Origin of the sequence: Rhodanobacter sp. Root561 (genome assembly GCF_001427365.1) — a bacterium.
Lineage (GTDB): Bacteria > Pseudomonadota > Gammaproteobacteria > Xanthomonadales > Rhodanobacteraceae > Rhodanobacter.
In genome coordinates this window covers 18,163-72,692 of the sequence record NZ_LMGH01000013.1, presented here as the reverse complement: position 1 = coordinate 72,692, position 54,530 = coordinate 18,163, and the positions used below count along the sequence as shown (strand labels likewise).

Sequence of the window (54,530 nt, the reverse complement as noted above, 5' to 3'; positions counted from 1 at the left end):
CCTGGCCGGCTGGCTGCGCGAACGCGGCGTGGACGAGGTCGTGGTGTGCGGGCTGGCCCGCGACGTCTGCGTGCTGTGGACGGCGCAGGATGCGCGGGAACTCGGCTTTCGCGCCAGCGTGCTGTGGGACCTCAGCCGCCCGGTGACGTCGGCCAGCGATGCAACCACTCGCGCCGCGCTGCTGGAGCAAGGCATCGGCATCGTGTAGCAGCGCGGGCTCGCTCAGGCATCGTTCTCGCCGGATGCGCGCACCGCGACCGCACCGTCCTCGTCGACCTCCACGCTCAGCGTGATCGGGCGACAGCACACCTGGCAATCCTCGATGTACTGCTGGCTGGAAATCGAGGCGTCGATCAGGATGCCGATGGATTCGCCGCAATACGGGCAATCGATGATCTCTGGCGTGAGCATGGCGCATCTCCACGGGTAGCCAGGCCAGTACAGCACGAAGCCGGGTGACGCGGTCGTCAACCGTGGCGCGGCGACCAGGCCTGCGGCAGGCCGATCCAGAACAAGCCGTCGCGGGCGCAGCGCGGCGCCAGCTTCAGCAGTTCGTTGTCCTTGCTGACCAGCCAGCGCGCACCCGAGGCCTGCGCCAGCTCCAGGAACATCTGGTCATCCGGGTCCGCGCAGCGCGGCAGCGATACCCCGGGCGACGCGGTGGCCTGTTCGTCCGGCAGGCAGTGCACCAGGGCATCGAACGCGGCCTCGATGCCGGGCCGTGCTTCGGCGCTGATCGGCACCTGCGGATAGTGCAGCACGCGCAGCCATTCGGCGCGGCAGTCGCTGCGCGTCACCGCCTGGATGCGGCCCTCGCGCATCGCCACGTGCAGCGCGGCGGACTGCGCATCGTGGAACAGGAAAATGTCCAGACACACGTTGGTGTCCAGCACGACGCGTGGTGGCGAAGAGGCGGCAATCATCACGCCATGATGCGGCAATCAGGCCATGCGATGCACGGCACGCGCCCGGAGCGAAACGAACAAGGCCGCGATGGCGATGGCCGCCGCGGCCTTGTTCCTCGCGCAGGTTCAGTAGCCGCCGCTCCTGTTCAACCTGACGCGCGTGCTGACGTAGACATCGCCCGGGTCCGCCGGCACCTGGGCGAAATGCTTGCGGCCGAAGTACAGGCGGGTGCCGTCGGCCGACAATGTGGCGCGGGTTTCCGCGCCGTCCGGCGTGTTGACGGCGGTGTTCTCGATCGGACCTTGCACCGTCCATGGCGAGCGGGTATTCCGGCGCGTCGCGTACCAGATGTCCTGGTTGCGCGGATCGGCGCTGGCGCGGTTGCTGCTGAACACGATTTCCAGTCCGTCGCGGCGCACGTTCGGCATCAGGTCGGCGGCGTCGGTGCTCAGCTCGGCCACGCGCACGCCGGGCCCGAACGTGCCGTCGGCGCGCATCCGGCTCATGTAGATGTCATGGCTCTTGCTGTCCGGATAGCCGTCGCTGGAGAAGTACAGGAAGGTGCCCTCGGCGGTTTCCACCACCGACGGGCTGTACTCCGAACCCCGGGTGTTCGGGCCGCCGTCCGCGTAGCCGCCCAGGTCAACCGGCGTGCCCCAGCCGTGCGCGGGGTTTTCCCGGGTCAGGAAGATGTCGCCGGCCGGCGGGCTGCCGGGCGGCGGCGCCGGCATCGCCTTGCAGCCGGCGCAGTCCCCGGCGTTCTGCCGCGAGCTGACGAACAGCAGCCACTTGCCGGGCAACGGCGTGGGACAGTAGTCGGCGGCGGTGGGCGAGTTCACCGGCGCACCGAGGTTGGCGGCGTGCTCCCAGCTGCGCAGCGCGACGTTCCAGCTCGCACGCCAGTTGTCCAGGCCGCCATTGCGGGTGGACATGAAGTACAGGTACTTACCGTCCGGCGATTCGATCGGGCAGCCCTCGGCCGCCGCGGTGTTGATCCCGGGAGCGGGCACCGCGTTGCTCCACGCGCCGTAGTTCCTGGCGTAAGTGCTGGCGGACAGGACCACGGCGATGGCCAGTGCGCATTGTGGGTATTTGCGGTTCATGCGTATCTCCTTGCGTATGAGGTGGACAACCGCGGCAAGCCCCGCTCAGCGGGCTTGCCGCGCCATGGCGACGAGCCGCGGCTCGCCTTGCGAAAGCCGGTGCATCACGACCTGCACGTTATCGACGCCGCGCCCCTGGCAGGCGCGACCGATTCCGGCCATCAGTCGCTCGCGCGCGGCGTAGACTTGGCCGAAGTTGTGCAGGCCGGTCCATGCCTCGACCTGGCGCTGGGTGGGCAGGCGGGGTGACGCGCAATCGGCGACGAACCCGGTGACCCGGACCGACGGCAGCGTCGCCGCGCCCTCCTGGGCGAAGGCCGGTGCGACACATGCCGTGAGCAGGACGGCGGCGAAACGAAGGCGACGGTTCATGGCGATCTCCTCGGGCGACGTGCCGGCGGGTGCCGGTGTGGCCAGCTTCGGGAATGCGGCGCCACGGGTCTTGAGGCCGCCGCTGGGGAAGCACTGGACATTGCTTGGATTCCTTGGGAAAACATTGGGGGCCGCCCCGCAGCGCAGGTTTTCGTCCACCCACGTGCACCGCCACAGGACGCCATGGACCCCTCAACGCCCGCCCCGCTCGCCTTCGACGAATCCGCGATCGACTTCGCGGGCCGGCGATTGCTGCGCGACGGCATCGAGCAGCCGCTGGAACCCAAGGCCTTCGCCGTGCTGGCGCTGCTCGCCGGCACCCCCGGCCGGGTCTTCACCCGCGACGAGATCCTCGACGCCGTCTGGGGCCACCGCCACGTCACCCCGGGGGTGCTGAACCGGCTGATGACCCTGTTGCGGCACGCGCTCGGCGAGGACGCGAAAGCGGCGCGCTACCTGCACACCGTGCATGGCGTGGGTTACCGCTTCGACCTTCCCGAAGCCGCGCCCGACGACCCACTGCAGGCCCTGCAGGCATCCGTGCCGGCAGCGCCGATGGTGCCGGTGCCGTCCCCTGCCCCACCGCCCCGCGCCAGCGGGCGGCGCGCCAGCGACCGGGGCGCCGTGCCGCGTGCGCTGCCGTGGTTGCTGCCGCTGCTGGCGCTGCTCGCCTTCGCCGGCTGGACATGGTGGCCGCATGCGCCGAGCGCCCCGGGGCCGGTCCCGGAGCGGAGCATCGCGGTGCTGCCGCTGGTCAACGCCGGCAACGACGCGCAGCAGGTGTACTTCTCCGACGGCCTGTCGGAAAGCCTGATCGACGCGTTGTCCCGGTTCCAGGGACTGAAGGTGATCGGTCGCACCTCGGCCTTCCGCTTCCGCGACAGCAAGGACGACAGCGCGACGATCGGCCGCAAGCTGGGCGTGGCCTACCTGCTCGCCGGCAGCGTGCAGCGCGCCGGTGACGTCGTGCGCATCAACGCGTCACTGACACGCGCCGCCGACGGCAGCACGCTGTGGACCGAGCACTACGACCGGCCGTACAGGAACCTGTTCGCCCTGCAGGACGAGATCGCCCAGGCGGTGGCCGGTGCGCTGCAGCTGAAGCTGCTGTCGCCCGGAGCATCGGCAAGACCGAACGACCGCCCACCCGGCGGCAACATCGACGCCTACAACGTCTATCTGCAGGGCCTGCAGCATTGGCACAACCAGGATTTCCCCAAGGCCGCCGAGTACATGGCCCGGGCCGTGCAGCTGGACCCGCAATACGCGATGGCATGGGCGTACCTGTCCGGATCGTGGAGTACCGTCGCCGCGTTCCGGGACGATCCTCCCGCGGTGGCCCGCGAACAGCTGCGCCAATCGCGCCTGGCAGCGGACAAGGCGCTGCAACTGGCGCCCGGCCTGGGCCAGGCCCACGCAGCCCGCGCCTACCTGCAGTTCTACAGTTTCGATGCCCGCGGCGCCCTGGCCGAATGCCGCCGTGCCGTGCAGCTGGCACCGGAGGATGGCACGGTTCTCAATGGCTGCGGTTTCGTACTGGCCGGCCTGGGGAAACTGGGGGAGGCGATCCGGCTGCGCGAGCAACTCCTCTCGATCGAGCCGTTGTACAACGTCAACGATTTCGAATACGCCAAACTGCTGACGGCGACTGGCCGGCTGGACGAGGCGACGAAGTACCTGCGCATCGCCGAGGACCTGTCGCCACCGGAATCATCCCGGCCATACCAGTTCATGTACGTAGCCATCGCGCGCGGCGACGTGAATGCCGCGCAGGAGGCCGCCCGCAAGCAGCTCTCGCCGTGGCGCGAAATGAATCTGGCGATCGCCACGCAGATTTCCCCGGACCGCGCAGAGGCGGATGCGGCACTGGCGAAGGTGCTCGCCGACAAGGTCTGGGCGAAAACCAGCCCCTATCTGGTCGCGCAAGCCTATGCGCTGCGCGGCGACGCGGACAGGACCATGGAATGGCTGGAGCGCGCGCCGGCCCACGACATCCTGTTCATGCTGAGCGACCCGCTCATCCTGCGTTTCCGCGAAGATTCGCGCCTGGTCGCGTTCTGCCGGAAGACCGGCCTGCCGCCACCGGGCGAAAGCGAGGCGCTGGGCATCGGCCAGATCCGCGCCGCGAACAGCGCGCGGAACCGCTGAAGCGCGTCCGCCTTCGAGGACGGGCCCTGCTTCGACGCGCCGGCATCGGCGGCCATCCCTATACAATGCATGCTTTCCGAGCGGAACCGACAGCCATGGCCGAGCGCGAGTTCGACAACTACCTTGCCCGCTCCGGCGCCACCCTGGAAGGCTCGCGCTACGCCGCGTGGCTGGCGATCACGCCACGCCGCCACGGTTTCCCGGTGTACTACGCGATCTGCGAGAACCGCAGCTTCCGCGACAAGACGGTGGCCGAGACGGCCGCCGCCAAGGCGCTGGCCGAGATGAGCGGACTGGAACAGGACGGCACACCGATCTTTCCCGAAGGCTATACCGGCTTCGATGACGACCTGTCCGCCGACAGCCGGCCCGCCGACGACCCGGCCTGAGCTGGCGCCGGCATTACCGGCAACGCTGCGCCAGTTGCGCCACGGCCGCGGCGATCCCCGCGGGAGCATCGACGCTCACCATCCGCGGATCGTTCGCCTCCACGGTGCTCTCCAGTTCATGGGCCCAGGTCACGTGGTAGGGCATGTGCACGCCCCAGCCGCCCAGGCGCAACACCGGCTCGATGTCCGAACGCAATGAGTTGCCGACCATCGCGAACTGCGCCGGTTGCAGGTCGAACTCGCCCAGCACGCGCCGATAGGTGGCGGCGTTCTTCTCCGACACGATCTCGATGCGGCGGAACAGGTCGGCCAGGCCGGACTGCGCCACCTTCTTCTCCTGGTGGAACAGGTCGCCCTTGGTGATCAGCACCACGTCGTGGTGCGCGGCCACCGCCTCGACCGCCTCGCGGATGCCCGGCAACAGTTCCACCGGATGCTGCAGCACGCTCTTGCCCAGCTCGACGATGCGGTGGATGTCGGCGGCGCTGATGCGGCTGTCGCTGAGCGCGATCGCGGTTTCCACCATCGACAGCGCCATGCCTTTCGCACCGTAGCCGAACAGCTGCAGGTTGCGCTGTTCGGTGGCCAGCATGGTGTCGTGCACGCGCTGGTCGCCCAGGTCCACGTAGCGGCCCACGATCGCGGCGAACGCGTCGTTCGCCTCGCGGTAGTAGCCCTCGCTGTGCCACAGCGTGTCGTCGCCATCGAAGCCGATCAGTTGCAGCATGCCTGTCCCGTTCCTTCTTCGCGGCTCAGCCGAAGTCGCTGCCCAGACGCAGGTTGATGTGCAGCGCCGTGGCCAGTTCGCGCATCGGCTCGTTGTCGCGGCTCAGCGTGATCCAGCCGGCATGCGAGTCGTCCTCGGTTTCCCAGGTCCACAAGGTATAGCCGGATTCGGCCAGCCGGTCGTAAGCGATACCAAGCACGCTGCCGGCATCGCGATCATCGAAATAATCGTCGTCGTCCGGGTCGCCGTTCCAGTCGATCGACAGGTTCCAGCGCGCGCTGAGTTCGTCCAGCGCCTGCACCAGCGAGCGCAGGTCGTCCTCGGCAACCATGAAGCCCGCGCGCCAGTCGATCACCCGCGCCACCAGCTCGACCGGCTCGGACTCGTCGCCATCGGCCACCGCTTCGCGGTAGGCGGTGAACTGCTGCAGCGCGGAGTCTTCGTCGCCCGGGTTGATCAGCAACAGAAGCTGCCACACCCGCGCCTCGACCGAATCGTCTTCGTCGTCGAAGTCGCGGTCGTCCTCGAAATCATCGTCGTCGCGCATGCTCACGCACCTACCCGCTGGCGCACCGCATCCATGTCGCGGAGCGGGCGGATCTCGATCGCGCCGGTGCGCGACCACGGGAAGTTCGAGGCGATGCGCACCGCCTCGTCCATGTCGGCCGCCTCGATCAGGTTGAAGCCGCCCAGGTATTCCTTGGTTTCGGCGTAAGGGCCATCGACCACACTGGTGCGACCCTCGCGCACGCGCACGGTGCGCGCGGTCGCCGGCGCTTCCAGTTGCTGCGAATCGTGCAGCTGTCCGTTGGCGCGCAAGGCGTCGGCCTTGACGAAGCAACCGTGCATCAGGGTATCGAACTCGCCTTCGGGCAGTGCGCCCAGCAAGGCGTCGTCGCAGTAGATCATCACGAGGTATTTCATGGCGTCCTCGGCGGGAAGGTTCACGGAACCATGGAGAGGCAGGGCGAGGGTGGATAATGCCGCAATGAGCACCGCCCACGATACCTCCAGCGCCCTGTCCTGCCCGCCGATCGCCTTCGTGCGTTCACCGTATGCGCGGCGGATCGACGCGCCGCACCAGTCCACCGTGGTGGCCGGCACCGAGACCCGGGAAGCGGCCGAGGCCACGATCGAGTTCATCGCGGACTTCCCCGCGGCAGCCTACCGCGACCTGGCCGGCTTCGAACGGATCTGGCTGGTGTTCGCCTTCCATCGCAGCGAAGGCTGGAAGGCCGAGGTGCGCCCGCCGCGCGGCGGCGGCAAGCGCAGCGTACTGGCCACGCGTTCGCCACACCGACCGAACGCGCTCGGCCTGTCGGCGGTGGAACTGGTCGCGGTGGGCGATGGTGTGTTGCAGGTACGCGGCGTCGACCTGCTCGACGGCACGCCGATCCTCGACATCAAGCCCTACGTGCCCTACGCAGATGCGTTCCCGGGCTCGCGTGCCGGCTGGATCGACGAAATCGATGCAACGCAGGGCCGGCATTCCGCGCCCGGGCCGAAGCGCCCGCGCTCGTCCCCGGGCAAGTAAGCCCTCGTCGCCGGCGCGCACGCTCCGCACCTGAAACGGCCACGTCCCGACAGGGCGGATCATGCCGCGCCATTTGCGCGACACGATCCGCACCCAGCTCATTGGCCGAAGTCCAGTCCCAGTTCGATCGAGACCGCGCGGCCATAGGCGTTGTAGTTGCCCACGTCGTAATACGGCCAATTTCCATTGGTGCGATCCAGCGGCGGACGCTTGTTGGCGATGTTGTTCGCCACCAGCGCAATCGAGGCCATCGGGTTGAGCCGGTAGCGCACGCTGCCGTTGAACAATACCCACGGCGCGATGTTCTTCGCCGTGCCGATGGCGTTCCACGTATTGCCGTTGCGGATGCCGTAGACGGTTGAGCTCCAGTTGCCGATATTCCAGGTCAGGCTGCCACTGACGCGGCTTTTGAATTCATCGGAATTGGCACAGCACAGCAGGTCGTAAGTCGGATCACCCTGCTTTTCCTGCCAGGTGTGCTTGAACTCGTTGTAGTAATCGCCGCTGAAGATGAACTTGCCCCACGCACCGGCATCGAGCCGGTAGGTCAGGTTCGACTGGATACCGGTCTGGTACTCGGACGACACATTGATCGGATAGGTCGAAACCTGTTGCACGCCGCCGGGATTGACCGGGTCGCTGGCCGGCAGACGCTGCACCTCGCCCAGTACCTCGGCGCACGTCGGCGAGTTGATGTCGTAGGCGGTCTGCCCGTTCTCGGACATGCCCAGGCGGCAATTGGCCTCCAGGTCGAGGATCTCGTCGCTGCCCAGGATCGCCACTTCATTGGAGATACGGATCGCGTTGTAATCCACCGACCAGCTGAGGTTGTTGTCCGCATTCGACCACACGAAGCCGTAGGTGAATGACTTGGCGGTGATGTCCTTCAGGCCCGTATTGCCGCTGGACACGGCAAGCATCGATCCGCCGGCCTGGGGGCAGCTGTCGAAATTGTCCGACGTGTAACCTGCCGCGCGGCACTTGTAGTAATCGGTCGCGGTGGAATAGCCGCTGCTGCGGCTGGAGAACAGGTAGAACATGTCCGGCGCGCGAAACGCCGTCGCATAGCTGCCACGAATCAGCAGGTGGTCCATCGGCCGGTATTCCAGGCCCAACTTGTAGGTGGCCTTGCCATTGCCACCGCCGTCGTAGCTGTACTTGTCGTAGCGCGCCGACAGGTTGGCGCTCAAGGTCTTCAGCAACGGCACCTGCATCTCGGCACCGGCGGCGTACTGCGAGCGCGCACCGGATGCCACGGTGGAGCCACCCACTCCGCGGAAATAGCCTTCATCGGCCAGCGGGCTGCCCGAACGGTTGTCGAAACGCTCGTTGCTGGCCTGCACGATCGCGGCGAAACCCACCGATCCGGCCGGCAACTGGAACAGGTCGGTCGTGTTGGCGGTGATCGTCTCGTTCTGCGTCCATGACATCGACGCTGCGCGATTGGTCGCGGAGAACTGCTGGTATTGCGCCGTCGTCAGTGGCTGGTACAACCGATCCAGATGGGGCGCGAAGATCGGATAGCCGGAAGCATCCGTACCCAGCTGCGGCCCGAGGTAGTACGCATCGACGCCATTGTTGGCGAGGAAGTCGGTCGACTTGCGCACGGCCCTGGATTGAGAACGGTTGTAGTAAGCGTCGTAGCTCCAGCCCGTATCGCCGATGCCGCCGCGAATGCCGAAGCTGGCGTTGTAGGTATGGGTGAACACGTGCTGGTCCTTCGCATCCAGGCCGACTTCCTCCGGCGCAAAGATGCGCTGCCACTGTTCGTACTGGCCGGATGTCTGGTTGTAGAAGGTCTGGTTCCAGAACGGGCTGCCGCCGCTGTAGGTCGGGTTGCTGTAGCTGTACAGCATGTCCGAGTACAACTCGGTGTTGTCGTTGATGTGGTAACGCAGGAACAGCGAACCGTTGACGTCCGTGCTCTTGTTGCTGAGCGACGCCAGGCTGACGTTGTTCGGGCTGCCGCAGTAATTGCCCAGGCTGGCGCCATCACGATGACTGTATCGCGTGGTGCCCGAATACAAATAGCCCAATGGCACGCAGGCGTCCGCCCCCGGATCGATGTAATGCGGGTTTGCCCCGGCAGCCATGCGCAGGAAGGTCCGCGAAGGCACTCCCGGCTTGCCGGTCGGATCGTCATCGTAGGAGTCGATGTAGCTGCGCTGGAATGCCCAGACCGGTGTCTCCCTGGATACCTGCAAGCCGGCACTCACATCCAGCTTGCCCCAACGGTGTCCCGTACTCAGTTGCAGGCGCTGGTTGTCGCCGCCACCATCGTTGTAGCCGCCCATGCGCAAACTCACATGGGTACCTTCCACGTGGTCCTTCAACACGATATTGACCACGCCGGCAATGGCCGCCGATCCGTAAATGGAAGACTGACCGCCGGTAAGCACGTCGATATGGTCGATCATGCCGACCGGGATATTGGCGATGTCGACGATATTGTTGCTGCCGTTGTAGGCCAGCGGGTAGCTGGTCATCGGCTTGCCGTTGAGCAGCGTCAGTGTGAAGCTCGGATTCAGCCCGAAGAGGCTGATCGTCTTGGCGCCGGGCGTGTAGCCACCCGTGAATTGCGGATCCTGCACCGAGCCGTTGGACACCGGCAGCGCGCGCAGCGCATCGAATACATTGCCGAAACCCTGCTGCTCGATGTCCCTGGCGGTCACCGTGATGACCGGCGAGGGGCCCTCGACCTGTGCCCGCGGAATCAGCGAGCCGGTTACCTGCAGGGCCTGCAATTGCTTGACCTCGGGCGTGGCAGCCGGCTTCTTTTGCTTGTCGGCCTTGTCGGCCTGACTCCCCACAGCCACGTCCCGAGCCGCCACGGGAGTGTCGGGCACGGTGTTCTGAAGGTCGCTGGCCCACGCGTGTGCTGCCGGGATCGACAGCAGCGACGTCACGATGGCACCAAGAATTTTCAATTTCATGGGATAGATGCACTCCACTCAGGATTGACCATGTGCCGATGCACTGCGGCACGCCACGACTCTCCATGCCCGTCGGGAACATGGCCAACAAGCCGCTCACCGGCACTGCCGCCACGCCTGTTCACGACGCCCCCCTGCGCCCAGCTTTTTCCGGGCACAAAGCTCCCCGCCGCACGACCGGAAATCGTGCGTTTTTTCTTGCTTGTCTGGCCCCACCGCTACCGCCGGCGCGCCGCTTCAGTTCAGCGACGCGCCGCCACTTTCCCTACCGGTTCCACCGCCTGCCCAAGCCACTGGATCTCCGACAACGCGACCGGTCCTGCATCATTCCCGTTGTCGATGCGCAAGCGGTAATAGATGTAGTCGCCCGGCTCGGTGACCCCAAACGCGCGCAGCTGTTGCGGCCAGCGAAAAGCCTCCCCGTGACGGCGATCCAGCACGTGCCAGCGACTGCCATCGCTGGAACCCTGCAGCTCCCAATCGCCAGGACCATGGCCGGTTGCCGCACTGGTCAGCGTATACATCAGCACGCGCCGGGCGCCATCGGTGAAATGGACGTCTATCGTCGGATGACTTCCGTCAAGGACCGAGCTCGTGGCGGCATCACCGTCGGTCAACGGCTTTGCCGCAGGCTGGTCACCGTCAAGAACAGCCACGTCATGACCCGGCCGGAAAAGATTGCGCCACGGTGCCGGTCGGCCGCCCGCTTGCGTCAGCGATGGCAAGCTTGCCGCCGCATCGGTGCCCCAGCGCGACGGCTTGGGCCCCATGCGGAATACCAGCTCGGCGCCCTCGGCGAGGTCGGCGTGGTCAAGGTAGTTCTTGCGGTACGGCCGGCCGTTGAGGGTGACGCTTTGTATGTAGCGGTTGCGATCGCTGACGCCGGGCGCACGGATCTCGATGCGCTTGCCGTTTTCGAGATGGATGGTCATCCGCGGAAAGTACGGTGCACCGATCGCGTAGGTCGGCGTGCCCATGCGCAGCGGATAGAAACCCGCGGCGCTGAACAACCACCACGCCGACATCTCGCCATTGTCCTCGTCGCCGGGGTAGCCCTGGCCAATCTCGCTGCCCACGTACAGCCGGGACAGCACATCGCGCACCTTGTCCTGGGTCTTCCACGGCTGCCCGGCCAGGTCGTACATGTAGATGATGTGATGCGATGGCTGGTTGCTGTGCCCGTACTGGCCCATGCGCACATCGCGCGCTTCCAGCATCTCGTGGATCACGCCGCCGTAGCTGCCGGTGTGAAACACGCCGGGTGTGGCAAAGAACTGATCGAGTTTGGCAGCAAGGTGGTCGCGACCACCATAGAGCGACGCCAGACCGACCCCATCCTGCGGCACATGGAAAGCCATGTTCCAGGCGTTCGTCTCGGTGTAGTCGCCACCCCAGCGCAACGGATCAAAAGGCGTCGAGGCAGCGGTCCATTGCCCCGCGGCATCGCGACCGACGAAGAAGCCGACCCGCGGGTCAAACACGTTGACGTAATCCAGCGCACGCTGCTGAAAGTAGCGGGTGTCGTCCGCGTAATGCGATTGATACGGATCGTCGCCGCTCGCCTTGGCCAGCGCACCGGCCAGATTGCCGATCGCGAAATCGTTGATGTAGCCATCCATTGACCACGACAATCCTTCGTCCACGGCATTGTCGGTATAGCCGAGATACGGCGAGCGCTGCATGCCCTTGCGCCCGGCACCGGCGATCGGGCTGACCACGGTGGCGTCCTTCAGCGCCGATTGGTAGAACGACTTCACGTCGAAATTGCGCACGCCTTTCAGCCACGCATCGGCGAATGCCACGTCGGCGCTGGTGCCCACCATCAAGTCGGCATAACCCGGCGATGACCAGCGCGCGATCCAGCCGCCATCCCGATACTGCTGCACGAACCCATCGATCATGTCGCCGGCCATGCCCGGCGTCAGCAAGGTGTAGGCCGGCCACGCGGTGCGATAGGTGTCCCACAAGCCGTTGTTGACGTAGACCTTGCCTTCGAGCACGCGCGCGCCGGTCTGGCTGGGCGTGCTGACGGCCAGCGGCGGCGAGAACGGACTGGCGTAGCGATAGTCCGGATGCTCGCGGCTGCCGGTGTTTTCGAACGCCGCATTCGGAAACAGGAACAGGCGGTAGAGGTTCGAATACAGCGTGACTTTCTCGTCACGGCTGGCTCCGTCCACTTCGATGATGCCCAACCGGGCATCCCATGCCTGTCGCGCACGCTCACGCACATCCTCGAAGCTGTCCTGCGGGGCGATCTCCAGTTCAAGGTTGTGCCGCGCCTGTTCCACGCCGATCAGCGAAGTGGCGATACGCATCGTCACCTGCGGTTGCCGCGCATCCACATCGAAGGCGAACCAGGCTGCCACGTGGTCGCGTGCCGTGCCCTTGTAGCCGCCGCTGGCGCGAACCGGCCGGTCGAAGCTGGCGTAGAAGTACAACCGCGTAGCGCCGGTGGAAAGTCGGCTTTTCACATCGGACCAGCCGCTGATCGATCCTCCGGCGGGGTCCAGGGTGATGCCGCCGCGGTCGTCGCGATTGTCGAAGACCAGCTGGGCTTTCGGCCCGGTGAAGCCGAAACGCATCATCGCCGCGTGATTGGTCGGCGTGATTTCCGCCCGCATGCCGTTGTCGAAACGCACCTGGTACAGATCGGCGCGGGCGACCTCATTGGCGTGCTCGAAGGACAGCGCGCGCGTGGCCCGACCCAGTGACGGCACGCCATTCGCCGCCTGTGCCGGCATCACCTGAAAAGTCTGCCGGTCGCCCATCCACGGACTGGGCTCATGCGACAGCGCAAATGCCTCGATGCGTGGACGGTTATCGGCGCCGTTGCGTTCCTGGTACTGGTAGATCCAGTCGGAGCCGGCCTGGGTAGTCGGCGTCCAGAAGTTGAAGCCGTGGGGCAATGCCACCGCAGGAAAGGTGTTGCCGCGCGAAAAACGGCCGTTGCTGTTGCTGCCGCGCAAGGTGTTGACGAAATCGCTGGGGCGCTCCGCTTGCTGCGGTGTTGGCTCAGCGGCGATACGGATATCGTCCAGGTAACCCTCGAACTGCGCGCGGTCAGAGGCGTCGTCGTGTGTCACCAGCACTTGACGGATACGCCGACCAGCCGCCACGTTGCCCAGCGCCGTGGAGACAAGATTCCACTGGTCGGGGTACAGCACGCGGCCCTGCCCTTGCGCCTGCGCGGTCATGCCGATGCGATGCTGATCCACCGCGCCAAGTTGCGACAAGCGACTGCCGTCGTCGAACAGCAGATCAATGGCCACGTAGTTGGCCGGGTTACGCAGATCACCATCGACGGATTGGGGAAAGATCACATACGACAACACGGAATCGGCACGCACCGGAATATCCACGTCGAACAGCGCCACGGATCCGTTGGCCACGGACCCGGCGGTGTAATGCAGCGCGTGCAATCCATCGAAACCCACATCCGCTCGCGCGGCAAGTGCGTGGCTGGTCGACGGCCCGCCCGCCACATCGAGACGGAGTGCCGCGTTGGTGGTCGCCCCGGAAACCAGCGATGGCGGTTCGGTCGGCTCAAACGAGCGCAACCAGCCCTCGACGGCGCCATCTTTTGCGATAGCCGCGCTGGCACTCGGCAAGCATGCCGTGGCGAACAACAAGCGCAGTCCCAGACCCGGCAGCAGCCTGGTCATGCGACGAACTTTCGAACCTGTGAATACGTTGCCGTGCACGAACGCCCTCCCCGAAAGCTTCACCGTCCCGCGCCAGACGTGGCGGTCGAATCAGTGAATTTGTAACGATCCAAATTCCGTGCGAAAAATTCCCGCCGGCCGCCCCGTGCCCGGACAAACAAGTCCGCGGTGGATCTCCCCGCAAGGCCATCGCAGGCGCTTCCCATCACTTTCCCATCGTCCGGAAACGACGCGATGCGGAGCAGCAAGGCGCATTGCCACCACCAAACGGCGTGACGGCTGTCGCGGAGTAACTGCCTTCGGGATTTGCAGCGAACACGACAGCCACCTGGCCCGCGACAGGCTCCGCCACCAGGGCAAACCTTGGCAAAAAGAACCTGGAGGGGAGTCGGTGGTCATCGCCAGCCTTTTATTTAGATCGATCCAAGCGGCCACGCTAGCACCTTCCCCATCAGGACGCATGCTGCACCGCGACGTGAGGAACGGCGCCGATAAGTTACATTTGGATCGTTCCAAATCCACGAACTTCACCTCCAAGATAGCGTTCCTGACCCCTTGTGCGCACGGACGACGCCGGCATCCGGAATTTCTGAAGGAACGGCACAAACGCCGAGCCCTCATCTTCACCGACATGCGGCGACGGGTTTTGCTTGAGGCCTGAGCAGCGTCAGTGATCACCGCTTGATGGATCACATCCGATGGATCACACCCGGGCATCTTCTTCCGCAGGTGCGCCGACATGGGAGCAAGACATGGCAACTTCGATCCGCGTCATCGCACTCTGTGCGCTGCTTGCCGTTCCGCTGGTCAGCACCGCCGCCGACCCACGACAGCAAATCCTGTCACCGGCTGCAGCCGTCAATCCGCTGATCGGCAGCAGTCATGGCGGCAACACCTTTCCCGGTGCCGTGCTGCCGTTTGGCATGTTGCAATGGAGCCCGGAGAACACGCGGGGCAAGCACAATCGCACCGCGGCGCCGGGCGGCTATCTTTATGAGGCGGCACGTATCCGCGGTTTCAGCCTGACCCATCTTTCCGGTACCGGCTGTGCCGGTGCCAGCGGCGACGTGCCGTTCATGCCCGTCACCACGCCGATCACCAGTTCACCTTCCTCCGATGACGATGACAGCCGCTATGCGAGCGACTTCCGTCACGCCGACGAGCAGGCCAAAGCCGGCTACTACCAGGTAAAGCTGGCCAACGGCACGGACGTCGAACTTGCCGCAGCAATGCGCAGCGGCGTCGCACGGTTCGGCTTTCCTGCCGGAAAGAAGGCGAACCTGCTGATCCGGACTTCCGACTCCGAAGTCGGCAGCAGCGCGGCCACGGTGCAGGTGGATCGCATGCGGCGCACGGTCAGCGGCTCGGTCACCAGCGGCAATTTCTGCGGCTACCTTTCCGAAGCCAATCAACGCAGCTACTACACGCTCTACTTCGTCGCCGAGTTCGACCAGCCGTTCACGCAAACAGGCAGCTGGCACGACGACCAGTTGCAACCGGGAAGCACCGAAGCCAGTGGCGGCACCAGTTACGCCGCCAAGGGTTTCCCCCCGTTGGGCAAAGGCTCCGGCGCATGGGTCGGTTTCAAGCCGGGCAGCAAGGTGCAGGCACGGGTGGGCATCTCCTACGTCAGCCTGGAAAACGCCAAAGCCAACCTCGATGCCGAGATCCACCCGGGCACCACGCTGGCGCAAGTGCGACAGCGTGCGACCGCCAGCTGGGACAAGGCACTTGGCGGAATCACCCTCGGCGGTGGCAGCAGCGATCAGCGCACCACGTTCTACACCGCGCTTTACCACGTGATGATGCATCCAAACGCTTACAGCGACGTCAACGGCGAGTATCGCGGCTTCGATCAGCGCACGCATCGCGTCAGCAGTGGCCAGCAGGCGCAATACGCCAACTTCTCCGGCTGGGACATTTACCGCTCGCACCTACAGCTGGTGACCTGGCTGCAACCGCGCGTCGGCAGCGACATTGCGCAGTCGTTGTACAACCAGGCCGGACAGAACCATGGCGAATGGGATCGCTGGACCCACAACTCCGGCGGCACCCACGTCATGAGCGGCGATCCTTCCGTGCCGGCACTGGCCGACATCGCGGCGTTCGGCGGCCAGCATTTCGACCTGCGCGGCGCCTACCATTCGCTGCGCACCGCAGCGACCATCGTTACCGCCAATGACCTCAGCGATGCGGGTTGCAACGTCGAGTGCGTGGGCCAGCGGCCGTCGCTCGACCAATGGCTGAAGTTGCATTACATCGCCAGCCAGTCGCATGCCTGGGGCGGTGCCGGTGAAACGCTGGAATCGGCCACCGCCGACTTTGCCTTGTCCGAGCTGGCTCGCCGCGTCGGCGACCACGCGGGCCAGCAGCAATTCCTGACCCGCGCTGGCTACTGGCGCAATCTGTTCAATCCCGCCGCCACGCCGCAGGGCGGATATATCCAGAACCGCAACAACGACGGCAGCTGGCCCGCCTTCAAACCGGATACCGACGAGGGCTTCGTCGAAGGCAGCGCTGCGGTCTATCTGTGGATGGTGCCGTTCGACGTCCATGGCCTGTTCGACGCGCTGGGCGGCCGCGAAAAAGCCACCGCGCGGCTGAATGCCTTCTTCCACGACACGGACGGCCACTGGGCGCTGACCGGCGCGGGCCCGCTGCATGCTGAACTGGACAACGAACCGTCGGTGGGCACGCCATGGCTTTACGACTACGCCGGCCAGCCCTGGAAAACCCAGAAAGCCGTGCGCATCGTGCTCGACACGATCTGGAAAAACGCACCGGACGGCATACCCGGCAACGACGATCTCGGCCAGATGTCGTCGTGGTATGTATGGGCGGCACTCGGCCTGTATCCGGAAATCCCCGGACGCGCCGAACTGTTGCTGGGCAGCCCGCTATTTCCGCATGCGGTGGTGCATGGTTCCGGCGGTGATGTAGTGATCGACGCGCCTGGCGCCGACCCCGAACGTCTTTACGTGCACGCGCTAAGCGTAGACGGCAAACCGCACACGAAGCCCTGGCTGCCGACCTCGTTGGTCGAACATGGCGGCCACCTGCAATTCACGCTGCAGTCGGAGCCCGATCGGTCCTGGGGCGGCGCAGCGGCCGACGCCCCGCCGTCGTTCCCGCCGCCGCGCAGCTAGGCGATCGACGGATGCGTCCGCCTCAGGAGCAACTGCCACAGCAGGTGCTACCGCCGCTGACGTGAATCTGTTGCGGTTCGGACACGCGGCTGGCGGCAAAACCCGCCTCCTGCAATGCGGTGATGACCTGGCCGGACGTCAGTTGCGCCGACACGTCGATCTGTCCCGTGGCGACATCCCCGGTGACTTTCGCGTTGGCGTCATGGGTCCGCAGGATGGCGGCGATGGCGCCGGCGTCGTCAACGAGATTCTTCACTTCGAACAGCATCGGTACAGCCTCCAGGACAAGGGCGGGAGATCCACCATGAACCATGATGCCGACCCTTCCGGTCAGCCGCCCTGATCTCGGTCAGGGCGATCCGAAACCGTGAGACAACCCCCGGCTAGCTTGCACGGGCTGTCGCGAGTCCTTCGTCGCCGGCGCCCGATGCACTTGGCAGTGGTCGGTTCAAACTTTTGCCGCGCCCCGCCCCCCCGTCTGGCGCGGCTCTTTTTTGATCGCGGGTCCCGGCGAATCGGGTCCACGCCAGCCCGCTGCGATGCGCCGGCTCCCCCGTCACCGTGCTGCGCGCACTGATTCGGGGTTCACACGAGCTGCAGCATGATGCCGGTGAGGCATACGCCAGCCCAATCGTGGAGGCATCCCATGAAAATCCTGCTCTGGTCATCGCTGTTGCCCCTGATGCTCGCCGCCTGCAGTCCGTCCCATGCACCGGACCCGGCGGCAGCGGCGCCCGTGGCCACGACGGCACCGGCCCTGGGCGGCCATCACTGGCAGTTGCACGATGCCGTCGATGGCAACAACCAGCGCCTGGACGGGCTGTTCGACGGTTCCGGCAAACCCCTGCAACTGGACTTCACCGACGATCACATCAGCGTCAGCCATGCCTGCAATGGCATCGGCGGCAGCTACAAGATCGTCGATGGCCACCTGCTCACCGGGCCGCTGATGCAGACCATGATGGCCTGCGCCGATCCCGTCCTCATGCAGCGCGAGAAGACCATCAAGCACGTGCTGGGGGCGAAGCCCGCGCTGATCACATCCAGCGCCGACGGCCAGTCCCTGCTCAGCCTGGCCGCCGCCGACGGGACCACGCTGACCTTCGCCGGCCAGCCCACCGCCGAACAGCGCTACGGGGGTCCCGGCACGATCGAGTTCCTGGAGGTCGCGGCCGAACCGGTCAGCTGCCAGCATCCGCTGCCGCCGGCGAACAACTGCCTCCAGGTTCGCCAGCTGCATTACGACGACCAGGGTTTGCGGGTGGGCGATGCCGGCCCATGGCAACCGCTGGCGCAGCCGATCGAAGGCTACGAACACCAGCCCGGGGTGCGCAACGTGCTGCGGGTCAAGCGCTACGCATGGCCAAACCCGCCGGCCGGCGCAGCGTCGAGCGCCTATGTGCTGGACATGGTGGTGGAAAGCGGAACGGCGACCCCTGACGCGAAATAGCCGCCGTCACGCCCGCCTTCGCTTCACCGCCGGGCGCCAAGCAGCCCGACGTGGTAGCCGGCCGCACGCAGCCTGGCGGTGGCCTTCGCGTTCAGCACCAGCAGCACGATCAGGCTCACCAGCGGCACGAACATCAGCATCAGCAGGATCACCCGGCTGGCCATCGAGAAACCCATGCCGGTGCACAGCTTGAACGTGCCCACCAGCGCGGCGCAGACCACCAGCACCAGCAGCAACGCGGCGAACAGGCCAAGCACTCCCTGCAAGGCGACGGCGGCGAAGTAGCCGAGGATCGCGTAGATGATCAGCTTTTGCGCGCTGGCCACCTGTTCGATGCCGCTGTCCGGGACAAAGGTGTCGGCAACATCGGCCTGCGGCGCCTGATACGGATTCTGCGTGGTCATTCGGTTCCCCTGATTGTTGGACCGCAGTATGCCCGGAGCCGGGTTCGCGGCGCAGCCGTCGTGCGTGTCCGGGACAACGCAGCCGCTCAGCGTGGTCCGCCCCGCGACTCGGGCAGCCGGGCGATGACCAGCAGCAACACGACCATCAGGCTGGCCAGCATCCACGGCAGCCAGGCATGTGCGCGCAGCCACCCGATTGAGGCGAGCATCGACAGCGTGACCACCATCAGCGCCGTCACCTTGGTGCGGCGCGACACGCTGCGTTCGCGTTCCCAGCGTTCGATCGCCGGTCCCAGCCGCGGCTGCGACAGCAGCCAGCGATGCCAGCGTGGCGAGGCGCGAGCCCAGCACGCGGCGGTCAGCAGCAGGAACGGCACGGTCGGCAACAGCGGCAGGAAGATGCCGATCACGCCCAGCAGCAGCGACAGCGCGCCCACGCCGAACAGCAACCCGCGCATGAGGCGATGGCGACTGGGCGACGGCGTGGGGGATTCGATCATCGAGGTGAAGGATGCGGCGGAGCCGGAAGGAAACGGCCGCCCGGCGTGACCCGGGCGGCCGCTGCAGTCGACAGGTGCAGATCAGTCGACCGACGCATCCAGACCGCGACGCTTCAGCAGCGGCTCGATCTGCGGTTCGTGGCCGGCGAAATCACGGAACAGCTGCAGCGCGTCCTTGCTGCCGCCGCGCGACAACAGGGTCGAGCGGAAACGGTCGCCGTTGGCGCGGGTCAGGCCGCCGTTGGCCTTGATCCACTCCACCGTGTTCGCGTCCAGCACCTCGGACCAGATGTAGGCGTAGTAACCCGCCGCGTAGCCGCCCATGATGTGGCTGAAGTACGGCGTGCGGTAGCGCGGCGGCACCGCCGCGTAATCGGTGCCGTTGGCCTTCAGCGCAGCGGCTTCGAACGCCATCACGCCGTTCGCCTCGGGGATCTTGTCCGCGCCGACCTGGTGCCAGCTCTGGTCGAGCATGGCCGAACCCAGGTACTCGGTGGTGGCGAAGCCCTGGTTGAACTTCGAGGTGGCCAGCACCTTGTCCAGCAGTTCCTTGGGCATCGGCGCACCGGTCTGGTAATGCCTGGCGTAATTGGCCAGCACACCGGGCCAGTCGGACCACATCTCGTTCACCTGCGAGGGGAATTCGACGAAGTCGCGCGGCACGCTGGTGCCGCTGAAGTACGGGTACTGCACGTTCGAGAACATGCCGTGCAGCGCATGGCCGAACTCGTGGAACATCGTGGTCACCTCGTCCCAGGTCAGCAGGGTCGGGCCGCTGGCCGGCTTGGTGATGTTGAGGTGGTTGGCCACCACCGGCAGGTTGCCGGTGAGACCGGACTGCTGCACGTAGGAGTTCATCCAAGCGCCACCGCGCTTGGACGGACGCGCGTACATGTCGGCCAGGAAGATCGCCAGCTGCTTGCCGTCGGCGTCGAACACGTCGTAGACCAGCACGTCTGGCTGGTACACCGGCAGGTCGGTGCGCTGCTTGAAGCTGAGTCCGTAGAGCTGGCCGGCGGCGTAGAACACGCCGTTCTCCAGCACGTTCTTCATCTCCAGGTACGGCTTCAGCTGGCTCTCGTCGAAGTCGTATTTTTCGGCGCGTACCTTCTCGGTGTAGTACGCCCAGTCCCAGGCCGCCAGCTGGAAGCTCGGCTCGCCCCTGGCCTTCTGCTCCTTGTCGATCATCGCCTGCAGCGCCGCGCCCTCGCGCTTCGCATTGGCCACCGCCGGCGGCGCCAGCTTGGTCAGCATCGCATTGACCGCTTCGGGCGTCTGCGCCGTCTCGTCGGCCAGCACGTAGGCGGCGTAGGTGGGATAGCCCAGCATCTGCGCCTTTTCCGCCCGCAGCTTCAGCACCTGCGACACGATCGCGGTGTTGTCATACGCATTGCCGCGGCTGCCACGGGCCACCGACGCCTCGAAGATGCGCTGCCGCAACGCGCGGTTCTGCAGCTGCGCCAGCGGCGGCTGGCCGGTGGTGTTGAGCAGGGCGATCACGTACTTGCCGTCCAACCCCTTCGCCTTGGCGGCGGCCGCGGCGGCGCCGATCTGCTCGTCGGTGAGGCCGGCCAGTTCCTCCTTCGTATCGACCGTCACCACCGAATCGTTCACCTCGGCCAGCACGTTCTGGCTGAACTTGGTGCCCAGCTTGGCCAGCTCGCCATTGATCTGCTTCAGGTGCGCCTTGTCGGCATCGGACAGCTTGGCGCCCGCGCGCACGAAGTCGGTGTGGTAACGCTCGACCAGGCGCGCGCCCTCGGCGTCCAGGCCCAGCTGGTCGCGCGTGTCGTACAGCTTCTGGATGCGCGCGAACAACGCCGGGTTCAGCGAGACCGCATCGCGATGCGCCGCCAGCTTCGGCGCGTAGTCGGCCTGGATCGCCTTGCGCGCGTCATTGGTATCGGCGCCGACCAGGCTGAAGAACACGGTCGAGGTGCGGTCCAGGATCTGTCCGGACTTTTCCAGCGCGACGATGGTGTTGTCGAACGAGGGCGCCGCGGCGTTGCCGGCGATCGCGTCGATCTCCTTGAGGTGCTCGGCCATGCCGCGGTCGAACGCCGGGCCGAAGTCGGCATCCCTGATCTTGTCGAACTGCGGATAGTGCAGCGGCAGCGGGCTTTCGCTGAAGAACGGGTTGCCGGCGTCAGTCGCCACCGTGTCGGTGTGCGCCTGAGTGCTGGCGGTTTCGCCCTTGCCGCTGCCGGCGTCGCTGCAGCCGGCCATGGAGCCTGACAGGGCAATGGCCAGGGCCAGCGCGATGGGATGCTTCATGGATGGTGTCCCGTTGATGGTGGACACCCGATCCTAATCGAAGGCCGCTGCCATCACCCATGACTAAAGTTATGGACACGGGGCAAGCCGCGTGCCGGCAGCGGCGTGGATCCTGATGGAAGCAGCCACCACACCATTCGCCTCAGGCATCGGGACAAGTTGTCGCACTCGTCGCCTTGGCGCAGCTCGGCGTCGTGGCCGACTGGATCGCGGAATGCTGCGCGCCGGCCAGTGTCACCGTGCGGGGCGAGGCGGTCAGCATCGCGCCCATCACCAGGGTGCACAGGGCGAAGCAGGCGACGAACAGGCTGGCGAGGATCATCGATTCGAATTTCATGGGACGGCTCCGATCATCAGGCGAGAGTGCCTTGTGATGTATCCAGAGCAATCGCCGTGCCAACCCGAAAATTTCGCACAAGCCATTGTTTTAAATGGCACTTGAGGATCGGTCGCCGATCAGCGGGGTTGTCCGCGGACATCGTCCACCCCGATTCCGGACAGCCACGCCTCGCGAAATGACTGGCCCATCGCAGATCGCCCGCAGGCGCCACGCTATCCTGCCGCCAATCTGGCACCGGGAGTCGGCATGCGCGTGTCATCGACAGGACTGCTCCGCGTGATGCTGGCCATTGCGCTGTGCGGATGGATGCTGACGCCGGCGCTGGCCACGGACCAGGCGGGCGTGCGGCGCTGCGGCTGGTTCGAGAATCCCACTCCGGGCAATGCCACGCTGACCGATCGCGATGGCGAATGGGAAATCGCCAGCCAGGGCGGCCACCAGGCCGACGGCGACTGGCCCCGGTTCAGTGATGCGCAATGGGTCGAGACCAACGGTCACCATGGCTACGGCTGCGCGTGCATGACCGTGATCGACGATGCCCAGGCGCACACCGTGTCGTCGATCAGCAAGGCCACGGCCAGGCCACTGGCCGTCTGCCGGAGCGACCGCCACCTGCACGAACCCGTGCACGAGCTGGATGACGAAAACTGAGGCGCGAGCAGGCGCCAATCATCGATCGGCGCAACGCTTTCAGCGCGGGTGCGCCAGGGCGAAATCGATCGCGGCGCAAACCGCCGCCGCCTGGGCGGCGTTGCATTGTTCAGGCGTTGCCCGCGGGCTGTCCGGATAGACCTCGGTGGTGGTCTTGTAGGTCGCCTCGGTGATGCCTGCGCACAGCCCCAGCTCGCGCAGCGCGTACTGGATGACGCCTTCGGCGACCACCGGTGAACCGATGATCTCGCCGTGTTCGTCGGCCGGCGCGATATGCGTGACCTTCGCCACCGCCTCGATGATCGAGCGCTGGAAGGCGGGCTGCGGATGCGCCGTATCGTCGACCAGGTAGAACCCGTCGGGGATTTCGCCCGGCTCGTGCGGCAAGCCGTCGCGCGCGGCCAGCGCGGGGCGGAATTCGGACTCGTCGCTGTCGGTGGTTTCGTGCAGGTCGATATGCATCAGCACGCGATCGCGCAGCGGCGCCACCATGCGCATCAGCGCCGCCGATTCGGGCGCCGGGCTGTCCTCGCGGAACGAACGGTTCGGGTCCAGCGCATCGGGATTCCAGCGGTGGATGCGCTCGTACGCCCACGGGCTCACGCAAGGCGCCACCACCAGGTTGGCCCGCCCGGCGTAATCCGCCGCGTGGCGGTCGAGGAAAAGCAGCGCGCCATGCACGCCGCTGGTTTCGTAACCGTGCACGCCGCCGGTCACCAGCATGGTGGGCAGCGCATCGTTCCAGTCGCGACTGCGCACGACGAACAGCGGATAGCTGGCCGGCGGATACTCCAGCCGGCCGTACTCCGCCACGTCGAAACGCAGGCGCAGCCTGTCGATGACGCTGACGACTTCGGCCTGATAGCCGCGCTTCACCGCCTGGCTCTCGCGCCACTGCGCGACCTCGGCAGCGCCCCAGCGCACGCCGGGGGTGCCGATCGGATGGGAGGTCGGATGGTTCATCGCGCTGCTTGCTCCGCTGGCTGTCGAGATCCCCGGCACTTTATCACCAGCCCGGAATCACCCTGGTGGACTCCCGCAGAAAGCGAGGCGTTCCCGACACCGTTCCAGTGACCCAGGCAAACACGGCGATCGCCGCGCCACCGGGATCGTCGACTCGCCAGCAAGAACCAGGTGGTTCTCGCGGCCAGCAGATCCCGAGGCAACGAATTCGATCACGCGCGTGGCAATCTCGCGCTCTCGCCTGTTTTGAAATAGGTGCGCACCCGGGCTCCGAGGAGCATCTTGAAGGCGTATATGCCGAACAACACGCACATCGCCAGACGACCGATGGCCGCACCTGCTGCTTCCGCACCGGGCCTGATGGCGAACAGGGGATGCGGGTCGGGATGGATGCCGGCGTAGAACACGGCCAGCGCGATCAGTACGGCAAATACGGAGCAGACCAGACGCCCCCACCGCGGGCGCGCAAATGCCGCGTAGGTGACGGCGAGCAGGAACAGGATCCTGGCCACCTGAATGACGACGACGGCCAACACACGCACGCCACTCACGCCGCTGTCCGTTCCCAACCACAGCGGAACCTGCACGATGATTCTCAGAAAGCCAAACGCGGCGACCAGGGCAAACAGTGCCGAAACCACGATGGTCACCCAGATCAAAAACGGTCTCGTCACGACACTCATCCTCAACGATAGCCATGGAGCACGCAACGGATCGGGTGAGCGAAGCAGGCTCGCCTTCCACCTCGATGGAAAGCGAGCCTGGACCGCTTCGCACGATGTTTCCGCGTCGCGGAAACCGTCACGTAGTGATGCGGATACTCACTGGATAAGCTTGGATTCGCGTACGCCAGCCTGTCCCTTGGCCGCGTCGACGACGTGCAGTGCCGAGCCGGCTGCCCACATGCCCATCTTCACTTCCTGCCAGACGTAATAGATCTGACCGGCCAGCATGTCGATGCTGACCGACGAGTCCTTCTCGGTCTTCGAAGTGATGGTGTGCGTACCCGGCGGCAATTGCTTCTCGATGTAAGTCTTGGCGGCAGTATCGCCGACCGACACGTTGTCAATGAGCACCGGCATTTTGACCGCTGCGCCGAAATTCTCGTTGCGGTAAACGTAGACCGTCGCCTTGTCGGTGGATGGCGCAAATAGTTTCGCCTGTGTATCCGCCCCCTGACCGGCCATGGGTACGCTTGCGCAACCGGACACGACCAACACGCCCGTCAGCACGAATGCCGACAACAGCTTCTTGAACATGATTTTTCCCCTGTTTTGATGAACTCCGCCCTCAGGCCATCACAGGTTGTCATCCGATGCAATTGCTTGCCATCGACGTCACAACGTGGATCCGGCCCGGACAGCTCGTGTCGCCACGTGATCCGACGACGCAAAAATATTCGCATGCCAAACGCACGATGGCGATCCCCCACAGAGCGAAAGTTATTGCGAAATGACGCCGGGCGATCGAACGAAACAGGTGCCCGCAACAGCAAATCAGAGCCCCGCCGCACCCTTGCGCAGCCAGCGGTCGATCAGCGCCTTCTCGTAGCGCAAGCTGTCCTGGTCGACGGCGCTCGCGCGGGCCATGAAGGCCAGGTCACGCAGGCTGCGACTGCCGCTGCGCAGCACCTTGCCGTCGGCGCCGTACAGGGTGAAGTCCAGATCGATGCGCGGCGGGTAGATGTCCTTGACGATGCGCACGTTGTTGAAGTCCGGCCCCCGCCAGGGCTCGTACTCTCCCGCCAGATCGACGTCGGTCACCTCGACGTCCAGCCGCTGGCCGGACGCCAGGATGCGGGCCGCACGCTGCGCGATGTAAGCCTTGAGCGGCTTCAGGTACGCATCGGCATCGTTCGCATTCACCCCGAAGCTGCGCTTCGCCTCGGTGAAGTGCGCGGGGTTGCGGTAATGCACGCTGACGTTGTCCGGTGGCTGCGCCGCCTGCGCGGCCATCGCGGACAGGGCAAGCAGGACAAGGCACGACAGGCGCGACAACGGGAAGGAAGCCATGGCGATTCTCCGGAATCGGCCGCCAGCGCGGCCGGCAGTCGCCTTGCAGTATAGATCCGGGTCATCGGGCAGGTAGACCGCCGCCGGCGCTGTTCCTTCGGCATGGAGTTCCCCCGATCCGGGCGGCTAGACTGCACGGGCGTGCCGACTCAACGGAACGCATCCACAGGGGAATCCATGAACGCGATAGCAAGGACTGCGGGCACACTGTGCCTGACGGCGGCGCTGGCTGCCTGCACCACCATGACCACCATCAGCTCGAACCACGAGCAGACGCGACTTTCGCTGAAGCACACCGTGCCGGAGGTGCCCTCGACGCTGAAGCTCAAGGACACCAGTTTCGGCAACTATGAATTCAAGGCCGTCGCGCCGGGCAGCGATCCGTTCTACGGCATCCTGCCGCTGCGCTTCCATGGTGGCCGCCTGGCCATGGACATCCTGTTCTTCGCCCCGGCGACGATGTTCAACCTGCGCGGTGCTTTCCCGTTCTACGACATCGATATCGACAAGGGCGTCATCCGCTACAAGATGAACGCCACCGATCCGTGGACCGAGTACACGCCCACCGCCGCCGAGCGTGAACGCGCCCGTCAGTTCTACGACGCCACGGCGGGCTAGTTCGCGTTGCGGGGCGGATGCGCTGCCGAAGACCGATCAGGTGCACTCCGGCTAGTTCCGCCCCGCCTTCCCCCGCGCCTCGCGCTTGCGGTACAGCTGGTGGTCGGCCTCGGCCATGCCCTGATCCAGCGTGACCTCGTGGCCGAAGGTGGACCAGCCCAGGGTGAACGCGATCGGCGCGTCGGCGCGATCGTGCTCGATGCGCGACACCACGCCTTCGACCGCACCATCGGCGGCATCGCCCAGCAGCACCATGAACTCGTCGCCGCCCAGCCTGATCACGGCATCGCCGGGCCGGACGTGGCGTGACAGGAAATGCGCCATCGCCACCAGCACCTCGTCGCCGCGCTGATGGCCGTAGGTGTCGTTGACCTGCTTGAAGTGATCCAGATCGATGACGACGCAACCCCAGCGGCCCTGCGCGCTTCGTCTGCCGACATCGTCGAGGAAGCGCCGGTTGTAGCAGCCGGTCAGCGGGTCGCGCACCGACATCTCGTGCAGGTTCAACGCCTGTTGATACTGTTCGGTGATGTCCTGGGCGTGGCCCAGCACGTAGGGATCCTCGTCCTCATCGTCCAGCATGTTCTGGTACTGCCAGATGCGCAGCGTGCCGTCCTTCGCCACCAGTTCCAACACGCCTTCGTCGCGATCGTTGCGGAACAGGCGCAGCAGGTAGGCACGGAATGCCGCATGGCGCTCCGGCCGCATGAAGTCGGTCAACGGGCGACCCAGCAGTTCGCCGATCGAGTAGCCCAGCGAACGCGCGGCAGCGGGATTCACCGACAACAGCACGCCTTCGTAGTCATGCGTGCAGATCAACCCCAGGCTGTACTCGAACAGTTTGCGGAAACGGCGATCACTGGCTTCCAGCGCGGTGACCACGCGCCGGCGAATGCTCACGTCCTGGATGGCACCGACCAGACGCACCGGCTTGCCGTCGTCGTCAAACACGATGCTGCCGATCGTGCGCACCCAGATCTTGCGGCCGGTCGCGGTCACCAGCGGCAGTTCCAGGTCCCAGCCCGTGCGATCGGCGGTGCCCTTGGTCATCGCCGCGAAAATCACCTCGCGCGCCTTCGGCGGGTAGAACGCCAGCGCCTCCTGCACGGTGGGTCGATAGCCGGCCGGCACTTCGTGGATGCGGCAGGTCTCGTCGGTCCACTGCACTTCATCGGTGCCCAGATCGACCTGCCATCCACCCACTCCGGCAAGACGACCGGTGCGATCGAGGAAGGCCTCGCTGGCGCGCAGTTTCTGGGCAAGCCGGGCAGCCTCGTCGCTGCCCGGCGGGGCAGACCCGGTCACGGCGGGATGGCGCTCCAGCGCCAGCATGCGCAGCTCCAGCGCCTCGCTCGCGACCAGCGCCAGTGACAGCAAGGCCTGGCGCTGCGTTTCATCGAGCGAGCGCGGTTCGCGACCGAACACGCACAACGCGCCCACCCGCAGGCCGTCGCCGAGCTGCAGTGGCGCACCGGCAAGGAAGCGCACGTGCGGGCTGCCGGTGACCAGCGGATTGTCGGCAAAGCGCGGATCGGCCCGCGCATCGACCACTTCCATCAGCCCCTCGGCCAGCATCGCGTATTCGCTGAAGTCGCTGGCGCGCGGCGTCTTGTCCAGTCCGGCAAGCCCCACGCGGGACTTGAACCACGGCCGCTCCCCGTCTACCAGGGCAAGCAACGCCATCGGCGCCCCGGTGACCAGGGCCGCGCTGCGGGTCAGTGCGTCGAACAGCGGTTCGGTCCCGGAATCCAGCACGGACAGTGCGTGCAGGCGGGCCAGTCGTTGCGCTTCCTCGGCAGGAACCGGAGCGGGCATGCCATCTCTCTCAAAAGGCCTGGCGCGAGTATCGACCGGAGCAGAGCAAGGTTCCGTGATTCGTTCGCCTGTACAGCGTGGCTTGCGCACGACCGACCCGGCCCGGCCCGGTCGCACATCCGTTGTCGCCACGTACACACGCCGCGGACCACAGTGGGCGGCGCTTCGACCGCCATGGAAGACATCGCCTCAAGCCGCCCGGCGGTCCTGCCGGGCACAGTCCGTACCAACGACTACCGGAGGAACCGATCATGCATCAGACACTGCGCAAGATCCTGCCATTGGCCGCCGCCGCACTGCTGGCGTTCTCCACCGCCGCCGCCGCGAAGGACGTCTCGCTCAGCGGCGATTTCGCCGGCGAGAACGGTGCCACCAACCAGCCCAGCGGGCACGTCAGTGCCACCCTGGACACGGTGACCCACCAGCTCAGGTACACGATCGACTATCAGGGTCTGAGTGGACCGGTCACCATCGCGCATTTCCACGGTCCGGCCGGTCCGGACGTGGCCGCGGGCGTGATGAAGCTGATTCCCGGCCCGTACCAGAGCGGCATGAGCAACAGCGTGACCATCGATGCCGCGACCCAGTCCGCCCTGCTCAACGGACTGACCTACGTGAACCTGCACACCAAGGCACACCCGAAAGGCGAGGCGCGCGCGCAGATGACGGTCAGTCCGTCGCCGGGGATGTAGGCATCAGGACCCGTGATTGCCGGGGCGAGACCCGGCAATCAGCTGGCCTGGCCTAGCGCGCCCACAGGCGCATGATCCACGGCCACGCCATCAGCAACACGATCAGCGGCAGGAACAGCGCCAGCATCCAGCGCTGCTTCTTCGCCTGGCGCCTGTGCTCGGCGGCGATCAGGGCCATGTCGGCACTCATCTGCGCCATCGCCTGTTCCATCTGCTCCGGATGGGCCAGCGTGGCCTCCATCGCACCCGGCTCGTCCAGGCGTGCGGCAAGGGCACCGGCCCGCTTCATCGCCTCGTTGTAGGCGTCCGACTGCAACGGGCTCCATTCGTAGTCGTTGCCCGTCGACTGCTTCCACAACTGCCGGGCCAGTGCGTACACCGCCGCCGGCGGGTCCTTTTTCGACGGCAGGCTCACGTTGACCACGCCCCTGGCCAGGGCTCCGAGATGGAACACCGCGAGCAGACGGTCGCTCCAGTGGATGCGCGGCGCCACGCGCGCGAACCGCTGCACGCGAAACATCAGGAAGAAGCTTTCACTGCCATTGCGCTGCGTCACCGTGCGCAGGCAGATGCCGGACACTTCGCGCCAGGGAATGCGCCCGGTCAGCGGGGTGGCAAAGCCGACGCCGTCCAGCTCCAGCGCCGGCTGTCCCACGCCCGCCAGGGCACGCAGCAGGAACAGCAGGCCCGTGGGCACCAGCAGCACGCCGAGCATCAGCGGGATCACGTCGTGCCTGACGTCGGCCGACGCCATGATCACGACCGCCACGCCGAGCAGGGTCAGCGACAAGCCGGCGAGGACGTAGCGAAGTCCGCCATGCACCTGCAGCGTCTGCGACGAACCGGCCGGCCTGCGCGCGAACTCGTCGATGCGCTGCTGGATCGCGGCGCGCTTGCGCTGCTCCGCGCGCCGCTCGCGTCCACGGTCACTGAAATACGCCAGGGCGATCAGCGCAAGGCCGAACACCAGCAGCAACAGCGCCAACGTCGGCTGGCTGCGCCACCAGACCAGGCCACTGCCCGCGGCGATCACGCCGAAAATCACCAGGAAAAGATTGACCAGCTGCAACATCGCGTGACCCGCACCGCTCCGTGGCGAGACGGCCATTGTGGGGAGGCGCAGCACCGCCCGGCAAGCGGGAAGGCGGGAAGCCGTGACCCCGTCCACGCAACGTGCGCTGTTTGGGTTGTCGAGCGCCCGGCCTCATACTGCGCGGTTGCCATCAGACATCCCGTGACTTTCATGCTTATCGGTATCGACTTCGGCACCAGCTACTCGGCGGCTGGCGCCATCATCGACGACGAGCTGCAGCTGGTGCGCTTCGGCGACAGCGAGCAGTTCCGCACCGCGGTGTATTTCCCCGAGCTCGTGCCCGACCCGGCGGACTTCCAGCTGACCGCCGAACTGCAGGCACAACTGGAAGTGGAGCTGCGCCTGGCGCGCACCCGCCAGCGCGAGATGGCATCAGCGGCCGCCGCACGCGGACAGACGCCGGTGACGCGCAGCGAAGGCGACCTGCAGCGCGAGGCCTTGCGCGTGGTGCGTCGGCAGTGGATGGAGCAGCAGACCCGCGAGGCCACCGCCTCGGTCGCCAGCTTCCAGCACGCGCTGTTCGGCGAAGAGGCAGTGGAAGGCTACCTGGACAGCGGCGGCGGCAACCTGATCGAGTCGCCCAAGTCGATGTTCGGCTATCGACTGGACCCGCAGGTGCGCAAGGTGATCGTGCACATCGCCACGCACATCCTCGAACACATCAGGCTATGCGCCAGCCGCCAGTTCGGCGTGCCGGTGCGCGGCGCGGTGATCGGGCGTCCGGTGGAGTTCCGCAGTTCGATGGGTGCGCAGGGGTCGCAGCAGGCGATCGAGATCCTGCGCGAAGCGGCCGGCGTGGCCGGCTTCGACGAGGTGAGCTTCCTGGAAGAGCCGGCCGCGGCAGCCATGCACTATCACCGGAGCCTCGACGCACGACAGCACGCGCTGATCGTCGACATCGGCGGCGGCACCACCGACGTGGCGCATGCCGAACTCGGCGGCGGCGCGGCGCCGCGCATCGCGCGCAGCTGGGGCCTGCCCAAGGGCGGCACCGACCTCGACGTGAGCCTCAGCCTGCACAGCTTCATGCCGCTGCTGGGCAAGGACAGCGTGCGCATCCCGCAGCACCAGTTCGTCGAGGCGGCCAGCGTGCACAACCTGCCCAAGCAGCGCGAGTTCCGCCGGCAGGACTATCGCCTGGTGGACGAGCCTTACGGCGCGCGCCTGCGCGCCCTGCAGGAGCTCGGCGCCACCACGCGCCTCAACCAGCTGGCCGAACGCACCAAGATCGTCCTGAGCAGGACACCCGGCCATCGTGTCGAGCTGGACTTCGTCGAACCCGGTCTTGCCGTCGATGCCGGCAGGGAGGATTTCGACGCAGCCATCGAACCCTTCCTGGGCCAGCTCGAACGCACGCTGGAACGCGTGCGTGGCGACCTGACCGAACTGCCCGCCAGCGTCTTCCTCACCGGCGGCACCTCGCGCTCGCCGCAGATCAGCACCCGCGTGCAGGCCTGCTTCCCGGAGATTCCGCTGGTACATGGCGACCCGTCGCTGGGCGTGGTATCCGGCCTGGCCGTGGCGGCAAGCGAGCTCGGCGGATAACGCGCCAATCCGGAAGTGCCCAGGACAAGCCAACATGCAACTTTCAGGTTGCATGTACGAAAGCACCGGATCATCATGCAACATCCGGATTGCATGACATCGAGGAAGTTCCATGAACACATCGACCGATCGCATCGAGCAACAGATCCTGCTGCACGCACCGCTGGAACGCGTGTGGCACGCGCTGGTCGACCCGGGCGCGCTCGGCGCCTGGTTCGGCATGGCCTTCGACGGGCCGTTCGTGGCGGGCCAGCCGGTGACCGGCAGGATCGCGCCGACCCAGGTCGACCCCGAGGTGGCCAAGCTGCAGGAACCCTACGCCGGCACGCCATTCAGGCTCCTGATCGAGCGCATCGAGCCGATGCGGGCGTTCGCCTGGCGCTGGCATCCCTACGCCGTTGACCACGACACCGACTACGAGCAGGAGCCGACCACGCTGGTCACCTTCGAGCTTGAAGTCGTCGAGCACGGCACCTTGCTGCGACTCACCGAGTCGGGTTTCGACCGCTTGCCGCCGGCACGTCGCGCCGACGCGCTGCGCGCGAACGAGGGTGGCTGGACCATGCAGATGAGCAACATCGCCCGCTATGTCGATGCGCACTGACCGCGCCCGCCGAGCCGCGGCGCTGGCCAGGAGCGCGCCGATCTTCGCCGCGCTGGGCGATGCCACGCGGCTGCGCCTGGTTGCGACGCTGTGCGCCGGCAGCGCGATGTCGATCGCCCAGCTCACCGTCGGCACCACCATCACCCGCCAGGCCGTCACCAGGCACCTGACCGTGCTGGCCGAGGCCGGCCTGGTCCACGACCTGTGGCGCGGTCGCGAGCGCCTGTGGGCGTTCGAACCGTCGCGGCTGGACGAGGCGCGCAAGGCGCTGGATGCGATCAACGCCGAATGGGCCGGCGCGCTGTCGCGGCTGCAGCGCTTCGTGGAGCACTGAAGACTCGGCTCAGCGGTTGTCGCCCCTGGGAAAGCGCACGCGGTCCGGCTGGGTATTGAGTTGCTGCAACATCACCAGCAGCAGGCGCGACTTGACGCTGCCGGCGTGTTTCGGATCGACCACGTAGCGCACCCGGGCGTCGATCCAGGTATTGGCATTGACCCTGAACAGCACCGTGGGCCGCTCCTTCACCTCCACCTCGTCTACCGGCGTCCTGGCCAGGATGTCGCGATACGTGCGCACGCGCCGGATCATCGCCTCGCCCAGTTCCCTTTCGGCCGCCTGCTGCATCACCTCGCTGACAAAGGCGAGGTCGCTGTCGTAGGCGATCTGAAACGATATCTCGTCCCAGATGTAGGGAAACATTTCCCACGAAAAGTTGTAGACGGCGCTGGTCAGCACGTTGGCATTGGGGAACTTGACCAGCCGTCCGCTGGGGTGGCTGCTGGACACGTACGGCCCACCCACCTCCCACAGCGTGGTGTCCAGATAGGTCACCTCGATCACGTCGCCGGTGGCTTCGCCGATGCTGATGCGATCGCCCACCCGATACGGCCGGCGCGCCAGGATGTAGATCCAGCCGATGAAGCTGGTGATCGGCGTCTGCAGTGCAAAACCCAGCACCAGCGATATCAGCCCCAGTGACGCCACCGCCGCGTACCAATTCGCGAACAGCATCGACACGACGATCAGCGCGATCAGCACGAACACCACCAGTCCCGCGATCCGCTGCAGGTTGTAGCGGGTCACCGCATTCTCGATCCGGTCGATCGCCCTGGCGCGGATCAGTCGCGCCACCGCCAGGATCAGCACGATCGCCATCAAGCCGACCACGATCCGGCGCAGCGGAGGAAGATAGCGCGGCGCCAGTGGCACCAGGTCGAGCCGAAGCACGTAGTAGATCGCCGCCAGCACCAGCAGGAGGATCGCGTACGCGCCCAGCCACAGCGCATGGCCGCGACTTGCGGCCGCGTATTTCGTACTGGCGTCGTTGCCCATGCGTACCTTCCGATCTCCGCCACACGCTGCCACTGCATGCGTATGCGCGGCGTCGACGAGCGCGTGTCGCACGGCGCCGCGGCAACCTTCGGCAGCGAGAGCGAGGCCGGCTGCCTCACCACCACTTCACTGCGTCCGGCACAGGCTGGGGCCTTCCCCGCATCGGAGTACGCCATGGCCACCAGGGCAAAACCCGCCTCGCGCTCGCGCATCCCGGCGTCTGCGACCATCGCCAGCGAAACGCGTGGCAACGCCGACGAATTGCACCAGCTTGCCGGCGCTGCGCATCCGCCCATGAGCACCAACCAGGGCGTGCCGATCAGCGACGACCAGAACTCGCTGCGCCCTTCACCGCGTGGCCCGACCCTGCTGGAAGACTTCATCCTGCGCGAGAAGATCACCCACTTCGATCACGAGCGCATCCCCGAACGCATCGTGCACGCGCGCGGCTCGGCGGCGCATGGCTACTTCGAACTGACCCGGTCGCTGGGCAGGTACACCACTGCGAAGATCCTCACCGAAGTGGGCAGGAAGACGCCGCTGTTTACCCGCTTCTCCACCGTGGCCGGCGGCGCCGGCTCGATCGACACGCCACGCGACGCGCGTGGCATCGCGACGAAGATCTACACCAGCGAGGGCAACTGGGATCTGGTCGGGATCAATTTCGCGCCGTTCTTCATCCAGGACGCGATGAAGTTTCCGGACCTGGTGCACGCGCTGAAGATGGAGCCGGATCGCGGCTATCCGCAGGCGGCCAGCGCGCATGACACCTTCTGGGATTTCGTCTCGCTGACGCCCGAAACGCTGCACGCCGTGACGTGGCTGATGTCCGATCGCGGCATCCCGCGCTCGTTGCGCATGATCGAGGGCTTCATGATCCACAGCTTCCGCCTGCTGGCCGCCGACGGCAGCAGCAGCTTCGTGAAGTTCCACTGGCGGCCGAAGCTGGGCGTGCAGTCCACGGTGTGGGACGAAACCGTCAAGATCACCGGCGCCGATCCGGACTACCACCGGCGCGACCTGTTCGAGGCCATCCAGCGCGGCGACTTCCCCGAGTGGGAACTGGCGGTGCAGCTGTTCACCCAGGAGCAGGCCGACACCTTCCCGTTCGACCATCTCGATGCCACCAAGCTGATTCCGGAAGAACTGGTGCCGCTGACCGTCATCGGCCGCATGGTGCTGGATCGCTGGCCGGACAACTTCTTCGCCGAGACCGAGCAGGTAGCGTTCTGTCCATCGCACCTGGTGCCCGGCATCGATTTCTCCGATGACCCGCTGCTGCAGGGCCGGCTGTTCTCCTACCTTGACACGCAACTGTCGCGGCTGGGCACGCCCAACTTCCACCAGCTGCCGATCAACGCGCCGAAGTGCCCGTTCGCCAACCTGCAGCGCGATGCGCAGATGCAGATGCAGTCGCCGCCCGGCCGCGTGAGCTACGAACCCAATTCGCTCTCCGACAGCAGCCCCCGCGAAACACCCCGAGGGTTTCCGCACGCGGCCGAACCAACCGAGCCCGGCCGCAAGGGGCGCATCCGCGCCGAGTCGTTTGCCGACCACTACAGCCAGGCGCGGCGCTTCTATCGCTCGCAGAGCCAGCCCGAGCAGGCGCATGTCGCCAGTGCCTTCGTGTTCGAACTGTCCCGAGTGGAGACCCCGCACGTGCGGGCCGCCGTGGTCGGCCACCTGCGTCACGTCGACGAAGACCTCGCTGCCCGCGTCGCCGCGGGCCTGGCGCTGTCGCCGATGCCGCCCGCCCCGCCGGCCAGGGTGGCGCCGGTCGACCTCCCCCTGTCGATGGCGCTGCAAACCATCGGCAAGATGAAGGACACCCTGAAGGGGCGGCTGGTCGGCATCCTGATCCACGACGGCTCCGACGCTGCCACCGTCAAGGCCTTGCGCAAGGCCGTCATTGCCGCCGGCGCGGCGGTCAGGATCGTGGCACCGAAAGTCGGCGGCGCCACGCTGTCCGACGGCAGGAAGATGCCTGCCGATGGCCAGCTCGCCGGTACGCCTTCGGTCTTTTTCGACGCCGTGGCGATCGTGTTGAGTGAAGCCGCCGCCAGGCAGCTCACCACCGAGTCCGCAGCGCGGGATTTTGTCAGTGACGCCTTTGTGCACCTGAAGGCCATCGCGGCCGACGCCGGCGCACAGTTGCTGCTGAAGGCCGGTGGCGTGAAACGCGACGCCGGCGTGGTGGATGCGGCCAACGCCCGCGACTTCGTCGTCCTGGCCAGAACCCGGCAATGGGCGCGCGAACCGAAGGTACGCATGCTTTCCTGAGCCGGTGAACGACCATGTTCCGGTCACGACGCCGGATCTTGGCGTCCGGGTTTCGCGATGCTTCGAAGAGGTGCGTTATGCAGTTGAAGAGACTGACCCTGCAGGACGGGTTCGAGGTGGCGGGCACCGTACGTGAGGTGCAGGGCGCACAGATGGTGCTGGCACCGGGAAGCAGCACCGGCGGCCCCGGCAACCGCCATGCCGGGGCTGACCAGTGGCTCTACGTGGTTTCCGGGAGCGGCGCGGCCATCGTAGAGGGCGAGCAGCATTCGCTGCGAGCCGGCACGTTGCTGGTGATCGAGCGTGGCGAGGCCCACGAGATCCGCGCTACCGGAGACCAGCCGCTGTCCACCGTCAATTTCTATTCGCCCGCAGCCTATGCCGACAACGACGATCCGCTGCCGGCGGGCGAGGCCTGACGTCACGCGGGCTGTTCGCGTTCCGTGACGCTGTCCGGCTCAGGCCGCGCACTCCGGAATCAGCGCGGAGAGGTCGGTCACGCCGACGTCGATGCCGAGCTGGCTGAACAAGGTGGTGACCTGGCCCCGATGATGGGTCTGGTGGTTGAACACGTGGCGCAGCACCAGGGCGCCGGTCTTGACGTGCCTTTCGCCGGCGTTGTTGGCATAGCTCAGCGGCTGCGCGTAGAGCTCGTCGGTGGCTTCGGCGGTGAACGCGATGATGGTCTCATCCAGTGCCTCGCGATCGGCGCGCAGCGCGGCGAAGTCGGGAAACGTGATGCCACGGACCAGCGGCGGCAGCGGCGCGGCGCGCACCGGGTCCAGCGAGGCGAGTCCGGGCATCGCCCCGGCGAAGCGTTTCAACCAGTGCATGTCGGCCGCCAGGATGTGTGCCAGCGTGGCCAGGATCGAGCCGAAGAAGGCGCCCCGATCCGCCCGCAGTTCCGCCTCGTCCAGGTTCGCGGCCGCCGCATACAGGCGCGCATTCATCCACTGGTTGTAGTGGGCCATCAGTTCGAAATCGGATTTCAGGGACATCGTTTTCTTCGTGACAAGCGGACGGGGAGACGAGGGTAGCTGTTCGGGCGGATCCGTTGATTCACCGCGTGGCTAAAGCGGAGGCAGCACGGGAATCAGCGCCCGGGCCTCGACCGCGGCCTTGAACGTGTAAAGCGTGTCGTCCGGGTGTATTCCGTCCGGCAGGTGGGCTGCCCAGGTTGGCATGCCGCGCCGGATTTCGTGGTACTGATCGATCAGGTGGGTACTCGGATTCTCTCTCACGAGCGCCGCCTGCGCATCCGCGATCCGGGCGACGATGGCGTCGGTGGTGCCGTCGGCGCAGGGGTTGGGAGTCTCGACGAAGACCGTCTTTCCGTGCGCGATGGCAATCTTCACCAGTTGCGTCCAGCGTGTTTTCACATGGGCCATGTCGTCCCATCCGGTGCGGGCAAGCGCGGCGTCGTTCAACCCGGTGTTGATCACCACGATGTCGGCCTTGCTCGACTTCATCTCGGCGACCCACGAACGCGGCACGCCATGGGTGCCATCGAGCAGGTCGTCGGTGATGATCATGTTCACCCCGTGATTGGAAAGCTCCACCTTGTAACCGGCCGCCGTCAGCATCGCATCGAGCTGGCTGACCGCATTGCGCGGCGTGACCGTGTACGTGCCGTTCTTCCGGGTCGTGCCCAGCATCGTGCTGTCGCCGTACATCGCGATCCGGACCGTCTGTCGCGCAGGCGCGGCCGAGCCGGCAGGCGTCGCGCTGGCGTCGGCAGGGAAGCCGCAGCAGACGAAGGCGCCAAGCCAGACGATGAACGCGATTTTCATGGCGATGTTTCCCGAGCAGAGGAGCTGAGCCTTCCACATCTTCTTCCACCAGGCCGATGACCTGCGACGATGTCGAAAGCAGGCGGCCCGGCGACGCTTGCAGGGTCGTCGAACGCACATGCGAAGCGCAGTATCGCAGAAGCTTCCGAAGCGTTCGGGGGAAGCCACCAAAAAGCGTGCCGTCACGGCCACCAGGCACGACGCGCCGCCCGTGTGCCAAGAGTCGGGTGTGCACGATTGAACGCCGTGATTAGAGTAAATGCTTCGACACGCGCTTCTGGTACCGCGTCACTCCCTCATCAACGGCGGACAGCCGCCTGGCCGACAGTCGAAGGAATGCACCGATGAACCGACCGAAAAGATTCCACCCGTCGGGCGTTGCCCTGGCCGCGCTTGCCCTGCTCGTCGCGGGCTGCTCCGGCGTGGCCACCCGGGATATCGAAGCCGAGCGCGCTGCGCTGCAGCGCGACCCGGTCAGCATGAACGCGAAGAATCTGCCGGAAGCGCACATCGACGCTTCCGGCGCGGTGAAGGTCGGCACGGATCAGCTGCCGCTGACCGACGGGCAACGCGCGCTGACCCGCGACTACCGCGCCGCCGTGATCGAACTGGTTGACCTGACCCTGTCCGGCACTGCGCGGATCACCGATCACGCCATGAGCCGGGTGCTCCTTGCATCGCTGATCGGCCGGGGCGACGAGGCGGGGGAAAAGGTCGGCAGGCAGGCCGAAGCCATGGTCCACTCGCCGCAGTTCTGCCAGCTGCTGGACAAGGTGCAGCAGAACCAGGACCGCATGGTGCAGTCGGTGGTGACGCTGCGGCCCTACGCGAAGATCGATGCACGCGCGGTCGAGAATTGCCGGGCCGGAAAGCCCTACGAGGCCGGCATCTAGCCAGCGCGAGGCGGCGGCGGCGCATGCGGGCGCTGCGAAAAGTTGCGGACCGACCGCGATGCATTCGTTGTCGCGTCCTGTCTCATCCGCCTGGCCGCGCCCGATCCACCGACTCTTCCGCGGCGGGTGCTGCCGGCTCATTGATCGCTGGAACGGATCAGCGCCAGGCCCGCGGGGGTCAGCTGCAAGGAGGCCGGGGCGACTTCGCTCGCTTCCATCTGCAGGACCAGACCCGCCGCGATCAACCGTTCCGCGGCGGCCTTGTCCACGGTGGCAGCCTGCCCCTGCGCCACCCGGGCCAGGTTCTCGTAATCGCGTGGACCAGGTTGCGTTGGTATGGGCATGCGGGTTCTCCGGGTCGCGGTTTCGATCTCGCCCTGGCAATCGATGCTACAGCTGCGCGGACATGGTCGAGGACAGCCAGTCCGTGGCGCGCTGGCGCCACGGCCGTGCGCGCCACTGCGGCAGGGTCAGTTCGTGCGAGCGGGTCAGGTCCTGCTCGATCACGTCGATCATGTGCGCGGCAAACGCATGGTCGTAGATGGCGATGTTGGATTCGTCGTTGAGCTGGAACGAACGGTTGTCGAAGTTGGCCGATCCGGCGATGGTCAGATAGCCGTCCACCACCATCAGCTTGTTGTGGAACAGCGACGGCTGGTAGCGGTACATCCGCGCGCCGGCCTGCAGCATGCTGCCCCACTTTGCCTGCGAGGCGTCGCGCACCACCGTGCTGTCCACGTGGGGTCCGGGCACCACCAGGCGCACGCGCACGCCCCTGGCCAGCGCATCGCGCAGCGCGGTCAGGGTGAGCTCGTCGGGCACGAAGTAGGCGCATTCCAGGTCGATGCTGCGCCGCGCGCCGTTGATCGCCATCAGGTACATCAGCTGCATGTTCTGGCTGCCACCCTGGGGCGAGCTGGCGTAAGCCTGCACGTCGAGGTCGCCGCCAGCGGAAATGTCGGGGTAGTAGTCCGGACCAAGCAGAACCTCGCCGGTGGTGGCGAGCCAGTTGCTGCCGAAGATCGCCTGCATCTGCGCCGCCGCCGGGCCCTCCACGCGGAACTGCATGTCGCGCCAGTGATCGGGCTGGGTGCCGTCGCCGTCCCAGGCGTCGGCGATGCCGACGCCGCCGTTGAACGCCACCTTTCCGTCGACCACCATCAGCTTGCGGTGGGTGCGGTTGTTGACGCGGTCGATCGCGTACCAGCTCAATGGATGGAAGTATTCGAAGCGCACCCCGCCGGCGCGCAGCGCGTCGATCACCTCCTGCTTCATGCGGGTGGAGCCGACCCAGTCGGCCAGCACGCGCACCTTCACGCCCGCCCGCGCCCGTTCCGTCAGCGCGGCAACGAACTCCTTCGAGACGTTGCCGGACCAGTAGATGTAGGTTTCCAGATTGATGCTGTGCCGGGCCGCGTGGATCGAGGCCAGCATCGCGGGGAAGATCTCCGCGCCATTCTGGAAGTCCTGCACCGCATTGCCCGCGCTGACGCCGGTGCCCAGCAGCGCACCCAGCTCGCGCCGGAACTGCGCGCTCTCCACCGCACTGACATGGCCTGTGCGCTGCTGCAGGCCGCGCGTGTGCGGCCACAGGTTGAGCAGCACGATGCCCACCAGACACGCGGCAAGCACGCCCAGACCCAGCCACAGCAGACGCCGCCGCCATCGCACCACTGAAACCATCGTGATTCCTCATCCGGCAGTGGCACCAGCCTGCCTTCGAGGATGCAACGGGAGCGTGATGCAGGCGCGTGGAGCACGCTCAGCGCGAGCGGGGCCGGGTCACCGTTTCAGGCATCGCCGAATCACTAGTAACCCGCCGCCAGCCCCGCCGGCCGACGCGGATCGTTGGCGCCCTCCAGCAGGCCGGTCTTCGGATTGAGCAGGATCGCCTCGACGGCACCGCCGCTGAACTGCTTGAACGTATAGCCCATCGATTCCAGCGTCTGCTGCGATTCGGGCGTGAGCAGGCCCTGTCCCGCGTAGACCACGTCGGGATACCACTGCTGGTGCAGGCGCGGCGCGTTGACGGCCTGCTGCATGTTCATGCCGAAGTCGACCACGTTGAGGAAGCTGCCCAGCACCGAGGAGATGATCGTGGCGCTGCCGGGGCTGCCGGTAAGCATGAACGGCTTGCCGTCGCGCAGCACGATGGTCGGCGTCATCGAGCTCAACGGCCGCTTGCCCGGTTCCACCTGGTTGATCACGCCCTGCACCAGGCCGGCGCCATTGGCCACGCCCGGCTTGCCGGTGAAGTCGTCCATCTCGTCGTTGAGGAAGAAACCGGTGTCGCCGGCGATCTGCTTGTTGCCGAACAGGAAGTTGACGGTGTACGTGGTGGAGACGGCGTTGCCGTCCTTGTCGACCACCGAATAGTGCGTGGTGTGGTTGCCTTCGGGTGCGCCGAGGCTGCCCGTGATCTCGGACGATGGCGTGGCCTTGTCCGGCTTGATGGTCGCGCGAAGCTTCGCCGCGTGTGCGTCCGAGAGCAGCGTGTCGATCGGGTTCTGCACGAAGGCCGGATCACCGAGGTAGGTGTTGCGATCGGCGAACGCGCGACGCTCGGCTTCGACCAGGTAGTGCACGCTGTTCACCGAACCGTAGCCCCACTTGGCCAGCGGGTACGGCTTGACGATCTGCAGGATCAGGCACAGCGTGGTGCCGCCCGAGCTGGGCGGTGGCGCCGACACCACGGTATAGCCGTGGTATTCGCACTGGATCGGCTTTTCCCACTGCGCGGTGTAATCGGCGAAGTCGCGCAACGACAGGATGCCGCCGTTGGCGTCACTGCCCTTGACCACGGCGCGGGCGATCGGCCCTTCGTAGAATGCCTTGGTGCCGCCGTTCGCGATCAGCTCCAGCGTATGCGCCAGGTCCTTCTGCACCAGCCGCTCGCCGACCTTGAACGGCTTGCCGTGGTTGTGGAAGATCGCGGCCACGTTGGCATGCTTCGCGAAGCCGTCGTTGCCGGAACGCAGGCTGTCGACGTCGCCCTGCTGGAGGATGTAGCCCTCGCGGGCCAGCTTGATGGCCGGCGCGATGACCTGCTTCAGCGACATCGTGCCGTAGGCCTTCAACGCGGTGTCGAAACCCATCACCGTGCCGGGCACGCCCACGCCGAGATAGGTGTCGGTGCTGCGGCCTTCGACCACGTTGCCTGCGGCATCCTGGAACATCGTGGGCGTGGCCTTCGCCGGCGCCTTCTCGCGGAAGTTGAGGAACAGGTTGCGACCATCCTTCAGGTGGATGGTCATGAAGCCGCCGCCGCCGATGTTGCCGCAGCACGGATGCACCACGGCCTCGGCAAAACCCACCGCCACCGCGGCGTCCACCGCATTGCCGCCGCGCTTGAGGATGTCCACGCCCACCATCGTGGCCAGGTGCTGGGCGCTGACCACCATCGCATGCTTCGCGGTCACCGGCTTCGCGTGCTGCAAGGCCTCGCGCGTGTTGTCCGGCTCATGCCCGGTTTCGTCGGGATTGACCTGCTGGGCCAGCGCCGGGGCGATGAACGCCGTCAGCATCGCCACCAGCAGGGCGCGACGTGGCCAGCGGCGGAGGTGGAACGCCCCGGCGGCGGTGGCTGGGCTGCAATCGATGCGCGGCGTGTTCGTATCGGGCATGGGTTCATCCTCGGCAGTGATCGATCCAGCATAGCCCCACCCGCCCGCATCATGAAAAGCGCAGTATCTTTCGCCAGCTTCCCCGACTGGAGTGAATCATGGCCATGCGCTGGATCGTCTGCCTGCTGTTTCTTCTCTGCGCCGATGCCCGCGCGGGCAGGCCCGCGACCGGCGAGCCCGCGACCAGCGAACCGGTGGCCAGCGTGCGCGTGGCCTTCGATCGCGACGGCATCACCGCCACGCGGGTGCATGGACTGGCCGACAAGTCCACCGGCCGCAAGCTCAGCGCGGACGATCCCGTGCGCATCGCCTCGATCTCCAAGCTGGTCACCACGCTGGGCGTGATGCGACTGGTGGAGGCCGGCAAGCTCGACCTGGATGCGGACGCCTCCGACCTGCTGGGCTGGCGCCTGCGCAATCCGGCTTTTCCGGAGGCGCCGATCACCCTGCGCCTGCTGCTGTCGCACCGCTCCAGCCTCACCGACGCGGCCGGCTACTGGCAGACGCCGCTGGGTGGAAAGCTGCGCGCCATCGTCGAGGATCCGCGCGCGTGGGACACCCGCCATGCGCCGGGCACCTACTTCCGCTACACCAACCTCAACTTTCCGCTGGTGGCGCAGATCATGGAGCGCGCCACCGGCGAGCGCTTCGACCAGCTGATGGAGCGCCTGGTGCTGCAGCCGCTGGGCATCCACGGCTGTTTCAACTGGGACCGCTGTGACGCAGCGACCGCGGCACGCGCCGTGGTGCTGTACGACGCGGACGGCAAGCCGGTGAAGGACGACAACCACGGCCGCAAACCCGATTGCCCGGTGACACCGGCCGCCGACGGCAGCTGCGACCTGTCGCAATGGCGGGCCGGCGACAACGGCGCGCTGTTCTCGCCGCAGGGCGGCCTGCGCATTTCCGCCAACGGCCTGGCCCGCATCGGCCGCCTGCTGCTGGGCAACGGCAGCATCGACGGCCGGCGCCTGCTCAAGCCCGCCTCCGTGCAGGCGATGATCACCCCGCAATGGCGCTACCGTGCCGGCAACGGCCTGACCTACGAAGAAGATACCGGCGATGCCGATGCCGGCTTCTTCTGTCGCTACGGCCTGGCCGTGCAGACCCTGGCCACGCCCGTGCAGGGCTGCCGTGACGACCCGTTCGGCGACGGCGTGGCGCGCATCGGCCACTCCGGTTCCGCCTACGGACTGCAGGCCGGGCTGTGGGTCGATCGCAAGGGCGGCACCGGCGTGGTGTGGTTCGCCACCGGCATGCCGGACGAGCGCACCGGCGGGAAGTCGGCGTTCAGCGCGGTGGAGGAGGCGCTCGCGCACTAAACCCTCCGTCGACGCCTTGACGCCATCGTCGTCGATCGACCACCTCGCGTTAACCCGGCGCCGCCTAGCGTGCTTCGCTCCATCCCGTGAAGGAGCAGCGTCATGTCCAAGGGCGACAAGTCGTCGTACACCGACAAGCAGAAACGCGAAGCCGCGCACATCAAGCAGAGCGAGAAGAAGGAGGGCAAGTCGGAAAAGACCGCCGAGCGCATCGCCTGGGCCACGGTCAACAAGCAGGACGGCGGCGGCAAGAAGTCCTGAGCCACAGGGCCTGCCTGGCCGCATCGCGGAGCTTGTCGATTCGGCCGCGGGTCGTTCGTCGTACAGTCGACGCTCCACGAGCGTAGAGTCTCCACACTTCGTGCCACCCGGGGGAATGCCGCCATGACAAAGAAGCTCTTCATCAGCCTGCCGATCGCCGACCTCAAGGCCTCGGTCGACTTCTACCGCGCGCTGGGGTTCGAACAGAACCTGCAGTTCAGCGACGACAGCGGCGCCTGCATGGTGTGGAGCGAGGCGATCCAGGTGATGGTGATCACCCACGCCAAGTGGCGCACGTTCACCGATCGGCCGTTCCCGCCGGCGGGAAGCTGCAACTCGATGCTCTCGCTGGCGCTGGACAGCCGCGAGGCGGTGGACGCGATGAACGAAGCTGCAGCAGCCCACGGCGGCAAGGCCGACGTGAACCCGGCCGAGGACATGGGCTTCATGTACACGCGCGATCTCGCTGATCCCGACGGCCACATGTGGGCGGCGCTGTGGATGGACCCGGCGGCAATGCGTGCTGCCGAACAGGGCTGAGTCCCGCTCCATGGCGCCATGGTTGGACGCGACCCAACGCAGACCGATCGTCGCCATCATCGTGACGACGCTGATGGCACTCATCGTGGTGATCGCCGACCTGGCCAGCGGTGGCCGTCCTGATCCGCCGGCGCTGCGCGCAGCGGCGACCCTGCTCGATGGCGGCTGGCGATTCCATACCGGCGACGATCCGCGCTGGGCCGACCCCGATGCGGACGATGCGGCGTGGGAAGTCATCGACATGACCGCCCCGCCCGGCAGCCACGACGGCGACGTGGGCCTGCCCGATTACGTCGATGGCTGGATGGCGCACGGCCATCCCGGCTATCGCGGCTACGCCTGGTATCGACGCGCGGTGACGGTGCCGGCAGGCAGCGCGGCGTGGGACATCCTCGGTCCCACCCTCGTCGAGGACGGCTACGAACTGTATTGGAACGGCCAGCGGCTGGGCGGCTCGGGAAGGCTTGGCGCCGACCCGCGCGTCGTCGGCACGCGGCCGCTGCGGTTTGCCCTTCCCGCCGATGCGGCGGGCACTCGCGGCGTGCTCGCGGTCCGCACCTACATGCTTCCCGCTTCCGCGATCAGCGCCACCGGCGGCGGCATGCACAGCGCGCCCATCCTTGCACCGCGGCCGATCGCCGCCGCACTCCACCGCGTGCAATGGCAGCGAACCATTGCCGGCTATATCGTCGACGTGATCGAACCGATCGCCATGCTGGCGCTCATCGGCCTGGCGCTGGCCTGCGGGTCACGCAGCCGGCGCAGGGGCTTCCTGATCTTCGCCAGCATTGCGCTGGCGCTTGCCGCAGCCAGGCGCCTCAACAATGCAATCGTTTCATGGACCGACCTGCAGGACCTGACCACCTATGCGTGGCTGGCGTCGGTGATGTGGGTGCCGACGATCGCCGCCTGGTTGCTGGCCTGGAACCGCTGGTGCCTGCGCCCGTGGCGAAGCATCGATATGCTGGCCATCGTGCTGGCGATTGCCGGGACGGTCGGCGCCATGACGCAATCGGCGAGCTGGACCAGCGGCACTCGGCTCGGGGCGATCGCGCTGTTCGTCGTCATCGCGGCGCGCATGGTGCGCCACGGCCCGATGCGAATCTTGTCGCTGGTCACGCTGGCCTCGATCATGGCTGGGCTGTTCGGGGGCGAGTTGCTCGATCCGATCGGCGTGCCGGGCATCTGGTTTCCGTTCGGCATCGGCGTGTCACGCACGCAATACGTCTACGCGATCGCCATCCCGCTCCTGGCCGTCCTGATTGTGCGCACTCTCGCCCCGGACAGGGATCCGGGACTGAGCGATTCGGTCAGGTGACCTGCTTCGACTGGTCGGTTCAGCCGCCAGCGTCGACGAAGGCCCAGACCCGGGAAATCACCACCGAGCCCTCGCCGACGGCCGAGGCCACGCGCTTCACCGATCCGCTGCGCACGTCGCCCACGGCAAAGATGCCGGGCCGCGAAGTCTCGAACAGCGAGCTGGCGCCGACCGCTGCGCCGGTGAGCACGAAGCCGTGCTGGTCGAGCCTGACCAGGTCCGCCAGCCAACCGGTATTGGGAGCGGCGCCGACCATCACGAACAGCGCCCGGCTCGGCACCGTCTCTTCGGCGCCGCTGGCGGCATGGCGGATCGTCACTGCCTCGAGCTGGTCGTCGCCGTGCAGCGCGCCGACTTCGGCGCCGTACTCGATGGTGATCGTGGGCTCGGCCTCGAGCCGGCTCGACAGGTAGCTCGACATCGACGCGGCCAGTGACTGGCCGCGCACCAGCAGGCGCACCCGGCTCGCCGTGCGGCTGAGGAACATCGCGGCCTGGCCGGCCGAATTGCCACCGCCGATGATGATCGCCTCGGTGCCCTTGCTGTAGCGGGCCTCGATATCGGTCGCGGCGTAATACACGCCGGCGCCTTCGAATTCGGTCAGCCGCGGAATCGGCAGGCGGCGATACTGCACGCCGGTCGCCACCACGACCGCCTTGCCCCGGACCCGCTTGCCGTTGTCGAAGGTGGCGCAGAAGCCGCCCTCGGGCAGCGCTTCGAGCCGGGCCACGCGGCGGGGCATGGCGAAACGCGTGCCGAACTTCATCGCCTGGATCTGGCCGCGCCACACCAGGTCGGCACCGGAGATCCCGGTGGGAAAACCCATGTAGTTCTCGATCCGGCTGGACGTGCCGGCCTGACCGCCGATGGCGACGTCCTCGGTCACCAGCGCACACAGGCCCTCGGCGCCGGCATAGACACCGGCGGCCACGCCCGCCGGCCCGCCGCCCACGATCAGCACGTCGAAATCCTCGTCGTCGACCAGGTCGAGGTTGAGGCCGAGCAGGCGCGCGATCTTGTCCGGCGTGGGATCGTCGATGACCGTGTCGCGGCCGAAGATCACCGCGGGTCGGCCAGGCGCCAGCGAACAGGTGGCAGCCAGCGCATCCGCCTCGGCGCTGCCCAGTGCATGCGAGGCGTAGGGAATGCGGTTGCGATCGGCGAATTCGGCGATGCAGCGGACCTCGCGGTCGCGCTCCTCGCCGATCAGCACCAGCGTGCTGTCCCGCTGCTCGATCTGCCGGCGGCGACGCGCGGCAAAGACCGTGATGATGATGTCCGACATCTCGGGAATCCGCGACATCAGGGTCAGCATCGTGGCGCGCGGCACCTCGATCACCGAGGTGTCGCGCACGGCACGCATCGCCATCGAGGCGTTGCCGCCGTTGAGGAAGGATATCTCGCCCATGAATTGGGTCGGCCCCAGCGTCGAGGGCAGGTGGCGCTCATCGGTATAGGCGTTGACCACCTCGATCTCGCCGTCGAGGACATAGACGAAGCGATCGGCCAGCTGACCGGGCCGCGCCAGGTACGTGCCCGCCGTGTAGCTCACCTGCCTGCCCGCCTCGCGCAATGCGGCGACGTGCGCAGGCGCCAGCGGCGTGCGCTGCATCTCGCTCAAGTTGGCGCCGATCGATTCCATGGTTCTGTCCTTGCGGTGGGCGGGCCGGCCATCCTGCGCGGGTGGCTCCGGGAAGTCACGTCCGGCGGATCATGCCATCCGGGCGAACTCCGGCGATGGCCCGCGTCAGTCGTTGAGCAGATCCATCCAGTTCTGCGGCACCTGTCCCGCGGGACCGGGCACCGGCTGATCGAGTGGATGCATGTGCGGTGCGCGCAACGTCGGGCCGTTGAAGGTGGCACCGCTGCGGTAGTCGTAGAACCAGTCCTCGCCGGGCTCGAAGCTGGTGATGACCGGGTGGCCCGTCTCGCGGAAATGCGCGGTCGCATGCTGATTAGGTGACGTGTCGCAACAGCCGACATGTCCGCACGTGGCGCATCGGCGAAGATGGAACCACCACTGGCCAGCCTGCAGACATTCCACGCAGCCGGTGCCCGAAGGCGCCACCGCGGGATCGATATCGTCACTGCCGTGCGGATCATGCGTCATGGTGAATTCCTCGGCTCGGGTCGTCCCCCGAAAACGTCGCAGAGTCGACGCGGTCGTGTCCGGAAGAACGGTTCGGTGAATGCGGTCCTGCTACGCCTGCTTCTGCGTGGACGGCGACTGCGCAAAATGCGGCAAGGCTTCATCCAGGCAAACCCACGATGGCGCGCTGGACGTCCAGATGTCCAGTGCCGGTTGGAAGCCACTGGTGTCGTCCAGGCTGCTGAAGCGGATGGACATGAAATCCGGCCTCGCCTCACCCGTGGTGAACAAGGGGCTGCCGCAGTTGGCGCAAAAGCTCCGCGTGACCAGGAGACCACTGGATACGCTCACCGCATATTCCTGCGGTGAGCCCGTGATGTCGACGGAAGCTCTCGGCACCACCACGCCCGAGGCAAACGGTGCGCCGCTCGATTGCTGACAATCGCGGCAATGGCAGTTCAGCATGGCCAGCGGCTCGCTGGAACACGCGTAGCGGATGCTGCCGCAGGCGCAGCCGCCCGAGAACGGAACCTTCATGGGAGCCTCTTGAAGACAGGAGTGGTGGATGGCGAATGATGTCACGGGCGATCGCCATCAGGCCACGAGAAACTAACCCGACATGAACTGCGCCGATGAGCCCGACGGCGCGATGCGCTGGCTCGAACAGACGACTGTCGGGTTCTATCGTCCACGCCCATCAACTCGGGCTTCAGTGAAACAGGAGGATCAACAGGTAAATGATCACGGCGGAAACAGCGGCCACGATGGAGGCGAAAAAGCCCCACACGATGGGAGCCATATACATGATGTTGCCTTCGTTTCCCTCGACCAGCAACGGACCTACGGTCGTCACCGCAAAGATCACGTAAAGCCAGCTCAGCACGATCGCCGCCCCGAGTGCCAACCAGAACGCCGCGCTTGGCAGGGCGATGAAGGGAGCGACCAAGGCCACGATGACGGGTGTAATGAGCTTGTGGGTACAGAGGAAGTCGCTGATCCGCGAAGGCAACCGCCCCCTTTTGAACAACCCTATCGCGGCGCCAGAGCCGAGCACGTCCAGCGCGAAGAAGATCCACAGGAAACGCAGCATGGGGGCTATCCGGCAAGGCAGGCGAGAGAAGGGACAAGGGGCCGGAGCTGTTGTTCAGCACCCCGAAACGTTGAGAGCATCCATTTTCTCCACCGGAGTCACACCCGGTCATCGGTGGAAGCCCTTGCCACCGGCCAGGCAATGTCGCTGATCCCTTTGGCCGTTGAAATCGCTCAGGGCGGCGATATCGCCTGGCCCGCTTCCTCCCTGCCGCGGATATGCCGATGACGATGCGGGAACCACGTTGCGCATCCATCAACGACCACACGATGCCCCCTTTTCTTCAATCACCAATAAAATATGCCTTCTCGAAAATCGAGTCATCGACAGCAAAGTAGTAGCTTCCACCCTTCTCGATTATGCGACCGCAAAAAACGCGCTCCTGGCGATAGCTGGATATCTTCGTCATATCCAGTCCGTGGATCGCTTTTTTGGAATCTACCCTCTTCAGGTAATCCCCTATAAAATCGTTAGGGTCTCTGCTCGGAAGGGAATTTCTTTTTCTGTAATCGATGACCTCCAAGTCAGACTCCATCATGATTGCGTCATCACTACCTTCCCTGGCCTGCAGCAAGGCGTACTCCTTTCCGTCGGACTTGATGATTGCGTGAGTTTTCACTCTTGCGTTCAAGTATTCCTTCTTGGCGTGCAGCAGTTCACCCAGGCGCACGAAACTGGCACCCTCGCAAAATTCTGCTGAAAAGCAGGTGCCGCACGAAACAACAGACATAAAGAAGGCGCACATCAACGCCATTTTTTTCATGAAGAAGCTCCCCTTGCCCTGATGCGCAACATGGTCAGGGACATTTCGCAATCGATACGGGTACCGGGTCTGACCATGACGGTCACGACGCGACGCAACTCCTCATCGAAAGATGATGTCCCTGTTCCCAGGTCGTCCTTTAAAGCAAAAGGGTCAGGTTCAACCTCCGGACGCGGCTTGATGAACCTGACCCTGTCTGGAAAAGCGACCCTGCGGCCTACAAATTCACCCGCTTGCCGACGACCCATCCGGGTGTGTGCCAGTCGATATCGTACGAGGCGCCCTTCTCGTCGTGGTGCGAACCCACTCCGATCACGCTGCCGACTTCGCCGGGCTCGAGCGTGAAGAACAGGGTGACGTGGCCGGCGCCTTTGCCCGTGGTGATATGCCGAATGCTTTTGCCATTGTGCCGAACGACCGAGCCATTACCGCGCCCGTCGTGGCCGAGCACGTTGCCTGCTGCCGTCAGAAGACTTGCCTTCCAGGCGGGCGATCCGCCCCCGACCTTGGAAGTGATGAACGCGGCAATGTCTTCCGCCGTCATCGAACCGTGCTTTCCGCCTATCTTCTCGCCCCAGATCACTGCCATTTCCATCTCCTTGTTGGCTCACGCGATTCTCTTCGACATCCACTTGACAAAGGCCATGGCATTGAAATGATGAAAACGTCGAGACGCCATGCATTTCAATCCGCCTTTTATACGCTTCCCCGTTCCCAAGGACATCGACTCATCGAATTTTTCTTCCGCGCCGATCCAGCGTGATCCAGTCGCCTCCTTCGAACCAGCTGTGTTCGCCATCCGTCTTCGAGCGGCATCCGGTACACACCTTCCACCCCACGCCTGGCTGGTAGTCGAGGATGCCGTCGTAGCTCGGCGGCACCACCAGCCTTCCCTCTTGGTCCGCCAGCCCCCACTTGCCATCCTGATTGACGCGAACCAGTCCGTAATGGAACTCGCTGGCGTAGTTGTCCATGATCGCCACGTGACGCACCACGACCTTGCCGCTTCTATCTATGTACGACCAGCCACTGCCGGGCAGAATCCTCGCCACCAGCGGACCGCGCTCGCCCCCGAACAGTTTTGGCAGGTAGCGCGCCACCACGTAGGTGGCGCCATGCCGGGTTTCGAGCGCGCAAGGCAACAGGTTCAAGGTTTCCTCGTCCACGGCACACGCAATGCGCGGCGCATCGGGCAGTGGCCCGGCTGAGGTGGTCAGGCAAGACAAGGCGCCGGATAGTCCGACGATCCAGCGAAAGCTTGAGAAGATTTTCATGAGCCCGCTCCTTCCTCTTGTTCCATGGACCGAATTTTTCTTGTCGCGACAGGAAGATCAGGTTCATTTGCGCTTGGCGCCTCAACCAACCTGCTCCCCCACTTCCACTATTTCCAGTTGGTCCAGTGCGCGGCATGCCTGCACCAGGCTTTCCATCCGCGCGGGGTCTGCGCAGGCCATGCCCATGCGGCGTTCCACCTGCCAATCGGGGTCACGGTCGTTGTCGTGGGTTTCGTGCGGGGCACCCTCGCTGCACTGCCTGCACAATGCGCGAACGCTTGCCGTCCAGTCTTCCACCGCCACACCCATGCTTTCGGCCAGTCGCTCCAGCGAGTCAAGTTGATCGGCCGTGGGGGCACGAACCACCATGACGTAAGTACTCAGCGCCGAAGGCTCGAAAAGTTCCAGCACGTTGAATACGGAATATTCGCGACCATCAACCGTCCGGGAGCCGACGGCAGCGCCGTCGTGCAAGACCACGTCATTCAGCCGGAATCCAGATTCCGGAAAGGGAATGCTGGTGATCCGCGCACGCACCGGATCAATGCGCCGAGCCCACACCACCTCGCCGCGGCCTGCCGGGTCGAGGCGAACAGGCGTGAGACCGAAGTCCATCGTGATCGGGCCATCGCCGTCGGGCATGAGCAGACCGTTGTCCGTCCATGCCTGGCGCGCCACCACCCAGCGACGCAACGCAGTCGCCGCAATGGCAAGGTTCCAGCGAGTGGCCTCGTCCCTTGGGGAGATCGCGTACGCCCTCGCGTTGAAGTCGAAAGACTGCTCCCAGTCGCCGCGGTACTTGTAGATCAACCCGACGTTGTAAAGCGTCGTGTCACGATCCGGATCCAACGACAGGCACCTTGCGTAAAGCGCGAGCGCGGCATCCTCGTCCCCAGCTTTTGAGCACGCCTGAGCCTGCTTGTGCAAACGATCTGCGCGGTGGCGATTGAAACGGGCGATGAACATGCTCAGTCCCTGAAGAAGCAGCCGAAAGCGAGGCCAGCGGAAACATTATTCGCGATTGCCCCGGCCATCGAAACTCTGCTGCCGCGCTATGTGCGTAACCCCTGGTTTCGATGATTCGACGAGTTTCCGGATGGAGCAGTTGTCCGCATCCACGACATCAGCGGGCAGCTACGTCGAGCACCTGCATGGACACCACCTTGCCGCCGTCGACCCGCCGTTGCCCGACTTCGTGGAAGCCTTGCCTGGCATGAAAACGTGCGGAGGCCGGGTTGGGCGGATCGATATCGAATTCGCAGGCGATCAGCGGCACCGCGTCCGCCGAGGCCAGCGTACGGACGTCGGCATAGAGCCGACTGCCGATGCCCCCGGCCTGCCCGCCACCGGCGACCACGATGCGGTCCACGTACAGAAAGCGCGCATGGCGCTGTGCGAACCAGCGGTAGTTGGCGCCGTCGTAATCCGCGCCCTCGCGGAAGGCGAGCAGGAAAGCCTCGATCCGCCCATCCCGCTCGACCACTCGATGCACGGCCGCCTGCTCATGCAACTGCGCCAGGCGCCCTGCGTCCAGCGGACTGAGCACGGCGACGAAGGCCTCGTTGAGGGCAAGGATCGCAGGGAAGTCGGCAGGATGGGCGTTTCGAAGCATCGGGCGACCTTACATGGATTCATGCGGGAAGCGACGCGCCTGCATCGGGCAAACGCGTCCCTCCATCCGGTTTCGCGGGCTCGTCCACTCAGGACGGCGTCAGCTGCCGGTTCAAGTGTGACGGCAAGGCGCCGGCATTGTGTCGCCAATGCGTCGCGCCCAGCTCCACGATGTCGTAGTGGTCGGTGCGCCAGGCCGCGTATTGCATCTGCCGTGACCAAAGCTTTCAGAGACAGAGAACACTACTCGCCAGGCGGTATCGCAGTCACGCCGTGGGAGCGTGTCGAGCCCCGGGGCGCCGTGCCGGCATGCTGGCAGGCAACCCGGATCTCTTGCGCAACTTTCCCGCGACTCGACCAACGGACACGAGAGTTCCAAGGCCCGACTTCCCAACGCAGAAAGGGTGATGCCTCTATGGAGACACGATCGGCCGGTGGCCGTAACTGAAGATGCGGGTCGCTTCCCATTTCCCGGCCTGCTGCCGCCAGACGATCAGGAACTTGGCCTCGCCAAAACACTGGCCGGTCTTCAGGTCGCAGAACTTGTGCCAGCCTTGCTCGATCGCACCAAAATCCTTNTGCCGCCAGACGATCAGGAACTTGGCCTCGCCAAAACACTGGCCGGTCTTCAGGTCGCAGAACTTGTGCCAGCCTTGCTCGATCGCACCAAAATCCTTGATGGGGAAAACCTCGAGACTGCCGGTGACCAGCTCGCGCCGGAAATGTCCGCAGACGTTCTTTTCCGTATTGGCGAGGTAGGCGGCACGCGTCCAGGTCACGCCACCCTTGTCGTGATAGAACTCAAGATCCTTCGCCAGGTAGCCCGCGTGCTTTTGCAGTTCCCCGGGGGTGTCGCAATGATTGAANGTCCAGGTCACGCCACCCTTGTCGTGATAGAACTCAAGATCCTTCGCCAGGTAGCCCGCGTGCTTTTGCAGTTCCCCGGGGGTGTCGCAATGATTGAAAGCATCGAACAAGCCGGCATCCAGGCGGGTAACCGTCCTGGTCAGCGCAACCTCTTCGGAGGCAGCGCTATCCGCGCCTGAAGCAGCCGCCGCACTCACCGCGATGGCTGCAAGCAGGATGCCGAAGAAGGGGGCGACTCTATTCACTTCGATTTCCCTGATGGTTTTCGCAGCAAAAGTGCACTCTGACCCCGGTTTTTCGGACCCCGGTTTTTCGCCGGTTTTTGAGTAGCCGCTCGCTTGCCGCTGGGTTCGGGGTTGTTCGTCATGGTGAACTCCTTGCCACTGGCGCCGCAGCCTTTGCCAGAACGACAAACGCCGCAAGGGAGAACTGCAGCACCTGAAACCGGAAATCGCGGGAACCGGGACGGGGAAAGTTACACAGAAGACCGGAACGCGACGAGTACGGCACTCTTTGCCTCCCGCTTGACGCACCTATCCGGCCCTCCATTGCCGCGGTCAGCGCGTTTCACTCGGTGTGTCCGCTTGCCAATTCCGACCAAACGGCAGAATCTTCACAGATGAGGATCGGACGGCAGTCCGATCACGACCGATCAGGAGAAATTCATCATGGACAGTGCCGCCGCACGCGCGCAATTGCTTGCTCACCCAGAAACGTTTTTGAAACATTACCCGGTCAAGTGCGCCGGGGCCGCGGCGCCAAACCAGAACGCGGTCAACTTGCGCTTGTACAACATCAGCAAGCGCCAAGGCTTAGCGAATGTTGATGGCCATCGAGGCGCGACACGCCCGGGCTTGTTTGGCTACCAGCGTGAAATTTCGAGCTGGATACTGCAACCCGGAGCAGCAGTTGGCAACGGCACGACAATCAACCAGGCGCATGTCGTGCCGATGGTCAATCATCTTGGTGTGCAATATGGCTGTCTCAACCTCCTCGGCAACGTCACTGCCATGCCCTACTACGAGCTCGACGGAACCGGTGACGGGCTGATGGTCACCGGAGAACTGTCCAATTGCTGCTTCACCTGGGCGGTACAAGGCGCCAATTTGTGGTGCATCCATGTCCAGCCGGTTGGCGGCATCACACCCACCGGGCTGCAAGCCGCCCTCGCCACCACCGGCCGCTTTGCTGCCGCACCACATGTGCCGCTTGCGACCTTCGGCAGGGACGAATATCCCGTCGGACGTGCCAGCGTGGTCGGGGTGCGACAGGCGGGGGCATGGAGTCTGTATGCGCAGACCAGCAACGATTTGCTCAACACCATTTCGGCAGCCTACAGAATTTATCCTGGTGCGATGACGCGCCTTTAGAACTCCGCAAAAAACAGGGCAACGTAGTGACTCGGGACGGAGGCAATTAAGCGGCACGCCGAACTTAATTACCTCCGTCCTCTTTGCTCAACGCAGAAAGGGTGATGCCTCTATGGAGACACGATCGGCCGGTGGCCGTAACTGAAGATGCGGGTCGCTTCCCATTTCCCGGCCTGTTGCCGCCAGACGATCAGGAACTTGGCCTCGCCAAAACACTGGCCGGTC

General features: G+C 65.7%; 54 protein-coding genes and 1 pseudogene (1 of these 55 running past the window's edge). 20 read left to right on the top strand and 35 right to left on the bottom strand.

The window, feature by feature from the left end:
• Window positions 1-208, top strand: the final stretch of a protein-coding gene (gene pncA / locus ASD55_RS12595) for a bifunctional nicotinamidase/pyrazinamidase (protein WP_056766604.1). 422 nt of this gene lie to the left of the window's left edge; the window shows 208 of its 630 coding nt (coding positions 423-630); its start codon lies beyond the left edge, outside the window; its stop codon occupies window positions 206-208.
• Between the two features lie 14 nt (window positions 209-222).
• Here pncA and ASD55_RS12590 read toward each other — a convergent pair whose 3' ends face one another.
• The 4 genes from ASD55_RS12590 to ASD55_RS12575 form a co-directional block, all read right to left on the bottom strand.
• Window positions 223-411 (bottom strand): CPXCG motif-containing cysteine-rich protein, encoded by a 189-nt coding sequence (locus tag ASD55_RS12590; RefSeq protein ID WP_056766603.1) that lies wholly within the window; start codon window positions 409-411, stop codon window positions 223-225.
• A 56-nt stretch (window positions 412-467) separates the two neighbouring features.
• A complete protein-coding gene (locus tag ASD55_RS12585) occupies window positions 468-923 on the bottom strand; it encodes a putative toxin-antitoxin system toxin component, PIN family (RefSeq protein WP_056766601.1) in 456 nt (151 codons plus the stop codon).
• A gap of 108 nt (window positions 924-1,031) precedes the next feature.
• Entirely contained in the window at window positions 1,032-2,009 is a 978-nt protein-coding gene (locus ASD55_RS12580) for a PD40 domain-containing protein (protein WP_056766599.1), read from the bottom strand.
• Between the two features lie 45 nt (window positions 2,010-2,054).
• Window positions 2,055-2,540 (bottom strand): hypothetical protein, encoded by a 486-nt coding sequence (locus tag ASD55_RS12575; protein WP_157598994.1) that lies wholly within the window; start codon window positions 2,538-2,540, stop codon window positions 2,055-2,057.
• Between the two features lie 24 nt (window positions 2,541-2,564).
• Between ASD55_RS12575 and ASD55_RS12570 the strand changes: the two genes are divergently transcribed.
• A complete protein-coding gene (locus ASD55_RS12570) occupies window positions 2,565-4,529 on the top strand; it encodes a winged helix-turn-helix domain-containing protein (RefSeq protein ID WP_056766596.1) in 1,965 nt (654 codons plus the stop codon).
• 95 nt (window positions 4,530-4,624) lie between these two features.
• Complete coding sequence (locus ASD55_RS12565) at window positions 4,625-4,918, top strand: hypothetical protein (protein WP_056766593.1); 294 nt, start codon at window positions 4,625-4,627, stop codon at window positions 4,916-4,918.
• A 13-nt stretch (window positions 4,919-4,931) separates the two neighbouring features.
• Here the strand turns inward: ASD55_RS12565 and ASD55_RS12560 are convergent, their stop codons facing one another.
• The 3 genes from ASD55_RS12560 to ASD55_RS12550 are packed head-to-tail and all read right to left on the bottom strand — an operon-like array spanning window position 4,932 to window position 6,569.
• Complete coding sequence (locus ASD55_RS12560) at window positions 4,932-5,645, bottom strand: HAD family hydrolase (RefSeq protein WP_056766591.1); 714 nt, start codon at window positions 5,643-5,645, stop codon at window positions 4,932-4,934.
• Window positions 5,646-5,670: 25 nt separating this feature from the next.
• Window positions 5,671-6,192 carry a hypothetical protein gene (locus ASD55_RS12555; RefSeq protein ID WP_056766589.1) on the bottom strand — a complete coding sequence of 174 codons (522 nt, stop codon included), beginning with the start codon at window positions 6,190-6,192 and terminating at the stop codon, window positions 5,671-5,673.
• A 2-nt stretch (window positions 6,193-6,194) separates the two neighbouring features.
• The gene (locus ASD55_RS12550; RefSeq protein WP_056766587.1) at window positions 6,195-6,569 is read right to left on the bottom strand and encodes a YciI family protein; all 375 of its coding nucleotides are present in this window, start codon (window positions 6,567-6,569) and stop codon (window positions 6,195-6,197) included.
• 64 nt (window positions 6,570-6,633) lie between these two features.
• On the opposite strand from ASD55_RS12550, the gene tsaA reads away from it, so the two are divergent.
• The gene (gene tsaA / locus ASD55_RS12545) at window positions 6,634-7,179 is read left to right on the top strand and encodes a tRNA (N6-threonylcarbamoyladenosine(37)-N6)-methyltransferase TrmO (protein ID WP_056766586.1); all 546 of its coding nucleotides are present in this window, start codon (window positions 6,634-6,636) and stop codon (window positions 7,177-7,179) included.
• A 98-nt stretch (window positions 7,180-7,277) separates the two neighbouring features.
• Here the strand turns inward: tsaA and ASD55_RS12540 are convergent, their stop codons facing one another.
• Window positions 7,278-10,112 (bottom strand): TonB-dependent receptor, encoded by a 2,835-nt coding sequence (locus tag ASD55_RS12540; RefSeq protein WP_056766584.1) that lies wholly within the window; start codon window positions 10,110-10,112, stop codon window positions 7,278-7,280.
• A gap of 242 nt (window positions 10,113-10,354) precedes the next feature.
• A complete protein-coding gene (locus tag ASD55_RS12535) occupies window positions 10,355-13,774 on the bottom strand; it encodes a GH92 family glycosyl hydrolase (protein ID WP_082542774.1) in 3,420 nt (1,139 codons plus the stop codon).
• Between the two features lie 752 nt (window positions 13,775-14,526).
• On the opposite strand from ASD55_RS12535, the gene ASD55_RS12530 reads away from it, so the two are divergent.
• Window positions 14,527-16,920, top strand: coding sequence for a GH92 family glycosyl hydrolase (locus ASD55_RS12530; RefSeq protein WP_056766581.1), 2,394 nt, complete (start codon window positions 14,527-14,529; stop codon window positions 16,918-16,920).
• Between the two features lie 22 nt (window positions 16,921-16,942).
• Here ASD55_RS12530 and ASD55_RS12525 read toward each other — a convergent pair whose 3' ends face one another.
• The gene (locus tag ASD55_RS12525) at window positions 16,943-17,188 is read right to left on the bottom strand and encodes a hypothetical protein (protein WP_056718137.1); all 246 of its coding nucleotides are present in this window, start codon (window positions 17,186-17,188) and stop codon (window positions 16,943-16,945) included.
• Window positions 17,189-17,566: 378 nt separating this feature from the next.
• On the opposite strand from ASD55_RS12525, the gene ASD55_RS12520 reads away from it, so the two are divergent.
• Entirely contained in the window at window positions 17,567-18,370 is an 804-nt protein-coding gene (locus tag ASD55_RS12520; protein WP_056766579.1) for an META and DUF4377 domain-containing protein, read from the top strand.
• Window positions 18,371-18,393: 23 nt separating this feature from the next.
• Here ASD55_RS12520 and ASD55_RS12515 read toward each other — a convergent pair whose 3' ends face one another.
• The 4 genes from ASD55_RS12515 to ASD55_RS12500 form a co-directional block, all read right to left on the bottom strand.
• A complete protein-coding gene (locus ASD55_RS12515) occupies window positions 18,394-18,774 on the bottom strand; it encodes a hypothetical protein (protein ID WP_056766577.1) in 381 nt (126 codons plus the stop codon).
• Between the two features lie 86 nt (window positions 18,775-18,860).
• A complete protein-coding gene (locus ASD55_RS12510) occupies window positions 18,861-19,274 on the bottom strand; it encodes a YbaN family protein (RefSeq protein ID WP_235577803.1) in 414 nt (137 codons plus the stop codon).
• Between the two features lie 81 nt (window positions 19,275-19,355).
• A complete protein-coding gene (locus tag ASD55_RS12505; RefSeq protein ID WP_157598992.1) occupies window positions 19,356-21,548 on the bottom strand; it encodes a M3 family metallopeptidase in 2,193 nt (730 codons plus the stop codon).
• Window positions 21,549-21,690: 142 nt separating this feature from the next.
• A complete protein-coding gene (locus ASD55_RS12500) occupies window positions 21,691-21,885 on the bottom strand; it encodes a hypothetical protein (protein ID WP_056718141.1) in 195 nt (64 codons plus the stop codon).
• A 249-nt stretch (window positions 21,886-22,134) separates the two neighbouring features.
• On the opposite strand from ASD55_RS12500, the gene ASD55_RS12495 reads away from it, so the two are divergent.
• A complete protein-coding gene (locus tag ASD55_RS12495; RefSeq protein WP_056766573.1) occupies window positions 22,135-22,539 on the top strand; it encodes a DUF4087 domain-containing protein in 405 nt (134 codons plus the stop codon).
• Between the two features lie 39 nt (window positions 22,540-22,578).
• Here ASD55_RS12495 and ASD55_RS12490 read toward each other — a convergent pair whose 3' ends face one another.
• From ASD55_RS12490 to ASD55_RS12475, 4 genes are all read right to left on the bottom strand, one after another.
• Window positions 22,579-23,502, bottom strand: a complete 924-nt coding sequence (locus ASD55_RS12490; protein ID WP_056766572.1) for a M14 family metallocarboxypeptidase — start codon at window positions 23,500-23,502, stop codon at window positions 22,579-22,581.
• 212 nt (window positions 23,503-23,714) lie between these two features.
• Window positions 23,715-24,176, bottom strand: a complete 462-nt coding sequence (locus ASD55_RS12485) for a hypothetical protein (RefSeq protein WP_157598990.1) — start codon at window positions 24,174-24,176, stop codon at window positions 23,715-23,717.
• Between the two features lie 147 nt (window positions 24,177-24,323).
• Window positions 24,324-24,761, bottom strand: coding sequence for a DUF2846 domain-containing protein (locus ASD55_RS12480; RefSeq protein WP_056766568.1), 438 nt, complete (start codon window positions 24,759-24,761; stop codon window positions 24,324-24,326).
• Window positions 24,762-24,998: 237 nt separating this feature from the next.
• Window positions 24,999-25,514 (bottom strand): DUF3016 domain-containing protein, encoded by a 516-nt coding sequence (locus ASD55_RS12475; protein WP_056766566.1) that lies wholly within the window; start codon window positions 25,512-25,514, stop codon window positions 24,999-25,001.
• A 177-nt stretch (window positions 25,515-25,691) separates the two neighbouring features.
• Between ASD55_RS12475 and ASD55_RS12470 the strand changes: the two genes are divergently transcribed.
• Window positions 25,692-26,132, top strand: a complete 441-nt coding sequence (locus tag ASD55_RS12470; RefSeq protein ID WP_056766564.1) for a hypothetical protein — start codon at window positions 25,692-25,694, stop codon at window positions 26,130-26,132.
• 51 nt (window positions 26,133-26,183) lie between these two features.
• On the opposite strand, the gene ASD55_RS12465 is transcribed toward ASD55_RS12470, so the two are convergent.
• The gene (locus ASD55_RS12465; RefSeq protein ID WP_056718145.1) at window positions 26,184-27,947 is read right to left on the bottom strand and encodes a diguanylate cyclase; all 1,764 of its coding nucleotides are present in this window, start codon (window positions 27,945-27,947) and stop codon (window positions 26,184-26,186) included.
• Between the two features lie 251 nt (window positions 27,948-28,198).
• Here ASD55_RS12465 and ASD55_RS12460 point away from each other — a divergent pair, with 251 nt between their 5' ends.
• Entirely contained in the window at window positions 28,199-28,639 is a 441-nt protein-coding gene (locus ASD55_RS12460) for a CHRD domain-containing protein (RefSeq protein WP_056718146.1), read from the top strand.
• A gap of 52 nt (window positions 28,640-28,691) precedes the next feature.
• Here ASD55_RS12460 and ASD55_RS12455 read toward each other — a convergent pair whose 3' ends face one another.
• Window positions 28,692-29,711, bottom strand: coding sequence for a hypothetical protein (locus ASD55_RS12455; RefSeq protein ID WP_056766562.1), 1,020 nt, complete (start codon window positions 29,709-29,711; stop codon window positions 28,692-28,694).
• Window positions 29,712-29,882: 171 nt separating this feature from the next.
• Here ASD55_RS12455 and ASD55_RS12450 point away from each other — a divergent pair, with 171 nt between their 5' ends.
• From ASD55_RS12450 to ASD55_RS12440, 3 genes are all read left to right on the top strand, one after another.
• Window positions 29,883-31,277: an Hsp70 family protein gene (locus tag ASD55_RS12450; protein WP_056766560.1), complete on the top strand. Its 1,395-nt coding sequence runs from the start codon at window positions 29,883-29,885 to the stop codon at window positions 31,275-31,277.
• 112 nt (window positions 31,278-31,389) lie between these two features.
• Complete coding sequence (locus ASD55_RS12445; RefSeq protein ID WP_056766558.1) at window positions 31,390-31,881, top strand: SRPBCC family protein; 492 nt, start codon at window positions 31,390-31,392, stop codon at window positions 31,879-31,881.
• Entirely contained in the window at window positions 31,871-32,215 is a 345-nt protein-coding gene (locus ASD55_RS12440; protein ID WP_235577802.1) for a helix-turn-helix domain-containing protein, read from the top strand. Before ASD55_RS12445 ends, ASD55_RS12440 begins: the two co-directional genes overlap by 11 nt.
• Window positions 32,216-32,224: 9 nt before the next feature.
• Here the strand turns inward: ASD55_RS12440 and ASD55_RS12435 are convergent, their stop codons facing one another.
• Window positions 32,225-33,214, bottom strand: coding sequence for a mechanosensitive ion channel family protein (locus ASD55_RS12435; RefSeq protein ID WP_056766553.1), 990 nt, complete (start codon window positions 33,212-33,214; stop codon window positions 32,225-32,227).
• Window positions 33,215-33,388: 174 nt separating this feature from the next.
• Here ASD55_RS12435 and ASD55_RS12430 point away from each other — a divergent pair, with 174 nt between their 5' ends.
• Both ASD55_RS12430 and ASD55_RS12425 read left to right on the top strand, forming a co-directional pair.
• A complete protein-coding gene (locus ASD55_RS12430; protein WP_056766974.1) occupies window positions 33,389-35,494 on the top strand; it encodes a catalase in 2,106 nt (701 codons plus the stop codon).
• Between the two features lie 77 nt (window positions 35,495-35,571).
• Window positions 35,572-35,913: a cupin domain-containing protein gene (locus ASD55_RS12425; protein WP_056766551.1), complete on the top strand. Its 342-nt coding sequence runs from the start codon at window positions 35,572-35,574 to the stop codon at window positions 35,911-35,913.
• Between the two features lie 39 nt (window positions 35,914-35,952).
• Here ASD55_RS12425 and ASD55_RS12420 read toward each other — a convergent pair whose 3' ends face one another.
• Both ASD55_RS12420 and ASD55_RS12415 read right to left on the bottom strand, forming a co-directional pair.
• Window positions 35,953-36,492, bottom strand: a complete 540-nt coding sequence (locus ASD55_RS12420; RefSeq protein ID WP_056766549.1) for a DinB family protein — start codon at window positions 36,490-36,492, stop codon at window positions 35,953-35,955.
• Between the two features lie 72 nt (window positions 36,493-36,564).
• Window positions 36,565-37,284, bottom strand: a complete 720-nt coding sequence (locus ASD55_RS12415) for an SGNH/GDSL hydrolase family protein (RefSeq protein ID WP_056766548.1) — start codon at window positions 37,282-37,284, stop codon at window positions 36,565-36,567.
• A gap of 344 nt (window positions 37,285-37,628) precedes the next feature.
• Here ASD55_RS12415 and ASD55_RS12410 point away from each other — a divergent pair, with 344 nt between their 5' ends.
• Window positions 37,629-38,177: a hypothetical protein gene (locus ASD55_RS12410; protein ID WP_056766546.1), complete on the top strand. Its 549-nt coding sequence runs from the start codon at window positions 37,629-37,631 to the stop codon at window positions 38,175-38,177.
• Between the two features lie 137 nt (window positions 38,178-38,314).
• On the opposite strand, the gene ASD55_RS18470 is transcribed toward ASD55_RS12410, so the two are convergent.
• The 3 genes from ASD55_RS18470 to ggt form a co-directional block, all read right to left on the bottom strand.
• On the bottom strand, window positions 38,315-38,521 hold the full coding sequence (locus ASD55_RS18470) for a hypothetical protein (RefSeq protein WP_157598986.1): 207 nt from the start codon (window positions 38,519-38,521) through the stop codon (window positions 38,315-38,317).
• A 46-nt stretch (window positions 38,522-38,567) separates the two neighbouring features.
• Window positions 38,568-39,860 carry a phospholipase D-like domain-containing protein gene (locus tag ASD55_RS12405; RefSeq protein ID WP_082542771.1) on the bottom strand — a complete coding sequence of 431 codons (1,293 nt, stop codon included), beginning with the start codon at window positions 39,858-39,860 and terminating at the stop codon, window positions 38,568-38,570.
• A 125-nt stretch (window positions 39,861-39,985) separates the two neighbouring features.
• A complete protein-coding gene (ggt, locus tag ASD55_RS12400; RefSeq protein WP_056766544.1) occupies window positions 39,986-41,800 on the bottom strand; it encodes a gamma-glutamyltransferase in 1,815 nt (604 codons plus the stop codon).
• A gap of 98 nt (window positions 41,801-41,898) precedes the next feature.
• Here ggt and ASD55_RS12395 point away from each other — a divergent pair, with 98 nt between their 5' ends.
• The 4 genes and pseudogenes from ASD55_RS12395 to ASD55_RS12380 all read left to right on the top strand — a co-directional run bounded on the left by ASD55_RS12395 (window position 41,899) and on the right by ASD55_RS12380 (window position 45,241).
• Window positions 41,899-43,122, top strand: a complete 1,224-nt coding sequence (locus tag ASD55_RS12395; protein WP_200946187.1) for a serine hydrolase domain-containing protein — start codon at window positions 41,899-41,901, stop codon at window positions 43,120-43,122.
• Window positions 43,123-43,224: 102 nt separating this feature from the next.
• Window positions 43,225-43,380: pseudogene (locus tag ASD55_RS18725) on the top strand (HupB); the annotation flags it as partial.
• A gap of 126 nt (window positions 43,381-43,506) precedes the next feature.
• Window positions 43,507-43,923, top strand: a complete 417-nt coding sequence (locus ASD55_RS12385) for a VOC family protein (protein WP_056766541.1) — start codon at window positions 43,507-43,509, stop codon at window positions 43,921-43,923.
• Window positions 43,924-43,933: 10 nt separating this feature from the next.
• On the top strand, window positions 43,934-45,241 hold the full coding sequence (locus ASD55_RS12380) for a hypothetical protein (protein WP_056766539.1): 1,308 nt from the start codon (window positions 43,934-43,936) through the stop codon (window positions 45,239-45,241).
• 19 nt (window positions 45,242-45,260) lie between these two features.
• Here ASD55_RS12380 and ASD55_RS12375 read toward each other — a convergent pair whose 3' ends face one another.
• From ASD55_RS12375 to ASD55_RS12335, 9 genes are all read right to left on the bottom strand, one after another.
• Window positions 45,261-46,883: a cyclic nucleotide-binding domain-containing thioredoxin-disulfide reductase gene (locus ASD55_RS12375; RefSeq protein WP_056766537.1), complete on the bottom strand. Its 1,623-nt coding sequence runs from the start codon at window positions 46,881-46,883 to the stop codon at window positions 45,261-45,263.
• Window positions 46,884-46,988: 105 nt separating this feature from the next.
• Window positions 46,989-47,351, bottom strand: coding sequence for a UBP-type zinc finger domain-containing protein (locus ASD55_RS12370; RefSeq protein WP_056766535.1), 363 nt, complete (start codon window positions 47,349-47,351; stop codon window positions 46,989-46,991).
• Window positions 47,352-47,441: 90 nt separating this feature from the next.
• The gene (locus ASD55_RS12365) at window positions 47,442-47,867 is read right to left on the bottom strand and encodes a GFA family protein (RefSeq protein ID WP_056766533.1); all 426 of its coding nucleotides are present in this window, start codon (window positions 47,865-47,867) and stop codon (window positions 47,442-47,444) included.
• Between the two features lie 172 nt (window positions 47,868-48,039).
• Window positions 48,040-48,420 (bottom strand): hypothetical protein, encoded by a 381-nt coding sequence (locus tag ASD55_RS12360; protein ID WP_056766531.1) that lies wholly within the window; start codon window positions 48,418-48,420, stop codon window positions 48,040-48,042.
• Window positions 48,421-48,703: 283 nt separating this feature from the next.
• Window positions 48,704-49,183 (bottom strand): hypothetical protein, encoded by a 480-nt coding sequence (locus ASD55_RS12355; RefSeq protein WP_157598984.1) that lies wholly within the window; start codon window positions 49,181-49,183, stop codon window positions 48,704-48,706.
• A 217-nt stretch (window positions 49,184-49,400) separates the two neighbouring features.
• Entirely contained in the window at window positions 49,401-49,772 is a 372-nt protein-coding gene (locus tag ASD55_RS12350; RefSeq protein ID WP_157598982.1) for a hypothetical protein, read from the bottom strand.
• A 139-nt stretch (window positions 49,773-49,911) separates the two neighbouring features.
• The gene (locus tag ASD55_RS12345) at window positions 49,912-50,457 is read right to left on the bottom strand and encodes a WG repeat-containing protein (RefSeq protein WP_082542770.1); all 546 of its coding nucleotides are present in this window, start codon (window positions 50,455-50,457) and stop codon (window positions 49,912-49,914) included.
• A gap of 81 nt (window positions 50,458-50,538) precedes the next feature.
• Window positions 50,539-51,423, bottom strand: a complete 885-nt coding sequence (locus ASD55_RS12340) for a tetratricopeptide repeat protein (protein ID WP_157598980.1) — start codon at window positions 51,421-51,423, stop codon at window positions 50,539-50,541.
• A gap of 157 nt (window positions 51,424-51,580) precedes the next feature.
• Window positions 51,581-52,069 (bottom strand): GNAT family N-acetyltransferase, encoded by a 489-nt coding sequence (locus tag ASD55_RS12335; protein ID WP_056766521.1) that lies wholly within the window; start codon window positions 52,067-52,069, stop codon window positions 51,581-51,583.
• A gap of 1,534 nt (window positions 52,070-53,603) precedes the next feature.
• Here ASD55_RS12335 and ASD55_RS12325 point away from each other — a divergent pair.
• A complete protein-coding gene (locus ASD55_RS12325) occupies window positions 53,604-54,305 on the top strand; it encodes a hypothetical protein (protein ID WP_056766517.1) in 702 nt (233 codons plus the stop codon).
• Window positions 54,306-54,530: the final 225 nt, after the last annotated feature.

What these genes read in the sequence shown, in the direction of transcription:
- ASD55_RS12530 (WP_056766581.1), top strand. Translation starts at nt 14,527, where the DNA reads ATGGCAACTTCGATCCGCGTCATCGCACTCTGTGCGCTGCTTGCCGTT.
- ASD55_RS12555 (WP_056766589.1), bottom strand. Translation starts at nt 6,192, where the DNA reads ATGCGCGACGACGATGATTTCGAGGACGACCGCGACTTCGACGACGAA.
- ASD55_RS12565 (WP_056766593.1), top strand. Translation starts at nt 4,625, where the DNA reads ATGGCCGAGCGCGAGTTCGACAACTACCTTGCCCGCTCCGGCGCCACC.
- ASD55_RS12590 (WP_056766603.1), bottom strand. Translation starts at nt 411, where the DNA reads ATGCTCACGCCAGAGATCATCGATTGCCCGTATTGCGGCGAATCCATC.
- ASD55_RS12465 (WP_056718145.1), bottom strand. Translation starts at nt 27,947, where the DNA reads ATGCCCGCTCCGGTTCCTGCCGAGGAAGCGCAACGACTGGCCCGCCTG.
- ASD55_RS12380 (WP_056766539.1), top strand. Translation starts at nt 43,934, where the DNA reads ATGGCGCCATGGTTGGACGCGACCCAACGCAGACCGATCGTCGCCATC.
- ASD55_RS12475 (WP_056766566.1), bottom strand. Translation starts at nt 25,514, where the DNA reads ATGGCTTCCTTCCCGTTGTCGCGCCTGTCGTGCCTTGTCCTGCTTGCC.
- ASD55_RS12440 (WP_235577802.1), top strand. Translation starts at nt 31,871, where the DNA reads ATGCGCACTGACCGCGCCCGCCGAGCCGCGGCGCTGGCCAGGAGCGCG.
- ASD55_RS12340 (WP_157598980.1), bottom strand. Translation starts at nt 51,423, where the DNA reads ATGTTCATCGCCCGTTTCAATCGCCACCGCGCAGATCGTTTGCACAAG.
- ASD55_RS12410 (WP_056766546.1), top strand. Translation starts at nt 37,629, where the DNA reads ATGAACCGACCGAAAAGATTCCACCCGTCGGGCGTTGCCCTGGCCGCG.
- ASD55_RS12470 (WP_056766564.1), top strand. Translation starts at nt 25,692, where the DNA reads ATGAACGCGATAGCAAGGACTGCGGGCACACTGTGCCTGACGGCGGCG.
- ASD55_RS12540 (WP_056766584.1), bottom strand. Translation starts at nt 10,112, where the DNA reads ATGAAATTGAAAATTCTTGGTGCCATCGTGACGTCGCTGCTGTCGATC.
- ASD55_RS12430 (WP_056766974.1), top strand. Translation starts at nt 33,389, where the DNA reads ATGGCCACCAGGGCAAAACCCGCCTCGCGCTCGCGCATCCCGGCGTCT.
- ASD55_RS12585 (WP_056766601.1), bottom strand. Translation starts at nt 923, where the DNA reads ATGATTGCCGCCTCTTCGCCACCACGCGTCGTGCTGGACACCAACGTG.
- ASD55_RS12580 (WP_056766599.1), bottom strand. Translation starts at nt 2,009, where the DNA reads ATGAACCGCAAATACCCACAATGCGCACTGGCCATCGCCGTGGTCCTG.
- ASD55_RS12355 (WP_157598984.1), bottom strand. Translation starts at nt 49,183, where the DNA reads ATGAAAAAAATGGCGTTGATGTGCGCCTTCTTTATGTCTGTTGTTTCG.
- ASD55_RS12490 (WP_056766572.1), bottom strand. Translation starts at nt 23,502, where the DNA reads ATGAACCATCCGACCTCCCATCCGATCGGCACCCCCGGCGTGCGCTGG.
- ASD55_RS12510 (WP_235577803.1), bottom strand. Translation starts at nt 19,274, where the DNA reads ATGATCGAATCCCCCACGCCGTCGCCCAGTCGCCATCGCCTCATGCGC.
- ASD55_RS12385 (WP_056766541.1), top strand. Translation starts at nt 43,507, where the DNA reads ATGACAAAGAAGCTCTTCATCAGCCTGCCGATCGCCGACCTCAAGGCC.
- ASD55_RS12375 (WP_056766537.1), bottom strand. Translation starts at nt 46,883, where the DNA reads ATGGAATCGATCGGCGCCAACTTGAGCGAGATGCAGCGCACGCCGCTG.
- ASD55_RS12365 (WP_056766533.1), bottom strand. Translation starts at nt 47,867, where the DNA reads ATGAAGGTTCCGTTCTCGGGCGGCTGCGCCTGCGGCAGCATCCGCTAC.
- ASD55_RS12570 (WP_056766596.1), top strand. Translation starts at nt 2,565, where the DNA reads ATGGACCCCTCAACGCCCGCCCCGCTCGCCTTCGACGAATCCGCGATC.
- ASD55_RS12450 (WP_056766560.1), top strand. Translation starts at nt 29,883, where the DNA reads ATGCTTATCGGTATCGACTTCGGCACCAGCTACTCGGCGGCTGGCGCC.
- ASD55_RS12550 (WP_056766587.1), bottom strand. Translation starts at nt 6,569, where the DNA reads ATGAAATACCTCGTGATGATCTACTGCGACGACGCCTTGCTGGGCGCA.
- ASD55_RS12460 (WP_056718146.1), top strand. Translation starts at nt 28,199, where the DNA reads ATGCATCAGACACTGCGCAAGATCCTGCCATTGGCCGCCGCCGCACTG.
- ggt (WP_056766544.1), bottom strand. Translation starts at nt 41,800, where the DNA reads ATGCCCGATACGAACACGCCGCGCATCGATTGCAGCCCAGCCACCGCC.
- ASD55_RS12405 (WP_082542771.1), bottom strand. Translation starts at nt 39,860, where the DNA reads ATGGTTTCAGTGGTGCGATGGCGGCGGCGTCTGCTGTGGCTGGGTCTG.
- ASD55_RS18470 (WP_157598986.1), bottom strand. Translation starts at nt 38,521, where the DNA reads ATGCCCATACCAACGCAACCTGGTCCACGCGATTACGAGAACCTGGCC.
- ASD55_RS12425 (WP_056766551.1), top strand. Translation starts at nt 35,572, where the DNA reads ATGCAGTTGAAGAGACTGACCCTGCAGGACGGGTTCGAGGTGGCGGGC.
- tsaA (WP_056766586.1), top strand. Translation starts at nt 6,634, where the DNA reads ATGAGCACCGCCCACGATACCTCCAGCGCCCTGTCCTGCCCGCCGATC.
- ASD55_RS12325 (WP_056766517.1), top strand. Translation starts at nt 53,604, where the DNA reads ATGGACAGTGCCGCCGCACGCGCGCAATTGCTTGCTCACCCAGAAACG.
- ASD55_RS12415 (WP_056766548.1), bottom strand. Translation starts at nt 37,284, where the DNA reads ATGAAAATCGCGTTCATCGTCTGGCTTGGCGCCTTCGTCTGCTGCGGC.
- ASD55_RS12455 (WP_056766562.1), bottom strand. Translation starts at nt 29,711, where the DNA reads ATGTTGCAGCTGGTCAATCTTTTCCTGGTGATTTTCGGCGTGATCGCC.
- ASD55_RS12360 (WP_056766531.1), bottom strand. Translation starts at nt 48,420, where the DNA reads ATGCTGCGTTTCCTGTGGATCTTCTTCGCGCTGGACGTGCTCGGCTCT.
- ASD55_RS12435 (WP_056766553.1), bottom strand. Translation starts at nt 33,214, where the DNA reads ATGGGCAACGACGCCAGTACGAAATACGCGGCCGCAAGTCGCGGCCAT.
- ASD55_RS12525 (WP_056718137.1), bottom strand. Translation starts at nt 17,188, where the DNA reads ATGCTGTTCGAAGTGAAGAATCTCGTTGACGACGCCGGCGCCATCGCC.
- ASD55_RS12520 (WP_056766579.1), top strand. Translation starts at nt 17,567, where the DNA reads ATGAAAATCCTGCTCTGGTCATCGCTGTTGCCCCTGATGCTCGCCGCC.
- ASD55_RS12370 (WP_056766535.1), bottom strand. Translation starts at nt 47,351, where the DNA reads ATGACGCATGATCCGCACGGCAGTGACGATATCGATCCCGCGGTGGCG.
- ASD55_RS12505 (WP_157598992.1), bottom strand. Translation starts at nt 21,548, where the DNA reads ATGAAGCATCCCATCGCGCTGGCCCTGGCCATTGCCCTGTCAGGCTCC.
- ASD55_RS12345 (WP_082542770.1), bottom strand. Translation starts at nt 50,457, where the DNA reads ATGAAAATCTTCTCAAGCTTTCGCTGGATCGTCGGACTATCCGGCGCC.
- ASD55_RS12515 (WP_056766577.1), bottom strand. Translation starts at nt 18,774, where the DNA reads ATGACCACGCAGAATCCGTATCAGGCGCCGCAGGCCGATGTTGCCGAC.
- ASD55_RS12535 (WP_082542774.1), bottom strand. Translation starts at nt 13,774, where the DNA reads ATGACCAGGCTGCTGCCGGGTCTGGGACTGCGCTTGTTGTTCGCCACG.
- ASD55_RS12500 (WP_056718141.1), bottom strand. Translation starts at nt 21,885, where the DNA reads ATGAAATTCGAATCGATGATCCTCGCCAGCCTGTTCGTCGCCTGCTTC.
- ASD55_RS12495 (WP_056766573.1), top strand. Translation starts at nt 22,135, where the DNA reads ATGCGCGTGTCATCGACAGGACTGCTCCGCGTGATGCTGGCCATTGCG.
- ASD55_RS12350 (WP_157598982.1), bottom strand. Translation starts at nt 49,772, where the DNA reads ATGGCAGTGATCTGGGGCGAGAAGATAGGCGGAAAGCACGGTTCGATG.
- ASD55_RS12560 (WP_056766591.1), bottom strand. Translation starts at nt 5,645, where the DNA reads ATGCTGCAACTGATCGGCTTCGATGGCGACGACACGCTGTGGCACAGC.
- ASD55_RS12420 (WP_056766549.1), bottom strand. Translation starts at nt 36,492, where the DNA reads ATGTCCCTGAAATCCGATTTCGAACTGATGGCCCACTACAACCAGTGG.
- ASD55_RS12395 (WP_200946187.1), top strand. Translation starts at nt 41,899, where the DNA reads ATGGCCATGCGCTGGATCGTCTGCCTGCTGTTTCTTCTCTGCGCCGAT.
- ASD55_RS12480 (WP_056766568.1), bottom strand. Translation starts at nt 24,761, where the DNA reads ATGTTCAAGAAGCTGTTGTCGGCATTCGTGCTGACGGGCGTGTTGGTC.
- ASD55_RS12335 (WP_056766521.1), bottom strand. Translation starts at nt 52,069, where the DNA reads ATGCTTCGAAACGCCCATCCTGCCGACTTCCCTGCGATCCTTGCCCTC.
- ASD55_RS12445 (WP_056766558.1), top strand. Translation starts at nt 31,390, where the DNA reads ATGAACACATCGACCGATCGCATCGAGCAACAGATCCTGCTGCACGCA.